This is a genomic window from Croceicoccus sediminis, assembly GCF_007570835.1.
Taxonomy (GTDB): Bacteria; Pseudomonadota; Alphaproteobacteria; order Sphingomonadales; family Sphingomonadaceae; genus Croceicoccus; species Croceicoccus sediminis.
This window is the reverse complement of the sequence record NZ_SUNC01000003.1, coordinates 344,072-400,330: the sequence shown is the minus strand read 5'-3', so window position 1 is coordinate 400,330 and position 56,259 is coordinate 344,072. Positions and strand designations below refer to the sequence as shown.

52 protein-coding genes and 1 other RNA gene (2 of these 53 only partly in view) are annotated in these 56,259 nt (G+C 63.6%); 25 read left to right on the top strand and 28 right to left on the bottom strand.

Annotated elements, in window-relative coordinates; genetic code table 11:
• The 6 genes from FAX90_RS12525 to FAX90_RS12500 all read right to left on the bottom strand — a co-directional run.
• A protein-coding gene (locus FAX90_RS12525) for a cation diffusion facilitator family transporter (protein ID WP_144097730.1) crosses the window boundary here: on the bottom strand, positions 1–557 show its 5' portion. 376 nt of this gene lie to the left of the window's left edge; only the first 557 of its 933 coding nucleotides appear in the window; the start codon lies at positions 555–557; its stop codon lies beyond the left edge, outside the window.
• 4 nt (positions 558–561) lie between these two features.
• A complete protein-coding gene (gene mtgA, locus FAX90_RS12520) occupies positions 562–1,257 on the bottom strand; it encodes a monofunctional biosynthetic peptidoglycan transglycosylase (RefSeq protein WP_144097729.1) in 696 nt (231 codons plus the stop codon).
• Positions 1,258–1,326: 69 nt separating this feature from the next.
• Entirely contained in the window at positions 1,327–2,589 is a 1,263-nt protein-coding gene (locus FAX90_RS12515; RefSeq protein WP_144097728.1) for a cation:proton antiporter, read from the bottom strand.
• A 43-nt stretch (positions 2,590–2,632) separates the two neighbouring features.
• A complete protein-coding gene (locus FAX90_RS12510; RefSeq protein ID WP_144097727.1) occupies positions 2,633–3,103 on the bottom strand; it encodes a hypothetical protein in 471 nt (156 codons plus the stop codon).
• 12 nt (positions 3,104–3,115) lie between these two features.
• Entirely contained in the window at positions 3,116–3,997 is an 882-nt protein-coding gene (gene rpoH, locus FAX90_RS12505) for an RNA polymerase sigma factor RpoH (RefSeq protein WP_420810981.1), read from the bottom strand.
• A 145-nt stretch (positions 3,998–4,142) separates the two neighbouring features.
• Positions 4,143–5,096 carry an RluA family pseudouridine synthase gene (locus FAX90_RS12500; RefSeq protein WP_144097725.1) on the bottom strand — a complete coding sequence of 318 codons (954 nt, stop codon included), beginning with the start codon at positions 5,094–5,096 and terminating at the stop codon, positions 4,143–4,145.
• 17 nt (positions 5,097–5,113) lie between these two features.
• On the opposite strand from FAX90_RS12500, the gene FAX90_RS12495 reads away from it, so the two are divergent.
• On the top strand, positions 5,114–5,494 hold the full coding sequence (locus FAX90_RS12495) for a M67 family metallopeptidase (RefSeq protein WP_144097724.1): 381 nt from the start codon (positions 5,114–5,116) through the stop codon (positions 5,492–5,494).
• Positions 5,495–5,545: 51 nt separating this feature from the next.
• Here FAX90_RS12495 and FAX90_RS12490 read toward each other — a convergent pair whose 3' ends face one another.
• Positions 5,546–6,343, bottom strand: a complete 798-nt coding sequence (locus FAX90_RS12490; protein WP_205700685.1) for a BON domain-containing protein — start codon at positions 6,341–6,343, stop codon at positions 5,546–5,548.
• A gap of 238 nt (positions 6,344–6,581) precedes the next feature.
• Positions 6,582–6,992 carry a hypothetical protein gene (locus FAX90_RS12485; protein WP_144097723.1) on the bottom strand — a complete coding sequence of 137 codons (411 nt, stop codon included), beginning with the start codon at positions 6,990–6,992 and terminating at the stop codon, positions 6,582–6,584.
• A 203-nt stretch (positions 6,993–7,195) separates the two neighbouring features.
• Between FAX90_RS12485 and FAX90_RS12480 the strand changes: the two genes are divergently transcribed.
• From FAX90_RS12480 to rnpB, 3 genes are all read left to right on the top strand, one after another.
• Complete coding sequence (locus tag FAX90_RS12480) at positions 7,196–7,834, top strand: histidine phosphotransferase family protein (RefSeq protein WP_144097722.1); 639 nt, start codon at positions 7,196–7,198, stop codon at positions 7,832–7,834.
• The gene (locus tag FAX90_RS12475) at positions 7,827–8,555 is read left to right on the top strand and encodes an N-acetylmuramoyl-L-alanine amidase (protein WP_144097721.1); all 729 of its coding nucleotides are present in this window, start codon (positions 7,827–7,829) and stop codon (positions 8,553–8,555) included. Before FAX90_RS12480 ends, FAX90_RS12475 begins: the two co-directional genes overlap by 8 nt.
• Before the next feature lie 9 nt (positions 8,556–8,564).
• Positions 8,565–9,004: RNase P RNA component class A (rnpB, locus tag FAX90_RS12470), an RNA gene on the top strand.
• Positions 9,005–9,020: 16 nt separating this feature from the next.
• On the opposite strand, the gene FAX90_RS12465 is transcribed toward rnpB, so the two are convergent.
• On the bottom strand, positions 9,021–10,331 hold the full coding sequence (locus FAX90_RS12465; protein ID WP_144097720.1) for a UDP-glucose dehydrogenase family protein: 1,311 nt from the start codon (positions 10,329–10,331) through the stop codon (positions 9,021–9,023).
• Positions 10,332–10,418: 87 nt separating this feature from the next.
• Entirely contained in the window at positions 10,419–11,207 is a 789-nt protein-coding gene (locus tag FAX90_RS12460; protein WP_420810976.1) for a metallophosphoesterase family protein, read from the bottom strand.
• Between the two features lie 290 nt (positions 11,208–11,497).
• On the opposite strand from FAX90_RS12460, the gene FAX90_RS12455 reads away from it, so the two are divergent.
• A complete protein-coding gene (locus FAX90_RS12455) occupies positions 11,498–12,232 on the top strand; it encodes a TorF family putative porin (RefSeq protein WP_144097719.1) in 735 nt (244 codons plus the stop codon).
• A gap of 128 nt (positions 12,233–12,360) precedes the next feature.
• Positions 12,361–12,795, top strand: coding sequence for a VOC family protein (locus FAX90_RS12450; protein WP_144097718.1), 435 nt, complete (start codon positions 12,361–12,363; stop codon positions 12,793–12,795).
• A gap of 76 nt (positions 12,796–12,871) precedes the next feature.
• Here the strand turns inward: FAX90_RS12450 and nhaA are convergent, their stop codons facing one another.
• On the bottom strand, positions 12,872–14,086 hold the full coding sequence (gene nhaA, locus FAX90_RS12445) for a Na+/H+ antiporter NhaA (RefSeq protein WP_240704893.1): 1,215 nt from the start codon (positions 14,084–14,086) through the stop codon (positions 12,872–12,874).
• Between the two features lie 178 nt (positions 14,087–14,264).
• Here nhaA and FAX90_RS12440 point away from each other — a divergent pair, with 178 nt between their 5' ends.
• The 7 genes from FAX90_RS12440 to FAX90_RS12410 all read left to right on the top strand — a co-directional run bounded on the left by FAX90_RS12440 (position 14,265) and on the right by FAX90_RS12410 (position 22,522).
• The gene (locus FAX90_RS12440; protein ID WP_144097717.1) at positions 14,265–15,704 is read left to right on the top strand and encodes a glycosyl transferase family protein; all 1,440 of its coding nucleotides are present in this window, start codon (positions 14,265–14,267) and stop codon (positions 15,702–15,704) included.
• Positions 15,701–16,804: a hypothetical protein gene (locus FAX90_RS12435; protein ID WP_144097716.1), complete on the top strand. Its 1,104-nt coding sequence runs from the start codon at positions 15,701–15,703 to the stop codon at positions 16,802–16,804. The genes FAX90_RS12440 and FAX90_RS12435 overlap by 4 nt, the downstream gene beginning before the upstream one ends.
• Before the next feature lie 102 nt (positions 16,805–16,906).
• On the top strand, positions 16,907–17,824 hold the full coding sequence (locus FAX90_RS12430) for a sulfite exporter TauE/SafE family protein (protein ID WP_144097715.1): 918 nt from the start codon (positions 16,907–16,909) through the stop codon (positions 17,822–17,824).
• Entirely contained in the window at positions 17,821–18,603 is a 783-nt protein-coding gene (locus FAX90_RS12425; protein ID WP_420810975.1) for a TIGR02186 family protein, read from the top strand. Before FAX90_RS12430 ends, FAX90_RS12425 begins: the two co-directional genes overlap by 4 nt.
• Before the next feature lie 632 nt (positions 18,604–19,235).
• Positions 19,236–20,939: an ATP-binding protein gene (locus FAX90_RS12420; protein ID WP_420810980.1), complete on the top strand. Its 1,704-nt coding sequence runs from the start codon at positions 19,236–19,238 to the stop codon at positions 20,937–20,939.
• 401 nt (positions 20,940–21,340) lie between these two features.
• Positions 21,341–21,598, top strand: a complete 258-nt coding sequence (locus FAX90_RS12415) for a hypothetical protein (RefSeq protein WP_144097714.1) — start codon at positions 21,341–21,343, stop codon at positions 21,596–21,598.
• A gap of 396 nt (positions 21,599–21,994) precedes the next feature.
• Positions 21,995–22,522 (top strand): hypothetical protein, encoded by a 528-nt coding sequence (locus tag FAX90_RS12410; protein ID WP_144097713.1) that lies wholly within the window; start codon positions 21,995–21,997, stop codon positions 22,520–22,522.
• Positions 22,523–22,653: 131 nt separating this feature from the next.
• Here FAX90_RS12410 and FAX90_RS12405 read toward each other — a convergent pair whose 3' ends face one another.
• Together FAX90_RS12405 and FAX90_RS12400 are read right to left on the bottom strand one after the other, a co-directional pair.
• On the bottom strand, positions 22,654–23,388 hold the full coding sequence (locus FAX90_RS12405; RefSeq protein WP_144097712.1) for a 7-carboxy-7-deazaguanine synthase QueE: 735 nt from the start codon (positions 23,386–23,388) through the stop codon (positions 22,654–22,656).
• 8 nt (positions 23,389–23,396) lie between these two features.
• The gene (locus FAX90_RS12400; RefSeq protein WP_144097711.1) at positions 23,397–26,132 is read right to left on the bottom strand and encodes a valine--tRNA ligase; all 2,736 of its coding nucleotides are present in this window, start codon (positions 26,130–26,132) and stop codon (positions 23,397–23,399) included.
• Between the two features lie 136 nt (positions 26,133–26,268).
• On the opposite strand from FAX90_RS12400, the gene FAX90_RS12395 reads away from it, so the two are divergent.
• From FAX90_RS12395 to FAX90_RS12380, 4 genes are read left to right on the top strand one after another with little or no spacing between them, the layout of a single operon-like run.
• Complete coding sequence (locus tag FAX90_RS12395) at positions 26,269–27,375, top strand: MlaE family ABC transporter permease (protein ID WP_144097710.1); 1,107 nt, start codon at positions 26,269–26,271, stop codon at positions 27,373–27,375.
• A gap of 26 nt (positions 27,376–27,401) precedes the next feature.
• Positions 27,402–28,262 carry an ABC transporter ATP-binding protein gene (locus tag FAX90_RS12390; protein ID WP_144097871.1) on the top strand — a complete coding sequence of 287 codons (861 nt, stop codon included), beginning with the start codon at positions 27,402–27,404 and terminating at the stop codon, positions 28,260–28,262.
• A 9-nt stretch (positions 28,263–28,271) separates the two neighbouring features.
• Positions 28,272–29,210 carry an MlaD family protein gene (locus FAX90_RS12385; RefSeq protein WP_144097709.1) on the top strand — a complete coding sequence of 313 codons (939 nt, stop codon included), beginning with the start codon at positions 28,272–28,274 and terminating at the stop codon, positions 29,208–29,210.
• A 14-nt stretch (positions 29,211–29,224) separates the two neighbouring features.
• Positions 29,225–29,815 (top strand): ABC-type transport auxiliary lipoprotein family protein, encoded by a 591-nt coding sequence (locus tag FAX90_RS12380; protein ID WP_144097708.1) that lies wholly within the window; start codon positions 29,225–29,227, stop codon positions 29,813–29,815.
• Between the two features lie 4 nt (positions 29,816–29,819).
• Here the strand turns inward: FAX90_RS12380 and FAX90_RS12375 are convergent, their stop codons facing one another.
• Genes FAX90_RS12375 through crcB form a run of 5 tightly spaced genes read right to left on the bottom strand, consistent with a single transcriptional unit; the run spans position 29,820 to position 33,058 of the window.
• On the bottom strand, positions 29,820–30,515 hold the full coding sequence (locus FAX90_RS12375) for an ATP12 family chaperone protein (protein ID WP_144097707.1): 696 nt from the start codon (positions 30,513–30,515) through the stop codon (positions 29,820–29,822).
• Positions 30,515–30,739, bottom strand: coding sequence for a hypothetical protein (locus FAX90_RS12370; protein ID WP_144097706.1), 225 nt, complete (start codon positions 30,737–30,739; stop codon positions 30,515–30,517). Before FAX90_RS12370 ends, FAX90_RS12375 begins: the two co-directional genes overlap by 1 nt.
• The gene (locus FAX90_RS12365; protein ID WP_240704892.1) at positions 30,736–31,392 is read right to left on the bottom strand and encodes an HAD-IA family hydrolase; all 657 of its coding nucleotides are present in this window, start codon (positions 31,390–31,392) and stop codon (positions 30,736–30,738) included. The genes FAX90_RS12370 and FAX90_RS12365 overlap by 4 nt, the downstream gene beginning before the upstream one ends.
• On the bottom strand, positions 31,389–32,645 hold the full coding sequence (locus tag FAX90_RS12360) for an RluA family pseudouridine synthase (RefSeq protein ID WP_144097705.1): 1,257 nt from the start codon (positions 32,643–32,645) through the stop codon (positions 31,389–31,391). Before FAX90_RS12360 ends, FAX90_RS12365 begins: the two co-directional genes overlap by 4 nt.
• Positions 32,642–33,058, bottom strand: a complete 417-nt coding sequence (gene crcB / locus FAX90_RS12355; RefSeq protein WP_144097704.1) for a fluoride efflux transporter CrcB — start codon at positions 33,056–33,058, stop codon at positions 32,642–32,644. The genes FAX90_RS12360 and crcB overlap by 4 nt, the downstream gene beginning before the upstream one ends.
• Positions 33,059–33,305: 247 nt before the next feature.
• Between crcB and rpsU the strand changes: the two genes are divergently transcribed.
• From rpsU to gatB, 5 genes are all read left to right on the top strand, one after another.
• Positions 33,306–33,512, top strand: coding sequence for a 30S ribosomal protein S21 (gene rpsU / locus FAX90_RS12350; RefSeq protein WP_066766390.1), 207 nt, complete (start codon positions 33,306–33,308; stop codon positions 33,510–33,512).
• Positions 33,513–33,659: 147 nt separating this feature from the next.
• The gene (locus FAX90_RS12345; RefSeq protein ID WP_144097703.1) at positions 33,660–34,196 is read left to right on the top strand and encodes an FKBP-type peptidyl-prolyl cis-trans isomerase; all 537 of its coding nucleotides are present in this window, start codon (positions 33,660–33,662) and stop codon (positions 34,194–34,196) included.
• Between the two features lie 74 nt (positions 34,197–34,270).
• A complete protein-coding gene (gatC, locus tag FAX90_RS12340) occupies positions 34,271–34,573 on the top strand; it encodes an Asp-tRNA(Asn)/Glu-tRNA(Gln) amidotransferase subunit GatC (RefSeq protein ID WP_144097702.1) in 303 nt (100 codons plus the stop codon).
• On the top strand, positions 34,573–36,060 hold the full coding sequence (gene gatA, locus FAX90_RS12335; protein WP_144097701.1) for an Asp-tRNA(Asn)/Glu-tRNA(Gln) amidotransferase subunit GatA: 1,488 nt from the start codon (positions 34,573–34,575) through the stop codon (positions 36,058–36,060). The genes gatC and gatA overlap by 1 nt, the downstream gene beginning before the upstream one ends.
• The gene (gene gatB / locus FAX90_RS12330; protein WP_144097700.1) at positions 36,060–37,550 is read left to right on the top strand and encodes an Asp-tRNA(Asn)/Glu-tRNA(Gln) amidotransferase subunit GatB; all 1,491 of its coding nucleotides are present in this window, start codon (positions 36,060–36,062) and stop codon (positions 37,548–37,550) included. The genes gatA and gatB overlap by 1 nt, the downstream gene beginning before the upstream one ends.
• An 82-nt stretch (positions 37,551–37,632) precedes the next feature.
• Here the strand turns inward: gatB and FAX90_RS12325 are convergent, their stop codons facing one another.
• Positions 37,633–37,935, bottom strand: a complete 303-nt coding sequence (locus FAX90_RS12325; RefSeq protein WP_144097699.1) for a hypothetical protein — start codon at positions 37,933–37,935, stop codon at positions 37,633–37,635.
• 199 nt (positions 37,936–38,134) lie between these two features.
• On the opposite strand from FAX90_RS12325, the gene clpB reads away from it, so the two are divergent.
• Positions 38,135–40,714, top strand: coding sequence for an ATP-dependent chaperone ClpB (clpB, locus tag FAX90_RS12320; RefSeq protein WP_144097698.1), 2,580 nt, complete (start codon positions 38,135–38,137; stop codon positions 40,712–40,714).
• A 79-nt stretch (positions 40,715–40,793) separates the two neighbouring features.
• Here the strand turns inward: clpB and FAX90_RS12315 are convergent, their stop codons facing one another.
• Together FAX90_RS12315 and FAX90_RS12310 are read right to left on the bottom strand one after the other, a co-directional pair.
• Positions 40,794–43,952, bottom strand: a complete 3,159-nt coding sequence (locus FAX90_RS12315) for a TonB-dependent receptor domain-containing protein (protein WP_144097697.1) — start codon at positions 43,950–43,952, stop codon at positions 40,794–40,796.
• A 307-nt stretch (positions 43,953–44,259) separates the two neighbouring features.
• On the bottom strand, positions 44,260–47,226 hold the full coding sequence (locus FAX90_RS12310) for a TonB-dependent receptor plug domain-containing protein (RefSeq protein ID WP_144097696.1): 2,967 nt from the start codon (positions 47,224–47,226) through the stop codon (positions 44,260–44,262).
• 458 nt (positions 47,227–47,684) lie between these two features.
• Here FAX90_RS12310 and FAX90_RS12305 point away from each other — a divergent pair, with 458 nt between their 5' ends.
• A complete protein-coding gene (locus FAX90_RS12305) occupies positions 47,685–48,137 on the top strand; it encodes a MarR family winged helix-turn-helix transcriptional regulator (RefSeq protein WP_144097695.1) in 453 nt (150 codons plus the stop codon).
• Positions 48,138–48,235: 98 nt separating this feature from the next.
• Here FAX90_RS12305 and FAX90_RS12300 read toward each other — a convergent pair whose 3' ends face one another.
• The 7 genes from FAX90_RS12300 to FAX90_RS12270 form a co-directional block, all read right to left on the bottom strand.
• Positions 48,236–49,249: a type II secretion system F family protein gene (locus FAX90_RS12300; protein ID WP_144097694.1), complete on the bottom strand. Its 1,014-nt coding sequence runs from the start codon at positions 49,247–49,249 to the stop codon at positions 48,236–48,238.
• 18 nt (positions 49,250–49,267) lie between these two features.
• Complete coding sequence (locus FAX90_RS12295) at positions 49,268–50,239, bottom strand: type II secretion system F family protein (protein WP_144097693.1); 972 nt, start codon at positions 50,237–50,239, stop codon at positions 49,268–49,270.
• A 57-nt stretch (positions 50,240–50,296) separates the two neighbouring features.
• On the bottom strand, positions 50,297–51,562 hold the full coding sequence (locus FAX90_RS12290; RefSeq protein WP_144097692.1) for a pilus assembly protein CpaE: 1,266 nt from the start codon (positions 51,560–51,562) through the stop codon (positions 50,297–50,299).
• Positions 51,563–51,579: 17 nt separating this feature from the next.
• Positions 51,580–52,248, bottom strand: a complete 669-nt coding sequence (locus FAX90_RS12285) for a CpaD family pilus assembly protein (RefSeq protein ID WP_240704891.1) — start codon at positions 52,246–52,248, stop codon at positions 51,580–51,582.
• Positions 52,249–52,268: 20 nt separating this feature from the next.
• Positions 52,269–53,780 (bottom strand): type II and III secretion system protein family protein, encoded by a 1,512-nt coding sequence (locus FAX90_RS12280; protein ID WP_144097691.1) that lies wholly within the window; start codon positions 53,778–53,780, stop codon positions 52,269–52,271.
• Positions 53,781–53,842: 62 nt separating this feature from the next.
• A complete protein-coding gene (cpaB, locus tag FAX90_RS12275) occupies positions 53,843–54,835 on the bottom strand; it encodes a Flp pilus assembly protein CpaB (protein ID WP_144097690.1) in 993 nt (330 codons plus the stop codon).
• Between the two features lie 101 nt (positions 54,836–54,936).
• Positions 54,937–55,452: an A24 family peptidase gene (locus FAX90_RS12270; RefSeq protein ID WP_144097689.1), complete on the bottom strand. Its 516-nt coding sequence runs from the start codon at positions 55,450–55,452 to the stop codon at positions 54,937–54,939.
• 118 nt (positions 55,453–55,570) lie between these two features.
• Here FAX90_RS12270 and FAX90_RS12265 point away from each other — a divergent pair, with 118 nt between their 5' ends.
• Positions 55,571–56,259: the 5' portion of an alpha/beta fold hydrolase gene (locus tag FAX90_RS12265; RefSeq protein ID WP_144097688.1), read on the top strand. 277 nt of this gene lie beyond the right edge of the window; only the first 689 of its 966 coding nucleotides appear in the window; it begins with the start codon at positions 55,571–55,573; its stop codon lies off the right edge, out of view.

The following is a 56,259-nucleotide window of genomic DNA, read 5'->3' as shown; positions in this document are numbered from 1 at the left end:
GTGAGCCAGATCAGCAGGCCCGCGACGACCACGCCCGCCGAAACCGCGGCATCGGCCACCATGTGCAGATAGGCCCCGCGAATGTTGAGATCGCCCTTGCGCCCGCGCATGAACATCAGCGCGGTGACGGTGTTGATGACGATGCCGATGGCGGCAACGATCATGATCGGGCCGGGTTCGACCGGTGCGGGATCGAACAGGCGGCGCAGGGTTTCGACCGTGATCGCGCCCAGTGCGACCAGAAGCAGCGCGGCATTGGCCATCGCGGCGAGGATCGAGCTGGATTTCAGGCCATACGTGAACCGGGCCGAAGGGGGCCGCTTGGCCAGCGCGCTCGCCCCCCAGGCGATCAGCAGCGAGAGGACGTCCGAAAGGTTATGCCCTGCATCGGCGACGAGCGCCATCGAGCCATAGATGAAGCCTGCCAGCGCCTCGATGACGACGAAGCCGGTGTTGAGCGCGACGCCGATCGCGAAGGCCTTGCCGAAATCGGCGGGGGCATGATCGTGCCCGTGCGAATGCCCATGTGCATGCGAATGATGATGCCCTGCGCCCATGGAGTTACTCGTAGACGCAGGAATCGAGGCCGTCACGTGCCACGACGCCGATACGCGCGCGAATCGTATTGCCGTGGCGGGCCAGCCAGCCCGAAGGGTTCTTGACCGAACGCTTCTTCGGCAGCGGCAGGGCGGCAGCCATGCGCGCGGCTTCGGTCGTGCTCAACCGGTCGGCGGAATGGTTGAAATAGCGCATTGACCCTGCCTCGACCCCGTAAGTCCCGATGCCGGTTTCCGCGACGTTGAGATAGACTTCCATGATCCGCCGCTTGCCCCAAAGGTTCTCGATCAGGAACGTGAACCAGGCTTCCAGCCCTTTGCGGAAATAGCCGCCGTCCTGCCACAGGAAGGTGTTCTTGGCGGTCTGCTGGCTGATCGTGGAGCCGCCACGGATACGTCCGCCCTGCGCGTTCTGCTGCATGGCTTTCTCGATCGCCTCGCGGTCGAATCCGGAATGCTCGCAGAACTTGCCGTCCTCTGCCGCGATGACGGCGCGAACCATGTCGCGATCGATGTCGGACAGCGGTTCCCAGTCCTTGGTGATGCCGTTTTCGTCCATCAGCATCGTCGCCGTGACCGGCACCGGAACGATCCGATAGAGCAGGACCCAAAGCACGCTGAGCAGGACGAGCGCGAGGGCGAGCTTGAACAGAAAGATGAAGATGCGCGCGCCAAGCCCGCGCGACTTTGCCTTGGCCATGCGCGGGCTAATAGCCAATCGGCGTGCCGGTGCATAGCGGGCCGAGAGGCCGAATGTCGCGGCGTTCGGTCATGCTGTCCGTTCGGCCTTTTCGTCGGTGCGGGTCGCTGCGTTGACCACGGTTCCGGCGCTGAACCCGTGGACCAGTGTCGACAGCAGGATGGTAAAGGCGATCGCGGCCCACAGGTCTCCTTCGTTCACGAACTGCAAGGTTCCGGCGGCATAGGCGAGGTAGTAGATCGAACCGATTCCGCGAACGCCGTAAAACGCCACGACGCCCCGATGTTTGAGCGACATGTTCGTGCCGATCAGCGACAGCATCCCGAAGGCAGGGCGGATCACGAATATCAGCGCGATCCCGATCAGTGCGTGCTGCCAAGACAGATAGGGCAGCAGCACCGGCAAGGCGCCGCCGAACAGCACCAGCAGGATTGCCGTGACGGCGTGTTCCAGCGCCTCGGAAAAGGCGTGAAGGCGGGCGTGGTACTCGTGCTCCACCTCAACCCGGCGCAGGGTCAGGCCCATGATGAAGGCCGCGATGAAGCCGTATCCTTCGATCAGTTCGGTCGCGCCGTAGGTGAACAGCAGGCCCGCCAGCGCGATGACCCCGCTGCCCGAATCGGACAGGGGATTGCTTCTCGGCAGGCTGAAGATGACCTTGCCAAGGATCCACCCTGCCGCGATGCCCGCAAGGACGCCGACCGCGATCTTGTAAACGAAATAGAGCGAGAACCATTCCCAGCCCCATTCGGCGAGGTTGAGGCCGAGCGTACCGGCGAACAGGGCCAGATAGACGAACGGAAAGGCCAGACCGTCGTTGAGGCCGGCCTCTGTCGTCAGGGCATAGCGGATCGGGTGTTCGCCGCCTTCGCCCGGCGGGCCGACCTGGACATCGGCGGCAAGGACCGGATCGGTGGGGGCAAGGACTGCGGCCAGCAGGATCGCACCCGCCGCGGTCAGCCCCAGCGCATAGCCGAGCACGCAGACCGCCGCGATGCACAGCGGCATGGCGATGACGAGCAGCCTTATCGTCGGTGTCCAAAGTCCTTTGCCGACGATCCGGTCAAGCCGCATCCCCGTTCCGAACAAGGCGGCGATGACGGCGAATTCGGACGAATATTCCCAAAAGCCCGTCCGCTCCATCGGAGAGAAGACTTCCGGCACGCCCGGCAGGATGCCGAAGACGGCCAGCCCGCCAAGGATCAGCAGACCCGAGGACGAAGGCTCTCGGTCCCGCATGAAGCGCGGAATCCAGAACGCGATGATGATGACCAATCCGCAGCCGACCAGAAGCACGTGATACGCGGAAATGCCGAAGAACGATTCATCCATAAGGCGATTTACCGGTGAAATCCGCGCTGGTTCCCGGCGACGGTCAGGGCGTGGGCGGAGGAGGAGGCAGCGGCGGGGCGGGTGGAGGCTCGTTCCGTGATGCACCGTCCGGGCGCGGAGCGGTGTCGAGGCCGGGCAGTTCGGCGACGAAACCGGCTTCGCGGTGCCATCCTGCACCGCCGCAAGTGATAGCATCGCGCGCGATCGGGATGCCCCATGGGCCCAGCACGGTCAGCGTCGTGCGCGTATCGCGAAACGCGGGCCAGGTCGTGCTGCCTGCATCGCAGCTTCCCGGATCGATCCGCCAGTCGTGGACGATGAAGGCCTGTGCCATCAGGCCGAACCACGCCCGTTCGACCGGGTTGTCATGCATCAGCCAGAAGGTCTGTACCGCTTCTTCGCGGTATCCCTCCGGCGCCTCTGACGGCAGATCGTCGAAATCGAACAGGCGGGGCCAGAATGCGGATACGAAAAGGGCGGCGGCGATAATCCACCGCCGCCGCCCGATTTTCATGTCGCGCAAAAGTCAGGCGCTCGCAGGCATCAGCCTTTCGCCGACGATGCGCTGCATCGCCTTTTGCACCTTTTCGAAGGCGCGAACCTCGATCTGGCGAATGCGTTCGCGGCTGACGTCGTAAACCTGGCTGAGCTCTTCCAGAGTCTGCGGGTTCTCGCTGAGCCGGCGTTCGGCCAGAATGTGCTTTTCGCGGTCGTTCAGGACATCCATCGCTTCGACCAGCATGTCGTGACGGACCTGCTTTTCCTCGGCATCGGCGACGGTTTCGTCCTGCAGCGGGCGATCGTCGGTCAGCCAGTCCTGCCACTGGCCCGAACCTTCCTCGTCCGAGCGCATGGAGACATTCAGCGAGGCATCGCCGCCCATGAGCATGCGGCGGTTCATGTTGACCACCTCCTGCTCTGGCACGCCGAGATCGGTCGCGATCTTGGTAACGTCGTCGGGGTGCAGGTCCGTGTCCTCGAAAGCCTCGAGGTTCTTCTTCATGCGGCGCAAGTTGAAGAACAGCTTCTTCTGGGCCGCGGTGGTGCCCATCTTTACCAGGGACCACGAGCGCAGGATATATTCCTGGATCGAGGCCTTGATCCACCACATCGCGTAAGTCGCGAGGCGGAAGCCGCGATCAGGCTCGAACTTCTTCACGCCCTGCATCAGGCCGACATTGCCTTCGGAAATGAGGTCGGACACGGGGAGGCCGTAGCCGCGATAGCCCATCGCGATCTTGGCGACGAGGCGCAGGTGGCTCGTCACGAGCTGGGCCGCGGCCTCGGGGTCCTCGTGTTCCTGATAGCGCTTGGCGAGCATGTATTCCTGCTCGGGCTTAAGCACCGGGAATTTCTTGATCTCGGACAGGTAGCGGTTGAGGCTCTGCTCTCCGCCGAGTGCCGGGATAGTGCTCTTGGTTGTCGTGCTCACTTCTCTTACCGAACCTTTCTATCGTCGACCTACGGTTTGCCGACCCCTGCTGGGCATCCGCATGTGCAGGTCACGTACTTTCTTTATAGACCCGTTTACGTTCGAAGTGTCGATCATTCTCTCAATCTCTAAAACCGAGAGCGTCGATCAGTTCCCGCATGTCATGCGGAATCTCGCTGGAAAAATGCAATCGATCGCCAGTGACGGGATGGATGAAGCCGAGAACGGCCGCATGAAGGGCCTGGCGGGTGAACGAAAGCCGCTGAAGCAGCGGTCTGAGGCGCGAATCGGGTCGTCCATAGACAGGGTCCCCTAATAGCGCATGACCAATTGACGCCATGTGAACGCGGATCTGGTGGGTTCTGCCCGTTTCCAGCCTGCATTCGGCCAGCGCGGAACCGTCGAGTCGCGACAGCGTGGAATAGTGCGTGACGGCATGTTTGCCGCGGCTGGAATCATCGTCCAGCACGGCCATCTTCTTGCGGTCGCGGTCGCTGCGTCCGATCATGCCGGCAATCGTGCCCGAAGAGGGCATGGGATGCCCTTTCACCACGGCCTTGTAGGCCCGTTCCAGCGAGTGTTCGGCAAATTGCCGCGCCAGCCCTTCGTGCGCCGCATCGCTCTTCGCGACGACCAGCAGGCCCGAGGTATCCTTGTCGATGCGGTGCACGATGCCGGGGCGGGCGACACCGCCGATGCCCGAGAGTCGCCCCGCGCAGTGGTGCAGCAGGGCGTTTACCAGCGTCCCGTCGGGATTACCGGCGGCGGGGTGCACGACCATGCCCGCCGGCTTGTCGATGACGATCAGGTCGTCGTCCTCGTGAACGACGTTCAGGGGAATGTCCTGCGGCACCGCCTCTGCCGGGGCGGCTTCGGGCACTTCGATGGCAAAAAGGGTTCCGGCGGCAGGCTTCATCGAAGTGCTTTTCGCAGGCACGCCGCCGATGGTTACACGCCCTTCGCCGATCAGCGCCTTTACCCGTTCGCGCGAAAGGTCGGTCAGGTCGGCCAGCGCCTTGTCGAGCCGCTGCCCACCGCCTTCGATAACGCCGCGAATGACATTGCCGTCCCCCATGGCTAGCTAGATGGGTGATGGACATCGAAGTGGCAAGCGAGGTGATCGACCTTATTCTGGCCCAAGCAGCCAGCGCGCACCCGCATGAATGCTGCGGCATCTTGCTGGGCCATGACGGCTGCGTCGAACGAGCCTTGCCCGCCACGAACGTCCATCCCGATCCCTCCCGCCATTTCGAGATCGATCCCGCCGCCCTGATCGGCGCGCACAAGGCGGCGCGAGCGGGCGGGGCGCAAGTGGTGGGCTATTACCATTCGCACCCCACGGGCCTGGCCGAGCCGTCGGCTACAGACTGCGCGATGGCCGCGGGTGACGGTCGGATCTGGGCGATCGCGGCGGATGGGCGCGTAAGCTGGTGGCGGGACAGGCCCGATGGCTTTGCCGCGCTTTGCCCATAAGAAAAGAGGCCCCGGACGGGACCTCTTCTCGTTCAATAATTTCGAGCCTTCTTACGAGGTCGTCTCCTGTCGCGGAGTCGTTTCGTAAGTGGTCCGGCTGGATACGCGCAGGTTGTTCTGCACGTGGTTTACACCGGTCACATAGTCTGCACGGTCTTCTGCACGGCGCTTGGCGCCCTTGTTCTGGACCGTACCGTCAAGCGTAACCTCGCGATCCTTGACCGTCACGGTGATGTCGCTTGCATCGACGTAGCGGTCTTCGGTCAGATGGTCGCAGACGTCTTCCAGAATACGCTCGTCAGAGCGGCTGTACCCCTGCGGGCCTACGCCCCGGTGATCCATTTCGCGGCGGCGGGCCGCATCGTCGTCGCCGAACCAGCTTGCGATCTCGTCACCGGCCTTTTCGAAGAATCCGCGATCGTTGCCATAACCGTGTTCACGATAGTCGCGGCCATAACCGGAGCCGGCGGCGGCACCCGGATAGCCCATGGTCGAGCCGTAGGCGTAATAGGGATCGGTGGAATAGGCGTAGTCGCGTCCGCCATAGCTTTCGCCGGTAAAGCGGCCATATTCCGATCCGCGGTTGCGATACCTGTCACCGGTGTAGCCGACGGTCTGGTCGTCGAATGCGCGGCTCTCACCACGGTAGTCGTCACGGCTGCGCTGGCGGCTCATTTCCGGGCTGCGGCGTTCATCGCGGTAGTCGAAATCGCCATACTGTCCGCGCGAATTTTCGCGTTCGTACGTGGCGGTTTCGCCTGCCTGGCTCATCGAGCGTTCGTCGAACTGCTCTGCCTGACGGGTTTCGTATTCGTTGTATTGCGGGCGACGTTCATAACGTTGTGCCATGATTGGTTCTCCTCGAAAGCTGCCTTTCGAAACTTCGTGAGATGCAGCAGACAGCGTGTGCCGCATCCTGTTTGCCCCCTGCGGGGCGGTTACATCCAATCAACGGACGGACTGGCGATACGGTCCCCGTCCGGGCGCGTCGCAGCGTCGGTTCGTCGCGTTGCAAACGCGGCGCAACTATCTGATATAAATTGGAAACTTTCGGTTCGGCGCAAGCAGGGCACCGCTTGCCGAACGCTCAGTCCAAAAGCTGCTTCATCATGGCCCCGGCGGAACATTGTTCCTCGGCGGCCTCGTACCGCTGGAACAGGTCCCACGCCGATTGTTCATCGACGTTCATCCGCGCGAAGAAGGCGTAATAATCCTTGTCCGCCTGCGCAAAGTCGGAAAGGTAGGCAATGTGCGCGCGCTTCAGGTTCACGGGCATCTGCACGCGCTTGGCATAGCATCCGGCAAAGCCGTAATCGCGCCCGCGCAGGATCGGCAGGCCGGTATCCTTCTTCATGCCGATGATGAAGGCCTGCGCCACTTCGCGTTGTTCCGGGGTCAGGTTCATCCGGTCCAGCCGCTCGCCCTCGGCCTGTTCGGTATCGCCGCATCCCGACAGCAGGAATGCCGCCGTGGCGGCCAGTGTTGTCGCAAGGCGCATGGAAAACCCCTTTCCCGAACGAATTACCACCCGTTATTTGCGATACTGGAACCTGTATGGTTATGGCCGTGTAAAAGCCTTTCCTTACCCGGCTTTCCTAGCCTGCAAGGCGGCGCTATGGAAGGTCGCCAGATGATGATGACAACGATACGATCCGCCGCGTCGCACGTGCAGGGCCCAACCGTTGCCGGAGGGATCGGGCGATGAGCGATCCGGTCCAGCTGGCCAACCTGATGTGTTCGCGCCTTTGCCACGATCTGCTGTCGCCCGTGGGCGGCATGTCGAACGGGATCGAGCTGCTGGCCGACGAAACCGATCCGGCGATGCGCGAACAGTGTATCGACCTTCTGGCCCAAGGTGCGCGGCGCACCGCGACGAAGCTGCGGTTCTTCCGCCTGGCCTTCGGTGCCGCAGGCGGTTTCGATGCCCAGCTTCCCATCACGGACCTTACCGAACTGGTCGACGCGCTGGCCGCCGAAGGCCGCGACATCGAGGTGCAATGGACGATCGGCGTCGAAGGGCTGCCCAAGGCGGCGGTGAAGGTCCTGCTCAATTTCGCGTTGCTGGCGATCGAATCGCTGCCGCGTGGCGGCACGGTGACCATCGCGGTCGAGGACAGTGGCACCGCGCATGAAATCGCCATCCGCTCCGAAGGCATGAGGATCGCCTTCGATGCGGAAGTCGGCAAGGCGCTGGACGGGGACGTGGCCATGGATGAACTGAACGCGCATACCGCGCCCGCCGAACTGGTTCGGCTGGTCGCGGCCGATTGCGGCGGCGGGGTGCAGCACGCGAAAAGCGACAATGCCCTCGTCCTCGGCGCGATATTGCCCCATGCCTGATCGGCGGCGTTTCCGCCCGCGCGTCGACGTCGACTGGGCCTGTCCTTCGCCCAATTTCGATGAACGGTCCCTGCCGATCTCGATGGTCGTGCTGCACTATACCGACATGCCCGACGTGCGCGAAGCCATTGACAAGATGTGCAACCCCGACAGCAAGGTCAGCGCGCATTACTGCATCACGCGCGACGGCAAGGTCGTGCAGATGGTCGAGGAAGAGAAACGCGCCTGGCACGCGGGCCGGTCCTACTGGCGCGGGCATACCGACGTGAATTCGGCCAGCATCGGCATCGAACTCGACAATCCGGGCCACACCCACGGGTATCAGGATTTTCCCGAAGAACAGATGCAGGTGCTCCTGCGGCTCCTCAACGATATCGTGAAGCGGCACGACATCCCGCGCGCCAACGTCGTCGGCCATTCCGACGTCGCGCCCCAGCGCAAGGACGATCCGGGCGAGAAGTTCGATTGGGAAAGGCTGGCCGAACTTCGGCTGGCGCTGGCCCGTCCGGAAAAGCTGGAACTGGGCGATCCGTTCGACAACGACGGTTCGTTCTACCTGGCGCTCGAACGCTTCGGATACGACATCGCCGACGGGAAAGCGGCGGTGAAGGCGTTCCAGCGCCGCTTCCGCCCCGTACGCATCGATGGCGAGGTCGACGGCGAAGTTCGCGCGATCCTTTTCGGATTGCTCTTGGAACGCGACCGCGGGCTCGCTAGATAGCACATCGCACCGGGGGGCCGGGCAGCCGCGTCATCCTCCCACGGGGGTGCCGAGGAAAGTCCGGGCTCCACGAAACAAGGGTGGCGGGTAACGCCCGCCGGGCGGTCTTCGGACCGTCAAGGGACAGTGCCACAGAGAGCAAACCGCCGATGGCCTTTCGGGGCACAGGCAAGGGTGAAAGGGTGCGGTAAAAGCGCACCGGGCGACCGGCAACGGAAGCCGCATGGCAAACCCCACCCGGAGCAAGGCCGAATAGGGACGGCGCGCCCGACCTGGAACCTTAGGGTGATGGGTGCAGGGCAGGGGTGTTTCGCCCCGTGATCGTCCGGGTTGGCTGCTGGAGCCCTGCGGCAACGCAGGGCCAAGAGGAATGGCTGCCGGCGGGGATACGGTGCCGTAATGGCATACCGTCCACGTCACAGAACCCGGCTTACAGGCCCCTCGGTGCGATTATCCCCTTCAGGTTCAGCCGCGGCCCACGCCGATATAGGTAAAGCCCTTTTCGGCCATGTCCGCAGGGTCATAGACATTGCGCAGGTCCACCATCAGCGGAGTGCTCGCGATCGACTTCACCCGGTCGAGGTCGAGCGCGCGGAAAGCGTCCCATTCGGTCACGATGACGATGGCATCTGCCCCGTCGATCGCCTCGTAGGAATTGGCCTTCATCTCGACCCACGGCATCAGCGGCTTGGCCAGCTCCATGCCTTCGGGGTCATAGGCCGTCACCACCGCACCGGCATCGTCCAGCGCCTGCGCCACCGCGATGGCGGGCGAATCGCGCATGTCGTCGGTGTTCGGCTTGAACGTCAGGCCCAGCATGGCGACTTTCTTGCCGCGTGCTTCGGCCGATCCGCCCAGCGCCTCGATCACCTTGCGGCCCATCGCGCGCTTGCGGGCCTCGTTCACTTTCACCACCGCCTCGACGATGCGGACCGGGCTGTCGAAGTCCTCCGCCGTCTTCAGCAAGGCCAGCGTATCCTTGGGGAAGCACGAACCGCCATAGCCGGGCCCTGCGTGCAGGAACTTAGCGCCGATGCGGTTGTCGAGCCCGATGCCGCGCGCCACGTCCTGAACGTTGGCACCGACTTTTTCGCAAAGGTCGGCCATCTCGTTGATGAAAGTGATCTTGGTGGCAAGGAACGCGTTGCCGGCATACTTGATCAGCTCGCTGGTCCGGCGGCCGGTGAACAGGATCGGCGCGCGGTTCAGGAACAGCGGGCGATAGACCTCGCTCATCACGTCGCAGCCGAAATCGTCCTCGGCGCCGATAACGATGCGGTCGGGGCGCTTGAAATCGCCGATGGCCGCGCCTTCGCGCAAAAATTCGGGATTGGAAACCACCGCGAACCTGTGCGGCGTGCCGCTTTCCGCCAGGATGCGCTCGACTTCGTCGCCGGTGCCGACGGGGACGGTCGACTTGGTGACGATCACTGCAGGGCCGGACAGTTTCTCTGCGATCTCCCGCGCGACCTGGTGAACGTAGGTCAGGTCGGCATGGCCGTCGCCGCGGCGGCTGGGAGTGCCGACGGCGATGAAGATCGCCTGCGCGCCTTCGATGGCGGAGCCGAGATCGTTGGAGAACGACAGCCTGCCACCACGCACGTTGGTCGTGACGAGATCGGCAAGGCCGGGCTCGTAGATCGGCATCACGCCTTTTTCGAGCGCTTCGATCTTCTTCGGATCATTGTCGACGCATACGACGTCGTGACCGAAATCGGCGAAACACGCGCCGGACACGAGGCCGACATAGCCAGAGCCCACCATCGCGATTTTCATGCAATTCCCTCCTTAAAGGATTTCTGTGGCCGCCAGGATGCTGCGACACGGTTTGTTTGCGCCCGGTGGCGGCCGATTAGATCAGGTTTACGACGCTTCCATGACCCACCGCTCACTCCCCTGCAAGCCAAGGGCGGTCAATCGTCCCGTGCGGAAGGCGCCGGTGTCGATGCCGATGCGGTTGGGCCAGCCGCCGACGCGGCGGATCTCGACCTCGTCGCGGATGGTGTGGCCGTGGACGACGCAGACGTCCATTGCTTCGTCGTGGCTTAGGAAAGGTTCGCGGATCCAGCGAAGCGCCGACGGCGACTGGTCGTCGACCGGACTGGCCGGGTCGATGCCCGCGTGGGCAAAGACGTAGTCGCCTTCGACGATGATGTCCTCTGCCGATTCCAGCCATTCGATCACGTCGGCTGGCACGATACGTTCGATCTGCTTCATGACGTCCGCGTGGGACAACGTGCGATATTCCTCGGGCGTCAGTCCGAAGCTCATCACCGTTTCCCTGCCGCCAAAGCGCAGGAACTGGCGCAGCGCGGCTTCATCGTGGAGCGAGCGGAGGAACATTTCCTCGTGATTGCCGGTCAAAACGCGAACCGCGCGTTTTTGCTGCCAATCGCGCGCGGCGGCGATCACGCCTGCGCTGTCCGGCCCGCGATCGACCAGATCGCCAAGCAGGATCACGAGCGTATCGGCATCGCGGCGTTCACGGTCGTCGGTCTCGATTCGCGCGATCATCTGTTCGAAAAGGTCGAGGCGGCCGTGAATATCGCCGATCGCATAAATGCGGCGACCTTCGGGAAGCGATGGCCCACGCGCATCGGCGCCGCGATGCGAACGCTTCTTTCCAAGCAGGTTGCCAATCGTTTTCAACACTTGATGCAAATCACTTCCAGGGCCGGGAGAACTGCCATTTATGGCTTCGAGGGCCCTATCTCAAGATTCCGCCCCCGGATCATGTCGCGGTGGTTGCGGTGCGGCAACGCCACCGTTGCAGAAAATCAACACAAATTCATTTGAATTCGCGCGATGCGCAGATTGGACTTGTGCAGTGCAGCAGACCCAAGCATTTTTATTACGCACCTGCACATGGGCACGCAACTTACGATGTCCGGGCAGGAGTATTTCAAGGGGAGAGGGTCCTTGGAAACAATGAGGGATATTTTATGACCGTTTCTTTCCGCAGCATCTTCGCTGCCACCGTTCTTGCTGGTACCGCACTGACCGCCGCTCCGGCGATGGCCCAGGACGAGAGCGACCTTTCCGTTTCGGCCAACGTTGCACTCGTCAGCGACTACCGCTTCCGCGGCGTCTCGCTCTCGGGCGGCGACTTCGCCATCCAGGGCGGCGTCGACGTCGCTCACTCGAGCGGCTTCTATGTCGGCACCTGGGCTTCGTCGCTTGACGAAACCGGTTCGGTCTACGGCAGCACCGAGCTCGACATCTACGGCGGTTGGAGCGGCGCGCTCAACGAATCGCTTTCGGTCGACGTCGGCATGCTCGTTTACCTGTACCCCGATGCAGACGGCGACTTCGGCTGCAATTGCGACTACTGGGAACCCTACGCCTCGGTGACCGGCGCTGTCGGCCCGGCCGAAGTGACCGTCGGTGTCGCTTACGCCTGGGAACAGTCGTCGCTCGGTGACGAAGACAACCTGTACCTCTACGGCGACGTCGGCTTCGGCATCCCCGAAACCCCGGTCTCGTTCGTCGCTCACCTCGGCTACACCGACGGCATCCTGGCCACCCAGGGCGACGGCACCAGCTTCGACTGGTCGCTCGGCGCTTCGGTTGGCGTGATGGGCGTCGATCTCGGCCTGTCCTACGTCGACACGCAGGGCCCGAGCATCAAGCACCTCACCGACGATGCAATCGTCGCGAGCCTCTCGGCAAGCTTCTGATTTCACGCGTTCGGCGCACGCGCGCCGGACGGCCTGATTTCGCAGGGCGGTCCGCACTCTTTACAGGGTGCGGGCCGTTTTGCGTTTTGGCGCTTGTGCCGCGCAAAGCTGCGCCTACCTTGCAGGGCATGACCAAGTATCTGCACACGATGATCCGGGTGACAGACCCGGATGCCACGATCGCCTTCTTCAAGCTCATCGGGCTGGAAGAAACCCGCCGCATGGAAAGCGAGAAGGGGCGCTTCACGCTCATCTTCCTCGCCCCGCCGGGACAGGAAGACGCCGAGGTCGAGCTGACCTATAACTGGCCGCCCGAAGACGGCAGCGCGCCTGAACAGTACGATGGCGGGCGGAATTTCGGGCACCTGGCCTACCGGGTCGACGATATCTACGCGACGTGCCAGGCGATCATGGATGCGGGGCATACCGTCCACCGCCCGCCGCGCGATGGTCACATGGCTTTCGTGAAGACTCCCGACGGCATCTCGGTCGAACTGCTGCAAGATGGCCATCTGCCACCGCAGGAGCCGTGGGCCAGCATGGAGAACACCGGCAGCTGGTAAGCTCCGGCAGTCACGGAACAGAAAAAGGGCGCGCGTTCGAGTGGAACGCGCGCCCTTTCTTTTTACGGTTTTGCGATCAGGCGGCGGCGGGCGCTGCCTCGTCTTCGTCGGGCTTGCCCTTGGCAAAGCGCAGGACCGCAAAGCCCAGCAAGGCCGAGATCAGCGAGCCGAGCAGAACGCCGATCTTCGCTTCCTCGATCAGGACCGGATAGCCCGGGAAGGCGAGCGCGCCGATGAACAGGCTCATCGTGAAGCCGATGCCGCACAGGATCGCGACGCCCCAGATCTGGGTCCATGTCGCGCCCGAAGGCTTGGGTGCCAGCTTCAGTTTGTTGGCGCCTGCGATGGCGGCGAAGATTCCCACCTGCTTGCCGATGACGAGACCTCCCGCAATCGCCAGCGGCAGCGGATCGAAGATCGCGGAAAGGCCGATGCCGGCAAGCGCGACGCCCGCATTGGCAAAACCGAACAGCGGAACCACCAGATAGGCGTTCCACGGCAGCAGCGCGTGTTCGAACCGCAGCAGCAGGCTGTCGCCATGGCTGTCGAGGCGCATCGGAATGGTGAAGGCGGCCAGCACGCCCGCAATGGTCGCGTGGACGCCCGAATTGAGCACGGTGAACCACAACAGCAGCGACAGCAGGGCATAGGCCCACCAGCGGTCGACGCGGAAGCGGTTGAGGCCGATCATCACCGCCAGCACGCCCAGCGACACGATCAGCCACATGAGTTTCAGGTTGGCGGTATAGAACAGCGCGATGATCGTGACCGCGCCCAGATCGTCGACAATGGCGACGGTCAGCAGGAACAGCCGCAGCGAGGCCGGGACGCGGCTGCCCAGAAGGCCCATGACGCCCATTGCAAAGGCGATGTCGGTCGCCGCCGGAATGGCCCAGCCGCGGTGCAGTTCGGGTGCGTTCTCGCCCATCACGATGGCCATGAAGACCAGCGCCGGTGCGGCCATGCCCGCGATTGCGGCGATGACCGGCAGTCGGCGGGCCTGCGGATCGGACAGCGCGCCGTCGACGACCTCTCGCTTGATTTCAAGCCCGACGACGAAGAAGAAGATCGCCATCAATCCGTCGTTGATCCACAAGTGCAGGGTGTTGAGCTTGGGGATCGGGGTCCACGGCAGGGTATTATGGAACAGGTCGTGATATTCGTGCGCAAGGCCCGAATTCGCGACGATCATCGCCAGGATGGCGACAAAGATGAGGATGATGCCCGAGGCCGCTTCGTTGTCAAAAAACGCCTTCAAGGTCATGTGAACGGATTTTGCCGCGGTCTTCATGCCCCTGCCTCCACGCTGGCCGGAAGGGCGGGAACGGTTACGCGGGTGGGGATAAAGTTCGCCTCGGTCATATCGGCTCCCTTTTCCCCAATTCGCGAGCGGTTGCAAGCCGTCCAGCCGCCCCTTATGGCCTTAACTCACGCATCGAGGGGATCACGATGCGCATAACGGGGGTCAAATGGGGGTCGCAGCCCAGGGACTGGTAGTCCCGCTCTTCACATTGCTGGAAGGCGTGCGCCTTGAACTCCTGCTGTTTGCGGGGTTCTGGTTCCTGCTCGGCGCGCTCGATGAACTGCTGGTCGACCTGGCGTGGTTCTGGCTGCTCCTGACGGGGCGGGCGCGATCTCCGCGCCTCGAAAGACCTGCGACAGAGGAATTGAGCGCGCCGATCGCGCTGTTCGTCCCTGCCTGGCGGGAGGCGAAAGTCATCGGCCCGATGATTCGCGCCACCCTGGCGCGCTGGCCGCATGCGGACCTGCGGGTCTATGCCGGGTGTTATATCAACGATCCCGAAACCCGCGCCGCGATGGAAGCAGGCGGTGCCGGCGATCCGCGCCTGACGATCGTCGTCAACGAAGTGCCGGGGCCGACCACCAAGGGCCAGTGCCTTAACCGCCTATATCGCCAGATGCGGGAGGACGAGGTGCGCAGCGGTATTCGCTTCCGCGCGGTCCTGCTCCACGATGCCGAAGACCTCGTCCATCCCGACGCGTTGACCCTGATCGATCGCGCGCTGGCCGATGCCGATTTCGTGCAAGTGCCGGTGCGGCCCGAACTGCAGGACGATTCCCCGTGGATCGGCAACCACTATGCCGACGAATTCACCGACGCCCACGCACGCGAGATGGTCGTGCGCGACCGGCTGGGCGCGGCGCTTCCGGCGGCGGGCGTGGGATGTGCATTCGGGCGCGATGCGCTTGAACACGTGGCCCAGCGGCGCAGCGGCGACCGGCAGGGCAGCCCCTTCGACCCGGCCGCCATGACCGAGGATTACGAGCTTGGCATGCTGATCGGGCGGCGCGAAAACTGGCCGGGATGCAAGGGCGGCCGCTTCCTGCGCGTGCGGGCCAGCGACGGATCGCTGGTGGCGACGCGGGCCTACTTCCCCGGCACGCTGGATACCTCGGTGCGCCAGAAAGCGCGCTGGGTCCATGGCATCGCTTTCGACGGCTGGGACCAGCTGGGGTGGAGCGCGCGCCCGGTAGAACTGTGGATGCGCCTTCGCGACCGGCGCGGGCCGCTGGTCGCGCTGGTTTTGGCGGCGGCCTACCTGCTGGTCCTTTTGACGGGCGTCCTGTGGCTGGCCGACGTGATGGGCTGGTATCCGGCGGGCCGCTTGCCGGTACTGGTCTACTGGGTGCTGATCGTGACGACGGCAACTTTTGCCTGGCGGGCCGTGGTCCGGGCCGTGGTGGTCGGGCGCGAATATGGCTGGGGAGAGGCGATCCCCGCGATCCTGCGCATCCCGGTCGGCAATGTCATCGCCATCATCGCCACCCGCGTCGCACTTGTCCGCTATGTAAAGGCGCTGCGCGGTGAACCGGCCCGCTGGGACAAGACCGAACATGACCGGCACCCCGAGATCGAGCCGCAGACGATAAGGCGCCGCGCCGCATGAGCAGGACGCCCAGACGGGGCAAGCCGCTGATCGCCTTGGCGGGGATCATGGTGTGCTGGGTCGCGGCACGGGCATTCGGCCCGGTCGACGCCTTGCTTGAAACGCCGCTGCCTCTGCCGCCGACCGTCGCGGGGCGGGTTCTGCCCGATCCCGTTGCCGTGCAGGCCTTGCCCGACCCGGTTCGAGATACCCCTCAGCCTGCTTTCGTGAGCGATATCCCGAAGGCAGCCGAACCGCGCCCGGAGCTGGCAGCCACGCGGCTGCCGCCTCCGCCGCCCCTGCTGCGCGTGGCTGATCGCCCTGTGCAGTCAGTGAGCAGGCCCTACCCACCGCCTTCACGCCCGCAGCCTGCCCCGCAGCGCGCGCCCGCGGCATCGCCCGCCTCGGTGCCCTTTGGCGCGGTTCCTGCCGAAGTGCGAGCGGCGCGGCGTTGGTCCGCCGATGCCTGGGTGCTCTGGCGTGAGAAGGCGTCGTCGGGCGCGGCGCTGGTCGGGTCGGGGACTTATGGCGCAAGCCAGGCCGGCGCGGTCCTGCGTTATCGCCTTTCCCCCGGCAGCAGCTTCGACCCGCGCGCCTATCTGCGCGTCACCACCGTTCTTGACGGCGATCCCGAGCACGAGGCCGCCGCCGGTCTTGCCGTGAGGCCCTTGCGCTCCCTTCCCGTCGATCTCTTGGTTGAAGGCAGGGTGCTTCGCCACGAAGGCGATGCGCGCCTGCGGCCCAGCGAAACCCGCGTGCGGCCCGCCGCGATGGCGGTGATCGGTCCGCCGCCGATTCCCCTGCCTCTGAACACGCGGGCGGAAGCCTATGCGCAAGTCGGCTATGTCGGGGGCAAGGGCGATACGCCCTTTGCCGACGGTCAGCTTCGCATCGTCACCGAAGGCGCGCAGCTGGACCGTTTTCGTATCGAGGCGGGCGTGGGCGCATGGGGCGGGGCGCAGAAAGGCGTCGAGCGGATGGACATCGGCCCGACGGTTGCGGCGCGGTTTCCGCTGGGCGGCGGGCTGTTCGCGCGGGCGGGGCTGGACTGGCGGCAGCGCGTTGCAGGGCGCGCCGAACCGGACTCGGGCCCGGTCCTGACGCTTTCAGCGGGGTTCTGACCGCATTTTTCATGACTGAGCGGGGCAGAACCGCCGACGAAGGGCAGACAGGGCCGTAACTTTCTTGCATTACGCTGTGATCAGCCTAACCGCCGGGAAGTCATGGACGTCTACCTTCCCATCGCCAACTTATCGGTCAACGGCCTCATCATCGTCCTCCTGGGCGGGGTGACAGGGCTGTTGTCAGGCATGTTCGGCGTCGGCGGCGGGTTCCTGACGACGCCGCTGCTGATCTTCTACGGCATACCGCCCACGGTAGCCGCCGCATCGGCCGCGACGCAGGTGACGGGGGCCAGCGTTTCTGGCGCGATCTATCAGCACAAGCGCGGCGGCATCGATTTCCAGATCGGCGCGGTCATGGTCGGTGGCGGTATCATCGGCACCGGCATCGGCGCGCTGCTGTTCAATCTGCTCACCGCACTGGGCCAGATCGACGTGGCGATCAGCATCCTCTACGTTGTCGTCCTGGGCAGTGTCGGCGTCATCATGGCGCGCGAGGCGATCCCCGAACTGTTCGGCGGCCGCCTGGCGAAGCTGGGCAAGACCCCGGTGAAGCGCCGCCACCATCCGCTCGTCGCGAACCTGCCGCTGCGCTGGCGGTTCTATCGCTCGGGCCTCTACATTTCGCCGCTCGCGCCGTTGCTGCTGGGCATGGCGGTGGGAATGCTGACGATGCTGATGGGCATCGGTGGCGGCTTCCTGCTGGTTCCCGCCATGCTCTATGTTCTGGGGATGAGCGCGAACGTCGTTGTCGGCACTTCGCTGTTCCAGATCCTGTTCACCACCATCGCGACGACGATGATGCACGCGCTGACGACCAATGCGGTCGATGTCGTGCTGGCCGCGCTGCTGTTGCTCGGCTCGGTGTCGGGCGCGCAGATCGGGGCGCGGTTCGCATCGGACGTGCGGCCCGAACTGCTGCGCTTCATCCTTGCCATGCTGGTCCTCATGATCGCGATCCGCATGGCGGTGGGCCTGACCTACCGGCCCGAGGAAATCTTCACGGTGGTCCCGCTGTGACGGGCAGGGGCCGCCTCGTCCTGCGTATCGCGGCCCTGCTGGGCATTTTCGCCTGTACCACCGCCCAGCGCGACCCGATCCTCGTACCCGAAGTATCGCAGCACGAAGTCGTCGTCCGGCAGGGCTTTACCGGCGCGGACCTGCTGCTTTACGGCGCGGTACTGCAACCCGACGGCACGCGGGCGAGCAAGGATGCCAGCTACGACATCATCGTCGTGCTCAAGGGGCCGAGCCAGCCGATCACCTTGCGCGAAAAGCGGCGCAGGCTGGGCATGTGGATCAATGCCGACAGCGCCTCTTTCCGCTCGGCCCCCTCGTTCTACGCGCTCGCATCCTCGCGACCGCTCGACGACATCACGGACGAAAAGACCCGCGCAATCTACGAACTCGGGCTCGACTGGCTGCAGCTGTCGCCCATCGGCGGGATCGACCAGCAGCAGCAGGACCATTTCGCCGCCGGCCTGGTGCAAAAACGCGTGGCGAGCGGACTGTACCGGCAGGACGAAAGCGGCGTCACGATCAGCCAGAACGTGCTCTACCAGGCCCGCATCCCCTTGCCGTCAAGCGTGATTACCGGGAACTACACCGCCGAGACCTTTGCGCTCGACAAGGGGCGCGTCGTCGCCTCGGCCACCAGCGATATCCTCGTTGCCAAGCGTGGTTTCGAACGCTCGGTCGAGGTTTATAGTCAGGACGACCCCGTGATCTACGGGCTGATAGCGGTGATCCTTTCGGTCTCGATGGGCTGGATCGCGGGCCGCCTGTTCGCCAACGGATGATCCGCCTGCCGATTTAGCGCCCTGTTAACCCTGTCGCCCTAGGATGCATGCGCGAAGATAAACTTCGCACGTTTGGCAAATGAGGCGCGCGCATGAACGATATGGGCAGCAGGTTCCCCGGTGGTCACCCCTTTCGCAAGCCGTTCGAACGGGTCGCGCCCGGCGAACGACGCTCGATCACGGATGAAAAGGACGCGGCCGAGCAGGCGCACGCGCCCAGGCCCGTTGGTGAAGCGCGCTTCGCCTCGCCGCCCGACGTTCCGCCGCCCAGCACTGAGCCCCCCGCACCGCCGAGCGGATATGGCGCGGGTGCGCCGCCCGCAGGCTTCGGCGCGGGCGCTCCGCCTTCGGGTTTCGGCGGTAGTCGCCCCGTCGCGCCGCCTGCTCCGCCGCAGCCGCCCCAAGATAACGCCGCCCAGGATAACGCGTCCCAAGATCACGCCCCCCAAGACCACGTTGAAGTCTCTCCGGAACCGGTAGAGGCCGATGCGCCTGTCGAACGTCCGCTGGCCGAACGCCCGCTGGAACGCCCCGTCGCGCCGCCTGCGCCGCCCAGCGAAGTGATGCCTGCGCCGCGTGGTGAGCATCGCTACGATCCGCCGGCACCGCCCGCGCCTGAACCGCGCGAGCCCATCGCCCCGGTCGCGCGCACGCCTGAGCCCGAACCCGAACCCGAACCGGAGGATCAGGCCGCTTCGCATGACGAGGACGAGGAACAGCCCGAGCAGCGCCGTTCCGAGGCCCACAAGGCGATTGGCGAAGTGCTTCAGATCGCTGGTTCGTCTTCGCAGGCGCGCCTCAGCGCCCAGCGGCTGGTCGAATGTCAGCAGGATGCCGACCCCTCGGTCCAGCTTGCCGGTCTCGTCGGTTCGCAGATCAAGGTTCGCGTCGGCAAAGTCTGGCTGCTCGCCTCGGTCCGTACCCAGACCCTGGACCGTCAGACCGGCGAGATCATCGCCGAGATCGACTTCCTGGGCGAAGGTTCGGAAGAGAAGCTGACCGGCCGTATCCGCAACTTCACGCGCGGTATCACGCACTACCCCGTGCCCGGCGCCGAAGTGTTCGCCGCGACCAACGCCGACCTGGCGCAAGTCTATGCCTCGGACGGGCGTTCCAATATCCAGATCGGCAAGGTCTTCCCGACCAAGGAAATCCGCGCCGGCCTCTATATCGACGCTATGCTGGGCAAGCACTTCGCGCTCCTGGGCTCGACCGGTACCGGTAAGTCGACCAGCGCCGCGCTGATCCTGCACCGCATTTGCGAGGCCGCGCCCGAGGGTCATATCCTGATGGTCGACCCCCACGGCGAATATTCGGCCGCCTTCCGCGGGACGGGCCAGATCTTCGACGTCGGCAACCTCAAGGTGCCGTACTGGCTGATGAACTTCGAGGAACACTGCGAAGTCTTCATCACCAACGAAGGCTCCGACCGTCAGGCCGACATGGACATTCTTTCGAAGTGTCTGCTGAAGGCGCGTTCGAAGAACCGCATGGCCGAGGGTATGAGCCGCCTGACCGTCGATTCGCCCATTCCCTACCTGCTGTCTGACCTGACCGGCGCGATCCAGGATGAAATGGGCAAGCTCGACAAGGCGACGAACACCGCCCCGTTCCTGCGTGTGAAAACCAAGATCGACGAGATCAAGGCCGACCCGCGTTACCAGTTCATGTTCTCGGGCATGCTGGTCGCCGACACGATGCAGGAAGTCATCCAGCGCCTGTTCCGCCTGCCGGGCAACGGTTCGCCGATTTCGATCGTCGACGTGTCGGGCGTGCCGTCCGAAATCACCAGCACCGTGGTTGCCCTGCTTTCGCGCATGGTGTTCGACTTCGCGATCTGGGGCCGCGACGAAAAGACGCGTCCGATCCTGCTGGTCTGCGAAGAAGCGCACCGTTACGTACCGAATGAAAAGAACGCCGACAGGTCATCGGTCGGCCGCATCCTTTCGCGTATTGCCAAGGAAGGTCGTAAGTACGGCATTTCGCTGGGCCTCATCACGCAGCGTCCGTCCGACCTGGCCGAAGGCGTGCTGTCGCAGTGCGGCACGATCCTGTCGATGCGCCTCAACAACGAACGCGACCAGGACTTCGTGAAGGCCGCCATGCCCGAAGGTGCGCGCGGCTTCCTCGACACCATCCCTGCGCTTCGTAACCGCGAATGCATTGTCTGCGGCGAAGGTACGGCCATTCCGATGCGCGTGACGTTCGACGATCTGGAAGAACGCAAGCGCCCGGCATCCGAAGACCCCAGCTTCAGCGAGTTGTGGAACGAGACCGGCGGCGAGGAAGAAGCGGTCGAGCGTATTGTGACGCGGTGGCGCGCACAGCATCGGTAATGCCGGTGCGTGCATAAGCGCGCTGCCCATCCTGCCGAATGACCGGGACGGGGGCGGACAACCCGCGCCCGGCGTTCGGCGTTTTTTCTTAAGGATTGATACGGTTACGCCCTACCGCCCGCAAGCGTCCGGGGGAAAGCCGCAATGCGCCATCTCACTGCCAGGAAAAGCCTTGTTCCGGGTGCGCTGCACAAAAAATTTTTAAAAAATCGGGAAACAAGTCCGTGCGCAGGACGTTGGGCCACTAACCTGTTTTGGAGAAACGTGGTCGTTCGGACTTGTTTGGACGCCGCCTCCGGTTGGCAGATATCCCGGAACCCAGGTTTCCGGTTTGATGTTTTCCGGTGCTTCGACAACAACTGTGAAGATCGCCATTGTTGGCGAAAAGAAGGGGAATACCTATGAAATTCAAGACCATGACTCTCGCCGCTTCGGCTGTTGCTTTCCTCGCTCTGGGCGCATGCTCGGAAAGCGAGCAGGAAGCTCAGGAAGATCTGACCGAGCAGGCATACGAGTCGCAGGAAGACCTGCTTGAAGAGCAGGCCGACCTCGCCGAAGCGCAGGGCGACGAAGCTACTGAAGAAGCTCTCGACGACAAGGCTGACGCCATGGGCGAAGCCGGCGACCAGGCTGAAGACATGGTCGACGCAGGCCAGTAATTTACGCGGTCGGCACTCGTTGCCGGCCTGCCGAAAAGGCGGCGTCCTTCCTTGTGAAGGGCGCCGTTTTTTTATGCGCGCGCGGTTTATGTCGGGCGGATGGTGACGGCCGTGAGTAGTTGACACCGTGTCACCCTGTCTTTGAAACCTGACAGCCGCAGGAAAGCTGGCGTTTCGGTCTCAAAGCTTCGGGTGAAACATTGGCGCGGAGTGCATGGCGGGTCGACGATGGAAAAGAGCGGCGCGGACTACGACGGCGGCGCTGCGTGTACGACAGGGGATAGTTCGGTCGCCAAATGGCCATTTATGGCAGGAAGCGGACTCTGCCGTCTTCATCGCTCAATGTCAGCTAACGACCCAGTTGCGGACATTTGGGACTAGTGCGATTACCGCCCAATGAGCACACTCATAACAGCGGAGCCATTGAGCGCCTTCATAAGCCCTATGCTTGGCCTGCCAGCTTGGGGCGCAAAGCAAGGGCACGGTAGTTTTCTGACTTTCGAGTTTGGTATGCCAAAGGTGGAGATTGTGGAGCGCAGGTCTGCAGACAAGGGACTGCGCCGAGACGCACATATTCACGGCCAGTGGCATCTCTGGATTTACTGCTGCCATTGGCGAGCGCTCAAAGACGGGGATCAGCTTGCGTGGAGTGAAGATGACCAGGCTCTGATTGGCCGCGCAACGGCAATGCTGAATGGTCAGAAGCTAATAGAGATGCACGTTGATCCCGACACAGGGCGCTCTGCTTTCACCTTCGACCTTGGCGGTTCGCTGGAGACATGGCCCTATGGCGATGATCCAAAGGAGGAGCAGTGGACAATCCAAACGGATACCGAGGCTTTCGCATATAGGGCCGATGGGCTTTATTCATGTGGGCCGAGTGACACACCTCCCGATATGGAGCGTTGGTTACCACTTCGCTGAACGCCAGCTAACCACCCCATGTCGGACATTGAGCTGGTCCGGTAGTAATGTCCGCGATAAGGCGGAATCTGCCGTTCAGCTCCCATTGGCGATCGGCTTGGATTGGTCGCCACCTGACACACCCCGCCCGATCAAGTCCCCCGCGTGTCCCCATACAGGTGGATATGCAGCCGGTCGGTCATCCTGAGCCCGCGTTCCAGCGCTGCGGCTGACAGCCATTTCTCTCGCTCACGCAAAGTGGCGCTGTCTGTGCCTTCGGGCATGACGTAGATGCGCGACTTCGGGTGGCGGTGCGTCGTCACCAACGCCGTTACTTCGCCGAGATCGTCGGGGCAGCCCACCACGAATTTCAGGAAGGCGCGAGGGTCGTCTGCCCAAAAATCGAGCATTTCGGGGATCAGCGCCAGTTCGGCGGGATTGCCGCTGTGCGCCAGTTTCGGGCTGACGTTGTACTGGTCAACCCGCACGTCGAGGCGGGCCGGGGGCCTTACCGTGCCGTTCGTCTCGATCTCGACCTGCATGTCGGGAAGATGGTCCAACATCTTCGCCAGCGCCGCACCTTGCAGCAAAGGTTCGCCGCCGGTGATGACAAGCCTGTCCTGGCCCAGCGCGGCGATGCGCGCGGCGACATCGGCCTCGTCCAGCGTGACCTGATTAGCCTTGCGATCGAACGCTACGCCGTCGCGGTGCGGCCTGTTGTCCCCTTCGAAGCGCCAGGTATAGGCGGTGTCGCACCACGTGCAGGCGAGGTTGCAACGCGACAGCCGGACGAAAGCGACGGGCCGCCCCACGCTCGGCCCTTCACCTTGCAGCGAGGCGAAAATCTCCGGCCCGCCCGTATCGTCGGTGGCGAGCGTGAGAGACATTCTCGCCCTTAACCCAGCCGCGCCAGCGCCGCGCCCAGCCGTTCGACTTCGGCGGCATGGTGCGCGTGGTCGGCGCGGGCTTTCTCGACCGCTTCGGGCTTGGCCTTTTCGACGAACTTGGGGTTCGACAGGCGACCTTCGAGCGATTTAGCTTCCTTCATTGAAGCCTCACGCGCCTTCGTCAGGCGAGCCTTTTCGGCATCTACGTCAATCAGCCCTTCAAGCGGGACAACGAAGATGTCGTCGCCCACGTTGACCTGCATCGCGGCGCCCGCCGGTGCATCGCCGAAGTGGACCGCGGATAGCCGCGCCACGCGGTCGATCGCGGGGAAGTTGCGTTCGATGATCCCGTGTGCCGGGCCCGCCGTGCTGGTCAGCCATGCCTCAAGCTTCGCACCGGGCGCTAGGCCCAGTTCGTTCTTGGCCGCGCGCAGCGAGGAGGTGAGCGCGATCAGCCACTCGACCTCGGCCTTGGCATCGGTATCGACCGATGCATCGGGTGCCGGCCACTTGGCGACGATCAGTTCGTAGGGACGCGTCTCGCCGTTCAGATCGGCCTGCGCGTGCCACAGTTCTTCGGTGATGAACGGCATGAAGGGGTGCAGCATGACGAGAATCTGGTCGAGCACCCAGCCCGCGACAGTCTTCGTCTCGGCATCGAAATTGCCCTTCACCAGTTCGATGTACCAGTCGCAGAACTGGTCCCAGACGAAGTGGTAGATCGTGTTCGCCGCCGCATCGAAACGCAGGTCGGCCATCGCCTTGTCCAGCTCTGCCGCAGTCTCGACGACTTCGCCGATGATCCACTTGTTGACCGCGCTGGTCGCCGTGGGGGCGGCCAGCGTGGACGATGCGCCGATGCCGTTGGACTGGCAGAAACGCGCCGCGTTCCACAGCTTGGTCGCGAAGTTGCGATACCCCTCGACGCGGCGTTCATCCATCTTCACGTCGCGGCCCTGGCTTTCCATCGCCGCCATGAAGAAGCGGAGCGCGTCCGCGCCGTACTGGTCGATGAGGCCGAGCGGGTCGACGACGTTGCCCTTGGACTTCGACATCTTCGCGCCGTCGGCCGCGCGGACGAGCCCGTGGAGATAGAGCTTCTTCCACGGAACCTCGCCCATGAACTCCATCCCCTGCATCGCCATGCGCGCATCCCAGAAGAACAGGATGTCGAAGCCGGAAATCAGCAGGTCGTTCGGATAGTGCTTCTTGACCAGATCGGTATCGTCCGGCCAACCGAGCGTCGCGAAAGGCCAGAGCGCGGAGGAGAACCACGTGTCGAGGACGTCGGGATCGCGGGTCAGCGACTTGCCGCCCGCCAGCTTCTGCGCCTCTTCCTCGCTTTCGGCGACGAAGACTTCGCCGTCATCGGCATACCACGCCGGAATCTGGTGGCCCCACCACAGCTGGCGCGAGACGCACCACGGCTGGATGTTCTCCATCCAGTTGAAGAACGTCTTTTCCCAAGTCTTGGGTACGATCTCGATCCGCCCGTCGCGCACCGCCTGCATCGGCGGTTGTGCCAGCGTTTCAGCATCGACGTACCACTGGTCGGTCAGCCACGGTTCAATGACCACGCCGCCGCGGTCTCCATAGGGCGTCTGGATCGTGCGCGGTTCTGCGTCGTGTTCGGTCTCGTTGCCTTCCTTGTCCTTCAAGACGTGAGGGATCAGGAAGCCCAATGCCTTCATCTCGGCCACGACCATGTCGCGTGCTTCGAACCGGTCCTTGCCGAGATAGTTTTCGGGGATGAGCCCGTCAGCCGTCTGCACCACGCGCGCATCGCCATCGAGCATGTTGAGCATGTCGCCCGGCGCAATCCCGGCGCGCTTGCCCACGTCGAAGTCGTTGAAATCGTGCCCCGGCGTGATCTTGACCGCGCCCGAACCCAGTTCCGGGTCGGCATGTTCGTCGGCCACGATCCTGAAGCGGCGGCCGGTGATCGGCTGGAGTATGTCCTTGCCGATGACCGATTTATAGCGATCGTCGTCGGGGTGCACGGCAACGGCCATGTCGGCCAGCATCGTTTCGGGGCGCGTGGTCGCGACCTCGATAAAATCCTGACCGTTATCGAGGGTGACGCCGTCCGCCAGCGGATAGCGGAAGTGCCAGAAGCCGCCCTGAACCTCGCGCGTTTCCACTTCGAGGTCGGAAATCGCGGTCTTGAGCGCCGGGTCCCAGTTCACCAGCCGCTTGTCGCGGTAGATCAGGCCCTTGTTGTAAAGGTCGACAAAGACCTTGAGCACGGCCTTGGTAAAGTGCGGGTCCATCGTGAACTGTTCGCGGCTCCAGTCCATCGAACAGCCAAGACGGCGCAGTTGCCGCGTGATCGTGCCGCCGGACTGGCCCTTCCATTCCCAGACATGGTCGAGAAACTGATCGCGGGTCATGTCGGTGCGCTTCACGCCTTGCGAATTCAGATTGCGCTCCACCACCATCTGCGTCGCGATGCCGGCATGGTCGGTGCCCACGACCCACAGCGCGTCCTTGCCGCGAAGGCGTTCGTAGCGGATCACGATGTCCTGCAACGTGTTGTCCAGCGCGTGGCCGATGTGCAGGCTGCCCGTTACGTTCGGCGGCGGGTTCACGATAGTGAAGGGGGCCGCATCGGGGCGTTCGGGGCGGAACAGGCCGCCTTCTTCCCAATGGGCATACCACTTCGCCTCGATCCCCTTGGGGTCGAAGGTCTTGGCAATCTGCGTATCGGAGCCGGTATCGGCGCTCGTGTTGCTGGTCTCGCTCATGGCTTGGCCTTTGCCAGCGCCACAGGGGATCGGCAAGAGGGTGTGCGCCCTATGGTTGCCCCCGCTCGGGACGTGCATGGCAGGTCAGGTGTACTGGCGCTTGTCGCCAGCCAGATTTTCGCCCATGAGGCCTATCATGCGCGAATGGGCGGATTTTGAACTGGTTGAAGGGGAAGGCGGCTCTGTCCTGCGGGTCAGCGGGCCGCTGACGATTGCCGGTATCGCCCCGCTCGACGCGCGCCTTCGCGAACTTGACGACATCGCCGCCATCGATATCGGCAATGCCTCCGGGATCGACACCGTCGGCGCGTGGACGGTCTGGCGCGCTGCCACGCGCATGGATGCGCAGATCACCGGCGCCACCGACAAGGCCGGCCGCCTGATAGAGGCAGTGAAAGCGGCAGAGAACACCGCCGCGATCACGCCGCCGCGCCCGCGCTTGCTGGAACGCGTGCCCGAGGCAGTGGGCACAAAGGTCAGCGACATGCTGGTCGGCGTCAAGGACATGGTCGGCTTTCTGGGTACGACCGTCTTCGCTTTCGGCGCGCTGATCCGTCATCCGCGCCGGTTTCCGATCCTTGCCCTCATTCGCCAGATCGAACTGGTCGGCGTGTCGTCGCTGGGTATCATCGGGCTGATGAGCTTTCTCATCGGGATCGTCATCGCCCAGCAGGGCGCGGTGCAGCTGCAGCAGTTCGGGGCGGAAATCTACACGATCAACCTGACCGGGCGCCTGACCTTGCGCGAACTGGGCGTGCTGATGACCGCGATCATGGTCGCGGGCCGTTCGGGCAGCGCCTTTGCCGCGCAGATCGGTACGATGAAGCTGACCGAAGAGGTCGACGCGATGCGCACCATCGGGGTTTCCCCGATCGAACGCCTCGTCGTCCCGCGCATCCTGGCCGCGGTCTTGATGATGCCGCTTCTGGGGTTCTATTCGGCGGTCATCGCCATCATCGGCGGCGCATTCATCGCCAATTTTGCGCTCGACATTCCGTTCTGGACCTTCCTGTCGCGTATCCGCGAAGTCGTGCCGATGACCGATCTCTACGTCGGGCTGGTCAAGGCCCCGGTCTTCGGACTGATCGTCGCGATGAGCGGGTGTTACCAGGGCATGCAGGTGTCCGGAAACGCCGAGGAAGTTGGCCTTCGCACGACGCTGGCCGTGGTCCAGGCGATCTTCATGGTCATCGTGCTCGATGCCTTCTTCGCCGTGTTCTTCACTGAAATCGGGTGGGCGTGATGGGTTCGCAGCGCGCCGGGGAACTGATGGATCGGGCCGAGAGCGAGGCCCATTCGGCCCCGCCGGAATTCACTGGCGAATTTCCCATCGTGGTCGAGGGGCTGACTAACCGTTTCGGTCCGCAGGTCGTGCACGAGGATCTTTCGCTGAAGGTGAAACGCGGCGAGATCCTTGGCGTCGTCGGCGGGTCGGGCACCGGCAAGTCGGTCCTGATGCGTTCGATCATCGGACTGCAGATCCCGTCAGAAGGCAGTATCGAGGTGCTGGGCGATTCCATCACGGATGCCGAGGAAGACTCGGACATCGACATTCGCAGCCGCTGGGGCGTGCTGTTCCAGGGCGGGGCGCTGTTCTCCACGCTGACCGTGGCGGAAAACGTCGAAGTGCCGTTAAAGCAGTTCTATCCCGAAATATCCGACGAACTGCGACAGGAAATCGCCCGTTACAAGGTGCGCCTGTCGGGGCTGCCCGAAGAGGCGACGAGCAAGTATCCGTCAGAGCTTTCGGGCGGCATGAAGAAGCGTGCAGGTCTTGCACGCGCACTGGCGTTGGACCCCGAACTGCTGTTCCTCGACGAACCGACCGCGGGTCTCGACCCGATCGGCGCGGCGGCGTTCGACCGTCTGACCCGGGAACTTGCCGACACGCTGGGACTTACCGTTTTTCTGATCACGCACGATCTCGACACGCTTTACGCCATCTGTGACCGGGTGGCCGTGCTGGCCGACAAGAAAGTGATCGCCGTGGGCACGATACCGGAGCTTCTGGCGCTGGATCACCCGTGGATACAGGTATACTTCAATGGCCCGCGCGGACGTGCGGCCGAGGAAACCCATACACGTTCGATGAGCGGCGCGATGGACAAAGACAACAAGGGCGGGGCATAGACCGGGCGCATGGAAACGCGGGCAAATCATCTCTGGGTGGGTGCGGTAACGCTGGCGCTGCTGGCGGTCCTTGCCGCATTCATCATCTGGATCGCACGGCTTAACGAAGGTTCGCAGTCCGAATACGACATCTTCTTCGAACAATCGGTCAGCGGCCTTGCCCGCGGATCGGAAGTGGCTTTTTCCGGCGTTCCGGTGGGGCAGGTGAAGCGGATCGAGCTTTGGAAAAAGGACCCGCAGTTCGTGCGCGTTCGTATCTCGATCGAATCCGACGTGCCGGTCACCACGCTGACGACCGCCTATATCCAGGGCAGCTTTACCGGCGTCTCGACGATACAGCTCGAAGGGACGGACAAGGATGCGCCGCTTCTGACCAAGATCGGCCCCGAGGGCGTGCCCGTCATTCCCACGAAACGAAGCGGGCTGGGCGAATTGCTGGCCAACGCGCCGCTGTTGATGGAGCGGCTGGCCACCCTGACCGAACGCCTGACGATGGTCCTGTCCGACAAGAACCAGGAATCGATCGAGGGCATCCTGTCGAACACCAACCGCATGACCCGCGATCTTGCCGACGTGACCCCCAAGGTCGAGGCGACGATGAGCGAGCTGCAGGCAACGCTGCGGCAGGCGAACATGACGCTGGCCGAATTCCAGAACGTCGCGGCCTCTACCGATCAGCTGATCAATGGCGAGGGTGCTTCGCTGGCAGACCAGATGCGCGACACGCTGACGGCGGCGGAACGCGCGGCGAACGAGCTTGAAGGCACGCTGAAGGATGCCCGCCCGGCAGCACAGCAGCTTTCGGAATCCACCATCCCTGCCGCAGAAGCCGCGATTCGCGACTTGCGCAGCACGACACGCGCGCTTCGCAACATCACCGAAAAGATTGATGACAGCGGCGCAGGCGGCCTGATCGGCGGACAGACCCTGCCCGATTACGAGCCGTGAACGGAGACCACCAGATGACCCGCAAGATCATGGCCCCGCTGGCGCTTTTCGCGCTGCTTGCAGGCTGCGTCAGCATCGGACCCAAGAACCAGGTGCCCGAACAGCTGATCACGTTCACGCCAACCGTCGTCGCCCCTGCGGGCACCGGCGCGGGCGGCGAGGTTACCGATGCGATCATGGTGTTCGAACCGGAAGTCGAGGACCGGCTCGATGTGAACCGCGTACCGGTGCAGGTCAGCGATTCGGGTGTCGCCTACCTCAAGGATGCGACGTACATCGACCGGCCTGCGCGCCTGTTCCAGGGGCTGCTGGCCGAAACGATCCGCGCCAATACCGGCCGTCTCGTCATCAGCGGAGAGGACCCTGGCGTTGCCGTGCGTACGCGCCTTTATGGCCGCTTGGTGGAGGCGGGTTACGATGCGCGGACCTCCTCCGTGTCGATCATCTATGATGCGATCGCGGTTTCGCCCGACGGCGCGGTGCGTCAGCGCCGTTTCGTGAACCGCGTCGATGGCCTTCCGGCAGACGCGGCTTTCGTCGCCCCTGCGATGAACGAAGCTGCCAATGCGGTCGCGGGCGAAGTCGCCGCCTGGGTGATCGGCTGAACCGTTAGCCGCGCAACAGCCGCGCCAGTTCCGCCGCCAGCCTGAACCCCGCCAGCCGCGCGTCTCGGCGGGCAAGGGCATCGTTGTCCCATCCCCACTGCTTGGCCTGCCAGTCCTCTTCAAGGTTGGCGTGGCCGAACAGCGCCTCGACATCGGCATCGGGCTTTAGCGCCGTCAGCGCCACGCAGAGCGAATTGGCCAGCGCGGCCATGTTCTGCACCGCCACCAGCGTCAGCGGGTCCAGCGTTTCGAGATGCGCGCGAAGTTTCGGCAGCGTCTGTTCGGGATGCGGGGCATGCAGCACGCCGCCGGCGCGGGCGAACGTCACGCCATGCTCACCCTCCACCGCGGCCAGCATCGGCTCCCACGCTTCGTCCTGACGCTGGCGCAGCGAATCGCCTTCGTCGGCGCGATAGCAAAGCGTGTCGGTGTCGCCGTAGGGCATGATCGCGTCGATCGCCTCTGATGGGTCCTGCGCCACGCGGTCGAGGCCGTAATCGACCATGTCGCGCATTGGGAATGCGGCGGGGTCGATAACCTCACCCTGTTCGCGCCATTCCGCCGCAAGCACTTCTGCCAGCGCCTCGGCAGGAACGACTTGCGCCTTGCCGCCCTGTGTTTTCATCGCACGGCCGTCGAGAAAGACCTGCCATCCGCCCTCGACCGGGGCGGTGGTCACGTCCTTGTAGAAGCGTTTCATTACCTGTCGCTGCTCCACAAGCGAGAGAGGAAAGTGGGCACCAGAAAGGCATCGCCCGCCCCGATCAGGGCAAGGGCCCATGCCCATTCGGTGGGCGCGCCGGAAAACCACGGGGCTTTCCCGTTGGCGGCGGCGACGCCGTAGATGAACAGGACGACGCCCGAGACGCGGATCGCCTGGATCGCGGCCCACTTGGCGGCGGCGGGATCGCGTTCGCGGGTCATGCCTCTTCCAGCATGCGGCGCAGTTCGCCGATGTCGCGGGCAACGCCCACCGCGCCGCTGGCGATCAGTTCGTCCGCGCCGTGATAGCCCCAGTCGACGCCGATGGTGCGGACCTTCGCGCTTTCGCCCATGATGATGTCGAAAGTCGTGTCGCCGATCATCACGGCCTCTTCGGCGGTGTGACCGGTTTCGCGCAGGACCTGCTCGATCATCGCGGGATGCGGTTTCGAGGGGTGCCGGTCGGCGGTCTGTAGGCTGGCGAACAGGTCGGTAATGCCGTGTTCGGCAAGACAGTGGTACAGCCCGCGATCCGATTTGCCGGTGGCCACCGCCAGGGTCCAGCCAGTGCCGTGCAGATGGCGCAGCAGGTCTTCCATCCCTTCGAACAGGGGTTCGTAGACTTTGCCCGCATCGCGGTGGCTGCGAAAGGCGAGGCGATAGCGTTCAGCAAGGACGTCCTGTTCCTCCGCCGTGCTGTCGGGCAGTAGCATGGCCATCGCCTGCGGCAGCGACAGGCCGACCGCGCGGCGGATCAGGGGGCGGGACGGGGGCGTGCGGCCCGTGGCTTCGAAGGCCTCCTCCATTGCGACGCAGACATTGGCCTGTCCGTCGACAAGGGTGCCGTCACAATCGAAGATCGCCAGTCGCCTCACTTGCGCCCTTTCCCCGGACCGCGTTTGGCAGGTCCGGTGCCGCCCGGTTTGCCGCGTGCAGCCGGCTTGCCGGATTTCGCGCCAGTTGGCTTGCCGCCCGGTTTACCCGCGCTTTTACCGCCCGGCTTGCCCGTTCCCTTCTTGCCCGTGTCTTTGCCGCGCGGCGGCGAAGTCGTGCGCGAACGGCGTTCGCCCCGGCGTTCCTTGCGCACGGTCTTGGCGTGGCGCCTGGCGGCCTGTTTCTTTTCCTCGCGGTTGGGCGGGGGCGGGCCGGTTTCCGGTTCCGCATCGCTCATCGCCTCGTCGAAACCCAATTGTTCCATGCTGGCCGCGAAATGTTCGGGCAGGGCCGCCGTCACGTCCAGCGGCACGCCGTCGGGATGGTCGATGATCAACCGGCGCGCGTGCAGGTGCATCTTGCGGCTGATCGATCCGGTCAGGAACGCGGCCTGCCCACCGTACTTGCCGTCGCCCACGATGGGATGGCCGATGGCCGCGAGGTGGACGCGAAGCTGGTGGGTGCGGCCCGTCAGCGGCTCCAGTTCCACCCATGCCGCACGGTTGCCCGCCCGGTCGACCACGCGATAGCGTGTCTTGGCGGGCTGCCCCTCGTCGTCGGGCATCATCTTCTCACCGCCGGTGCCGGGCTGTTTCGCCAGCGGCAGGTCGATTGTGCCCGCCGCGATGTCGGGAACGCCCACGACCAGCGCCCAGTATACCTTCTTGGCCGACCGGCCCGAGAATCGCTTGGAAAAGAACGCCGCGCTGCCCGGTGTCGCTGCGGTTAGCAGGACGCCCGAGGTATCCTTGTCCAGCCGGTGGACGAGGCGCGGGCGCGGATCGCGTTCGGAATTGACGTAGGCGTCGAGCAGGCGGTCGACGTGCACGCTCGTCCCCGTGCCGCCTTGCGTGGCAAGGCCCGGCGGCTTGTTCAGCACGATGGCAGCACGGTCGCGGTGGAGCAGCATGGCGTCGGCCTGCTCCAGCTCTTCCTCGGTCAGGGGTACGCGCTGGCGCGGGCCCTTGGACGGGGCGGCCCCGCCGGGGGGCACGCGGATCTGCTGTCCGGGTTCGAGCCGGTCTTCGGGCTTTACCCGTTTGCCGTCGACGCGAATCTGTCCGGTGCGGGCCCAGCGGCTGATCGTGGCAAAGCCGATCTGCGGCAAGTGCCGCTTGAACCAGCGGTCGAGGCGCACACCATCATCGTCACGACCGACGATGAACTGGCGGACTTCGGTTTCGTTATCGCTCATGCGGCGACTCTCATAATTGTAAGGCCGAGGAAAAGACCGGCTACGCCCGCGGCCAGCGAGACAAGCGCATAGGTAAAAGCAAGGCCCGGTGCGCCGCGTTCCCAAAGGAGCACGAGTTCGAGGCTGAACGAGGAAAAAGTAGTGAACCCGCCCAGAAGGCCCACGCCCAGCAGCAGGCGCCATCCTTCTGCGCCAATGCTCTTGTCGGCGCCGTGACGGGCCAGCCAGCCGGCCAGGAGGCCCATGAGCAGCGAACCGGCGACATTGGCCGCCAGCGTCGCCCACGGGAAGGCGGTGGCCGCGAGCGGGAACAGCTTGCCCACCACGCGTCCGAGATGAAAGCGCAGCAAGGCACCGGTTCCGCCGCCGATGGCGACGAGAAGCGATGCAGGCAGGGCATTGGGAAGGATCATCGGCGCTCCCTACAAGGCCGGTGCGATTTGCGAAAGGGTAGCTGACTGTGTTATATAGGCAACGTTCGAAAGTGCCTGCGCGCTTGCTTTTCACAGCTTCGGCTGCTAGCCGCGCCGCCGGTCTGGCCGATTCCGTCCCGATTCACGTTGTTGGGATTCGGCCTTCTTGCATTTGTAGTCAACGCGCGCGGCAGCCATTTGTCGGTTAGTGCCGCCGCCATAACGGAAATTGAGGTAGAAGCTTTTTATGCAGATCATGGTTCGCGATAACAATGTCGACCAGGCCCTCCGCGCTCTCAAGAAGAAGCTGCAGCGGGAAGGTGTGTATCGCGAAATGAAGCTGCGCCGCCACTACGAGAAGCCGAGCGAAAAGCGCGCCCGTGAAAAGGCCGCCGCCGTTCGCCGCGCTCGCAAGCTGGAGCGTAAGCGCATGGAACGCGACGGCGTTCGTTAAGAACGACCGTTGATGGCATTGCGGGCGCAAAGGCACTTGCCGCGCCCCTCTGCTTGAGCCAAAGGGGCGCCTGACACTCGTCGGGCGCCCTTTTGCTGTCCGGCACCTGCCTAACCGCCCGCGTCGGGCGAATCGAAGAGGACGATCATGGCCGAAGTCACCCGCGTTCCCCTGCAGCCGATCGGCAAGGGCATTCTGGGCAAGCTCTGGCTGGGCGTGATCGTCGCGATCCTGCTGGCCGCGGGCGCTGCCTGGGCCACCAGCTACGAAGGCGTCACCGTCGAAACCCTGTCGGCCGGCGAGGGGCCGAGCCCGGCGGTAGAGGACATCGTCCTCGTCAACTACGAAGGCCGCCTTGCCGACGGCACGGTTTTCGATTCGGGCGACCGCGTTCCCTTTCCGGTGAACGGCGTAGTCCCCGGCTTTACCGAAGCACTGACCAAGATGCAGAAGGGCGGCCGCTACGAGGTCTTCATTCCCGCACAGCTTGGCTATGGCGCGCAGGCGCGGGGCTCCATCCCGGCGAACAGCGACCTCTATTTCACGGTCGAACTGATCGACTTCCGCACCCAGGCGCAGCTGGAAGAGATGCAGCGCCAGATGCAGCAGATGGGCGGCATGCCCGGAATGCCTGGTGGTATGCCCGGCATGCCCGGTGCCCCCGAAGGCACCCCGGCCCAATAAATTTTTTGTGGGAGAGGGGCGAAGGCCCACTCTCCCGCTTGGCAAGGGCACAGGCGCGCGCTAACCCGCGCGCCATGTCTGTCGATAAAGCAACGGTCGCCAAGATCGCCTCGCTGGCGCGCATCAGTATGGATGACGCGGTGTGCGACGCGATGGTCCCTGAACTCAACCAGATCCTGGAGTGGGTGGAACAACTGGGTGAAGTCGACGTCACCGGCGTAGAGCCGATGACGGCGGTGATTCCCAACACGCTCCGCCTGCGAGACGATATCGTCGACGCCGACCCGCTGACCGGCGGCGGTGTGCGCGAAAAGGTTCTCGCCAATGCTCCCGCGCCGGAACATGGTTTCTTCGGCGTGCCCAAGGTGATCGAATAATGACCGAAATTACCGAACTCACCGTCGCCGCCATCCGCAAGGGTGTTGCAGGCGGCGACTTCACCGCCGTCGAAGTGGCCGAAGCGTTCAACGCCAATGTCGCCGCGGCCAGCCAGCTCAACGCCTTCATCGTCGCGACGCCCGAAAAGGCCGTCGAGGCCGCGCAGGCCGTCGATGCCAAGCGGGCCAAGGGCGAAGACCTGGGCAAGATGGGCGGCGTGCCGATTGGCATGAAGGACCTGTTCGCCACCAACGGCGTGCAGACCACGGCGGCCAGCCACATGCTTGAAGGCTTCGTGCCGCAGTACGAATCGACCGTGTCGCAGAAGCTGTGGGACGCGGGCGCAGGGATGCTGGGTAAGCTCAACCTTGACCAGTTCGCCATGGGTTCGTCGAACGAGACGAGCTATTTCGGGAACGTGATCAGCCCGTGGCGGCGCAAGGACGGCGGTAACGCCGATCTCGCCCCCGGTGGTTCGTCGGGCGGCTCGTCCTCTGCTGTTTCGGCGCGGCTGTGCCCGGCGGCGACAGGAACCGACACTGGCGGATCGATTCGCCAGCCTGCGGCCTTTACCGGCATTTCGGGCATCAAGCCGACTTATGGCCGCTGCTCGCGCTGGGGCGTGGTGGCTTTCGCCTCCTCGCTCGACCAGGCAGGTCCGATGGCGCGCGACGTCACCGACTGCGCGATCATGCTTGAGGCGATGGCAGGATTCGATCCCAAGGATTCGACTTCGCTGAACCTGCCGGTTCCCGAGTGGGAAGCGGGCCTCAACCCCGACATGAAGGGCAAGAAGGTCGGCATTCCGCGCGAATACCGGATGGACGGGATGGACCCCGAAATCCTGAAATCGTGGGACGACGGCATCGCGTGGCTGAAGGACGCGGGCGCAGAGGTGGTCGACATCTCTCTGCCGCATACGAAATACGCGCTTCCGGCCTATTACATCATCGCCCCGGCAGAGGCTTCTTCGAACCTCGCCCGCTATGACGGTGTGCGCTACGGCCTTCGCGACCTTCCCGAAGGGGCTGGGCTGCAGGACATGTATGCCGCCACCCGAGCCGACGGTTTCGGGCCAGAGGTCAAGCGCCGCATCATGATCGGCACTTACGTTTTGAGCGCCGGTTTCTACGACGCCTACTACAACCAGGCCCAGAAGGTTCGCGCGCTCATCGCCCGCGACTTCGAAAAGGCCTGGGCGCAGTGCGACGTGATCCTCGCGCCTACGTGCCCCAGCGCAGCCTTCGCGCTGGGCGACAAGACGAGCGATCCGCTGTCGATGTACCTGAACGACGTCTTCGCCGTGCCTGCCAGCCTCGCCGGTCTTCCGGCGATGAGCGTGCCCGCCGGCCTCAACAGCGAGGGCCTCCCCCTCGGCCTGCAGATCATCGGCAAGGCCTTCGACGAGCAGGGCGTGCTGAACGCAGGGCTCGCCATCGAACAGCGCGCCGGGTTCACGGCCAAGCCTGAAGCATGGTGGAAGTGATGAGCGAATATCGTATCCAGGGCGCAACGGGCGAGTGGGAGGTCGTGATCGGCCTCGAAGTCCACGCGCAGGTCACGTCGCAGGCCAAGCTGTTCAGCGGCGCCGCCACCGCATTCGGTGCCGAACCCAATACGCAGGTCAGCCTTGTCGACGCGGCAATGCCCGGCATGCTGCCGGTGCCCAACCGTGAATGTATCCGTCAGGCCGTGCGCACCGGCATGGCCATCGACGCGCAGATCAACAAGTGGAGCCGGTTCGACCGCAAGAACTACTTCTACGCCGATCTTCCGCAGGGCTACCAGATCAGCCAGCTCTACCACCCTCTGGTGGGTGAGGGGTATCTGGACATCGCGCCGGACGACAAGGATCCTGAAAACACCAAGCGCATCGGGGTGGAACGCATTCACGTCGAACAGGACGCGGGCAAGCTGATGCACGATCAGCATCCGACGATGTCCTATGTCGACCTGAACCGTTCGGGCGTCGCGCTGATGGAAATCGTGTCGAAGCCTGACATGCGCAGCCCGGCAGAAGCCGGTGCCTACGTGCGCAAGCTGCGTTCGATCCTGCGCTATGTCGGATCGTGCGACGGCAACATGGAGGAAGGCTCCATGCGCGCCGACGTGAACGTTTCGGTGCGAAAGCCGGGCGACGAATTCGGCACGCGTACCGAGACGAAGAACGTGAACTCGGTCCGCTTTGTCATGCAGGTCATCGAGTACGAGGCGAACCGCCAGGTCGACGTGATCGAAAACGGCGGCACGGTGGACCAGGAAACTCGCCTGTTCGACCCTGACACCGGCACGACGCGCACGATGCGTTCCAAGGAAGACGCGCACGACTATCGCTACTTCCCCGATCCGGACCTGCTGCCGCTGGAACTCGACGATGCCTTCATCGCCGAATGCCGCGACAGCTTGCCCGAACTGCCCGATGCCAAGCGTCATCGTTACGAAAACGGCCTTGGCCTCACTGCCTACAACGCGAACCAGCTGACGGCCGATGTCGACGTCTATCAGCGGTTCGAGGCGATCCTTGCCGCCACCGCCGAAAAGGTCGGCAAGGCGGAAAAGGACGTTGCCACTCAGGTCGCGAACTGGGTCCTGTCGGTCGCGCCCGGCGTGAAGAACGCGCTCGACGATGCGGACGAGGGCAACGATACGACCGCTGCCAATGCCGCGATCATCGCGCTGTCGGCGGCGGGCACCGTTTCGGGCGGTCAGGCCAAGGAAATCTACGAGATCGTCCTCAAGACCGGCCGCGAGCCCGACGAAATCGCCGAAACCGAGGGTCTGAAGCAGACCAGCGATACCGGTGCCATCGAAGCGGTGGTGGACGAGGTGCTCGCGAACAATGCCGACAAGGTCGAGGAATATCGCGGCGGCAAGGACAAGCTGTTCGGGTTCTTCGTCGGCCAGACGATGAAGGCGATGAAGGGCAAGGGCAATCCTGCCATCGTGAACGAAATCCTGAAGGCAAAGCTGGGCTGACACGCCGCCGCCTCTTCGGGCACGAAAAAGGGGCCGCAGGCATCGAACCTGCGGCCCCTTTTTTCATGGCCTGTGCAGGCGTTTAGCCGACGCGCGTGCCGGTCATCGTCATCGCGCCAAAGGCCGTAGTCATCTCGCCCGCGATGGCATCGCCCACGACGGTCGCCTTGCCGTCGATCGTCATCGGCATGGGGGCGGTCATGCTGACCTTGAAAGTCAGTTCGTTGCCGTCGATCACACCGTCCTCGACATCGATAGATCCCATCGGGCCGGTGAACTTGCCGGCAAACGTCTTGCCATCGTCACCCGGCACCACGCTGAACGTGCCCTTCTGGTCGCCCATCGGGGTCTTGGTCGTGACTTCGTAGGTTCCGCCTACCGACATTGCCTGTTCCTCTCGTTTTCGTGCTGCGTGGGTCTAACCCGCGCATTGTCCTGCATCAATTGCATTGCGCGGGCTTGATCCTATCTTTCGTGAACCGGGATGGCCGCGCACGGATGATAGGCAAGAAATTCATGCGCTAGGCTCTTGTGTTGTAAAATTGCAACACTATCTGGTGTCGGTACTCAGGGAAGGACCAGCGATGAATCTCGAAAAGTTCACAGATCGGGCGAAGGGTTTCCTGCAGGCCGCGCAGACCGTGGCGATCCGCATGAACCATCAACGCATTTCCCCCGATCACATTCTTAAGGCCCTGCTCGAAGACGGCGAGGGCATGGCATCGGGCCTGATCCAGCGCGCCGGGGGCAATCCCGCGCTCGCTCAGTCAGAGGTCGACAAGGCGCTTGCCAAGGTGCCCGCCGTTTCGGGCGGCGGGGCGCAGCAGACGCCGGGCCTCGACAATGACGCCGTGCGCGTCCTGGACCAGGCCGAACAGCTCGCGACGAAGTCGGGCGATGCCTATGTGACTGTCGAGCGGCTCTTGCTCGCGCTGACGCTGGCGACGACGACTTCGGCTGGGCAGGCGCTCAAGGCTGCAAACCTGACGCCGCAGGCGCTTGAAGCCGCCATCACCGAACTGCGCGGCGGCAAGAAGGCAGACAGTGCCAGTGCCGAGGAAAGCTACGACGCGATGCAGAAGTATGCCCGCGACCTGACCGAGGCTGCCCGCGAGGGCAAGCTCGACCCCGTCATCGGTCGTGACGAGGAAATCCGCCGCACGATCCAGATCCTGGCCCGCCGCACCAAGAACAATCCCGTCCTGATCGGCGAACCCGGCACCGGCAAGACCGCCATCGCCGAAGGGCTGGCGCTGCGTATCGCCAATGGCGACGTGCCCGACAGCCTGAAGGATCGCCAGCTGATGAGCCTCGATATGGGCGCGCTGATCGCGGGCGCGAAATATCGCGGCGAGTTCGAGGAACGGCTCAAGGCCGTGCTTGACGAGGTGAAGGGCGCAGAGGGGCACATCATCCTGTTCATCGACGAGATGCACACCCTGATCGGGGCGGGCGCATCCGAAGGCAGCATGGATGCGGGCAACCTGTTGAAGCCCGCGCTGGCCCGCGGCGAACTGCACTGTATCGGTGCCACCACGCTCGACGAATATCAGAAGTACGTGGAGAAGGACGCGGCGCTGCAACGCCGGTTCCAGCCCGTTTTCGTCGACGAACCGACGGTCGAGGACACGATCTCGATCTTGCGCGGGCTCAAGGAAAAGTACGAACTGCACCACGGCGTGCGCATTACCGACAGCGCGATCGTTGCCGCCGCGCAGCTTTCGAACCGCTATATCTCGGACCGTTTCCTGCCCGACAAGGCGATCGACCTCATGGACGAGGCGGCTTCGCGCATCCGCATGGAAGTGGAGTCGAAGCCCGAAGAGATCGAGAATCTCGACCGGCGCATCATCCAGCTCAAGATCGAGGAGCAGGCGCTTCAGAAGGAAAGCGATACCGCGTCCAAGGACCGGCTCGCCGCCCTGCGTGAAGAGCTTGCCAACCTGGAGCAGCAGTCGTCGGAACTGACGACCCGTTGGCAGAACGAGCGTGACAAGATCGCGGCGGAGAGCAAGGTCAAGGAAGAGCTGGATGCCGCGCGCATCGAGCTTGAACAGGCGCAGCGCGCAGGCGACCTCGCCAAGGCGGGCGAGCTTTCCTACGGCAAGATCCCGCAGCTGGAACGCCAGTTGGAAGAGGCGCAGGCCCATTCCGAAAATGCCATGCTGCGCGAGGAAGTGACCGAGGACGACATCGCCGCCGTCGTGTCAAAGTGGACCGGCGTGCCCGTCGACAAGATGATGCAAGGCGAGCGCGAAAAGCTCCTCAAGATGGAGGACGTGATCGGCAAGCGCGTCATCGGCCAGGAACAGGCCGTCGTCGCCGTGTCAAAGGCGGTGCGCCGTGCGCGGGCAGGGTTGCAGGACCCGAACCGGCCGCTGGGCAGCTTCCTGTTCCTAGGCCCCACGGGCGTCGGCAAGACCGAGCTGACCAAGGCGTTGGCCGAATTCCTGTTCGACGACGATAGCGCGATGGTGCGCATCGACATGAGCGAGTTCATGGAAAAGCACGCCGTGAGCCGCCTGATCGGCGCGCCTCCGGGCTATGTCGGCTATGACGAGGGCGGCGTGCTGACCGAAGCGGTCCGGCGCAGGCCCTATCAGGTCGTGCTGTTCGACGAGGTGGAGAAGGCGCACCAGGACGTGTTCAACGTGCTGCTGCAAGTGCTGGACGATGGCCGGTTGACCGACGGGCAGGGCCGCGTGGTCGATTTCTCGAACACGCTCATCATCCTGACCTCAAACCTGGGCAGCCAGTACCTGGCCAACCTGGAGGACGACCAGAAGGTCGAGGATGTCGAGCCGCAGGTCATGGAAGTCGTGCGCGCTCACTTCCGCCCCGAGTTCCTGAATCGTCTGGACGAGATCATCCTGTTCCACCGCCTTGCGGCCGAGCACATGGCCCCGATCGTGGAAATTCAGGTCGGCCGCGTGCAGAAGCTGCTGAAGGACCGCAAGATCGTGCTGGACCTGACGGATGCTGCGAAGAAGTGGCTGGGCCGTGTCGGCTACGATCCGGTCTACGGTGCAAGGCCGCTGAAGCGCGCTGTGCAGCGTTATCTGCAGGACCCGCTGGCCGAGATGCTGCTGGCTGGCGAGATTCCCGACGGCAGCATGGTAAAGATCGACGAAGGTGACGGCGCATTGGAAATGCAGGTCACCTGATTCCTGTCCATCACCCGCAATGGAAAAGGGCCCCGGTTTCCCGGGGCCCTTTCTTTTTGGCTTACCTGATCGGGAAGGATCAGAACCGCGCCCGTGCGCGAACGAACGCGCGGCGGCCGAGGTAATCGTAGTAGGAGCCCAGTGTCGGTGCCTGACCGATGTGGCTCATCGTGGAGAACACGCTCGACGAACGCGGCGGCGCGGTGTCGAAGATGTTGGCCACGCCCAGCGTCAGGTCGAAGTCGTCCGCGACATCGAGGCTGACCGAGGCATTGTGGTAGAACGTCGTTCCCAGCGTGTAGTCGGGGCAGACCGGACCGTTACGGAAGCTGCTTCTGGGGCAAAGCGTACCGTAAGTGTCGAGAACGTCCTGCTTGTCCGAGGTCTTGCCGATCACGTCGAGGCTGTACAGCAAGGTCACGGCCTCGCGGGCCCAGGACACCACGAAATCGCCGACCCACTTGGGATCGCCCACTTCGCCGTTGTCGTCGCTGATCGTGTTGTCGAACAGGCCGAACTTGTCCTCAAGCTGCCAGGTCATCTGCGCCAGCACGCCGATTTCACCCATGTTGCCCAAGTCCTGCGAGAACTGGAGCGTGACGTCGACGGCACGGTTACGCTGGCTGTCGATGTTGAGATACGGGTTACGGATCGTGAGGATGTTGTTGAACGACGTGCTGTTTGGATCGCTATCACGCACGAACTGGTCGCAAAGCGGGTCGTTCGGATAGAATTCCGAGTTGTAGCACGAGGCCACGATGTTCGCGGAGCCGAGCTGGGTGACTTCGCCGGTGACCTTGATGTCGATGTAGTCGATGGCAAGGCTGAAGTCCGAACCGCTCCACAGCTGCGGGGTTAGTACGGCCGATGCCGTCCATGCCCGCGAGGTTTCGGAATCGAGCACACCGATACCGCCGCCGGAGATGGTCTGCGCGCTCGACCCGACGCCGTTGTAGTCGGCCGGAACGCCCGCTGCGGCACAGTTGTCAGCCAGACGCTGCGTCACCGCACCGTTGGCCAGTGCCGTGCCGTAGCGGATGCAGGGGTCGATCGACAGCTGGTCCTGGAAACCGGTCTGGTCCTGCAGGAACTGTTCGAACAGGGCCGGGGTACGGAACGAGGTGCCGTAGGATCCGCGGAAACGCAGCCAGTCGTTGACCTGCCAGTTTGCGCCGATCTTGTAGGTGAAATCCTCGTCGCTGTCGCTGGCACCGTCCGACTTGCGCTTGGCATCGACGCGGGTGAAGCGGCCGGCAAGGTTGATCGTGAAGTCTTCCACGAACGGAACACCGCCGAAGATCGGCAGTTCAAGTTCGCCAAAAGCTTCGTAAGTGTCCGACTTACCCGCAGTGATCCCCGCGCTCGTCAGGCCGTAGTTCTGGCCGGAAAGCGTTGCCGGTCCGGGCGTATCGGTGATCTCGTCACGGCGATACTGAACGCCGACGCCGAGCTGCGCCATGCCGCCCGGCAGCTTGACCAGGTCGCCCGAGGTGAAGAACTCGGTGCTCCACTGGTCATAACGGGTCGTGCCGGTATCGCGGCCGAAGAGGAAGGCTTCTTCTTCGGGCGTGAAGTTGCCCGCCAGCGTGTCGGGGTTTGTGAGGTCGATATCGACGCAGGGCACGCCGCGATCCGCAGTGACCGTGCCTTCGCAAAGCTGCGTGCGATAGGGCAGCGTGTTGTAGGCGTCCGCAAAGATGATGTCGGACGTGTATTCGCCATCCGAACGGCTGAACTGGGTGTAGAAGTCCCAGTTCCAGTTCGGGATCATGCTGCCGTAATCGCCCCGGCCGCCAAGCACGCCGCGGTAATAATCGACCTCGATGTCCTGATCGAAGTTGTCGGTGACGATAACCGGCTGCAGCAGGACTTCGCCCGAGAATTCATCGTTCAGCGGATCGCCCGAGAAGAGTTGGTCGCTGTCACCGAAGAAGTACGGGAGGGCCGAAAAGCCGGTGTACTGAACGGGGAACAGCTGGCGATGCGAGTCCACGTGGGTCTTGCGCTTGTTGTACAGCCCTTCGCCATAGATCTCGATGTTGTCGGTGATCTCGAAGGCGCCGTTGGTGTAGAGCGTATAACGATCGGTCTTGGGAATGACCGAATCCTTCTGCTCTGCCTCGGGGTAGAGGTTGAGCAGACCGGTCGACGGCCCGTCGTAGTTGACGGGGTAGTAATTCGACGGAGCGCCGAACTGGAAGAACTGCGTCGCCGGGGACAGCGGGGGCAGGAATTCGCCGAGGCGATCGTTCCCGCCATCGGGCTGGATGATCTGGATCGCTTGACCACCCGGCGTAAAGAGGTTGCTCGGCGTCGGGATGCCGAACGCTCCGCCAACGGTACCGATGTAGTCGTAGGTGAAGATCAGGTTGCCGATCGTGCCGTTGCAGTACGGCTGGCCGGTGCGCGGATCGGTGATGTCGGCGCGTTCGCCCGCTTCGTTGACGATGTAGTCCTCGTCGCAGCCGAGGTACTTGCGGTCACGGCGTTCCAGTTCGTTGCGGCGATAGTAATCGCCCGCGAACATGATGTGGCCACGGTCGAAAATCTTGCCCCAGGCAAGGCTGGCCTGATACGATTCGCCGCCGCCGTCTTCGGTGGGCGAGGCGAAGAGCGATGCGTCGAAGCCGTCGAGGTCCTGGCGAGTCTTGATGTTGACCACGCCGGCGACCGCGTCCGAGCCATAGATCGACGAAGCGCCGGTCTTCAGGATTTCGACGTCCGAAATGATCGAGATCGGCAGGACGTTGAGGTCGAACGAGGAAACCGCGCCGCGCGTACCGGCAGGACCTGCACGGCGACCGTTCAGCAGGACGAGGGTGCGGTTCGCGCCAAGGCCGCGCAGCGACAGCGTCTGGGCGCCGACGCCGCCATCGGTGACGAAGTTGGACGAAAGCGTCGAGGTGATCTGGGTGGAACCGGCAGCCAGCGGCGAGTTCTGCAGCAGGTCGGCAGCATCGGCCTGACCCTTCTTGATACCCAGTTCGGGCGAGATGATCTGGATCGGATCGGGGCTGTTGAATTCAGTGCGGCGCAGGCGCGAACCGACAACGACAATGGCGCCATCCTCTTCGACGGCTTCAGGCGTAGTGACGCCCAGAATCTCTTCGATCTCTTCCTTGTTCTCCTCCGTCTGCGCGAATGCGGGGGTCGCGATCATCGACAGAGAAATGGCGGTAAAGCCGGTCAGTGCGGTCGTGGCGGACAAGGCGCGCCGCGCCATATCGTGCTTCAGCATGAAATTCGTTCCCTACGCTGCAGGGGCGTAGAATGCCCCAGTCCCAAAAGAGCGCTCACAAACCCGAGACTGTGAACGCGCCTTGTCTGCAGGTATTCCGATTCAATGCCCGCAATGCGAGGAACTAGTTACGTTGCAAACGATATTCCGTATCGATCGTGACCAATTCGCAACACGGCGCACAGATGTTAAGCGACTTGCTCTGCGTTGCAGGCTGGCGACTTTGACCACTCGCGCGCCTGCGTGACGCATAAGAAAAGGGCGGGGATCGCTCCCCGCCCTTTGCCGTTTTCCGGTTTGACCGAACTTACAGGGTGAACTTGGCACCTGCGTAGAACCGGCGACCCAGCGGATCGTAAGTACCGGTGTCGGTTTCCATACCCGTGGTGACGAGACCACCGGCATAGACGGGATCGTTGTCGAGGACGTTGTCGACGCCGACGAAGAACTCGTAGTTGTCGCCAGCGTGGAAGCGCGTCTGCAGGTCGAGATAGAACTCGTCGTGCCAACGGTAGTCTGAGTAACCTTCGTCACCCTTGCCAACGCCAGTCAGCTGATCGTCGAGGTAAGCCGGACCGTAATAGGTGCCGGTTGCCGCGAAAGTGATCTTGCCGAAGTCCAGGAAGGCCTGGGCCGTGAAGCGGTCCTTCGAAGCGCCCACTTCACCAGCGAAGTTGTCCTTGCTTTCCGGCTGAGCCGTCAGCGGGATCAGGTAGCCGTCAAGCAGGTGCGAGTAGGTCAGCGAGAAGTTCAGGCCCGCATCTTCGCCGATGAACGGCAGATCGGTGCGGTAACGGAACTTAACGTCGACGCCTTCGACCTTGTAACCGCCCGAGTTGGTCGGACCGGAGTTCACTTCGTCGAGCGAACCGGCCGAGTACGGACCCTGTGCGTTGGCACGGCGCGTGACGAACTGACAGAAGTCGGCCTGGCCGCTCTGATAGCACTGGTTCAGGATGAACTGGCGCGGGGTCAGAACGATCGCATCGCTGATCTTCACGTTGTAGTAGTCGACCTCGAGGCTCATGTTGCGGAGCGCATCGATGGAGACCGGGTTGATGACCACACCGGCGGTGAAGGTCTTGCCCTTTTCTTCGGAAAGATCCGGGTTACCACCGTCGAAACCAGTGACGCCCTGCACGTCCGAAGTGCCGTTCAGAGTGAACACGCCGCCATTGATGGCCGCGTTGTTCTGAACGCCGATGTCGGCGAAGCAGTTCTGGGCAAGAGCCGAACCGTTCTGGCTGACGCCCGAGCAGGGGTCGGTCAGGGTCGGGAAGGTCTGGCTGAGGCCCGAGTACAGTTCACTGATGTTCGGAGCGCGGACCGTTTCGGCGTACATGGCGCGGAAGCGCACGTCGCGAACCGGAGCGATCTCACCGCCAGCGTTCCAGCTGAAGGTGCCACCAACGGTGCTGTAGTCCGAGTAACGGGCTGCCGCACGAACCGAGGCATCATAGATGAAGCTGTCCTGCACCAGCGGGACCTTGATTTCACCGTAGATTTCCTTGACGTCGAACTGACCGCTCGTCGGGGGAAGGGCGTTACCTGCGTTCAGACCGCGCTGCGAAAGGACGTCCCAGATGTCGGACGACTTTTCCTTGCGGTATTCGACGCCGGCAGTGACCTGGACCGGATCGGCACCTTCGTAGAGCGAGAACAGATCGCCGCCAACGAATGCACCTGCCTGGATCTGGCTGACCTTCGCGTTGAAGGTCGTCGGAGCCGCGAGGTAGGCAAGCGAGTCGCCGGTGATCGAGTTCTGGCCGAACCAGTTGGTCGGAACACAGCCCTGTGCAACCGCGTCGGAATCGGCGCACATGAAGCCGCCGTTGCCATCGGGAACGATCTGGGCAGCAAGACGCGCGTTGGGCGTGTTGATCTGGCCATTGCCCAGCTGGGTCTGCTTGGTACGACCGTAGTTGAAGAACACTTCGTAGTTCCAGCGCGAAGCGAATTCGCCGTTGACGCCGGTAACGATGCGGAAGGTGTCACGATCGGCCGACGCAGCACGCGGACCGAAGTCGGTCAGACGCTTCGTGAAGTAAAGATCGCGCAGGCCGTCGCCGTTGGTGTCCGAAGAATCATTGTAGATCGCATCGGGCACGTAGGGGTTACGGAAGATCGTACCGTCCGGAAGATAGGTTTCGATCGGCATCTGGCCATCGCCCCAGATATCGTCCGAAGCCAGCGGGAACGGTTCGATATTCGAGCTCACGCTCGTCGAGGCGTAGGAGCCCTGGACGAAGACGTTGGCAGCGTCCGACAGTTCGTAGTTCGCGTTCAGCGAGAGCGAGAAACGTTCGGTCGGGGCAGCGAGGTAGCGGTAGAACGTGCGGTTAAAGCCCGTCGGGCCGACGCCGTCACCGATATCGGTCGAGCACGACGTGCCGTTGGTGCTCGTGCAGGGCTGCAGGATGCCGCGGGGCGCGTACGTGAACGCATAGTTGTCGGTGTAGTAGGTGCCGAACGGCGAGTAGCTCGAGTAGAACGGCTCGACAGGATCCTGGTATTCGCCACCGAAGTAGAGGGCCGAAAGGCTGTCGGTTTCGGAAGGACCGGCTTCGGTCTTGTGGTTGCGCAGGAAGGCTTCGCCTTCGTAGCTGTAACCGGCATAAACCGTGGCGTTACCGCGGCCGTCGGCGAAGTTTGCACCCATCAGCATGCCGAGGGTGTATTCTTCGGAGTCGCCCGCTTCGGTCAGACCAGCCGAACCTTCGAGCTGAACGCCTTGGAAGTCCTTCTTGAGGATGAAGTTCACGACACCGGCGACAGCGTCCGAACCATAAATTGCCGAACCCGAACCCGAGGTCAGGATGTCGACGCGTTCGATCAGCGCGGTCGGGATGGCGTTGAGGTCGACCGCGGATGAACCCGGAATACCCGAGACGAAGCGGCGACCGTCGACGAGGACCAGGGTGCGGTCAACACCGAGGTTGCGCAGGTCGATGGTCGAGATACCGGTCGTGCTGGTGTTGAACGAGGAGTTCGTACGCGACAGGGTCGGTGTACCGAAAACCGGGTTGCGGAGCAGCGTTTCCTGGATGTTCACCGCGCCGGTGGCTTCAATCGACTGCTCGTCGATCACCTGGACGGGAGCGACGGTTTCGAAATCCGTGCTCTGGATACGCGAACCGGTGACGACGATGGTGTTGCCCATCGGTTCAACGGACGCATCGTCCTGGGCGAAAGCAGGCGCAGCCATGGTTGTCAGCGAGATCGCCGACAGCGCGGTGCCCACAAGGGCGCGCTTCATGATCGTGCTAGTGTTCATTGTGAATGTAGTCCCTTCGCAATGTGTCCCGGCAAGTTAGTTGAGACCGGGATATGTACCCGACCGCGATTTGCTCGCGCGACGGGAATTGGGCCGACATCCATCATCGGCGGACCATTTGCAAAACCCGATAGTTGCAGATGGAACATTTCGCCGGTGGGTGTGGCGGTACGGCAACATCTCACGTGCGCTGGATATCTTGGCGTGTGAATCGGGCAATGCGCAACGGCCGTCGTCGCGGTTGTCTGTCAAGACCATGAGTCGAAGGGAAACTATGGGAAATCGCGGTCGTCGAGACCTTGGGGGGAGGGCGATCGCTAAGGGGATTCCCTTACAGGCGAAACCACATCGTGAGGCACTCTAGTCAAATTGGAAACTTATGTTGTCCACATGCAACACTGCATTTCGATTGTTACTTTTTGTTGGCACCTGACTGCGCTTTTCGTATCAGGTTGCCCATGTCACGTGAAAATGCACGCCTTGCCGACTTCCTGCCGTACCGGCTCTCGGTCACTTCGAATGCGGTTTCAAACCGTATCGCGGTGGAATATCGGGCGCGCTTTGGCGTGAACGTTCCTGAATGGCGCGTCATGGCCGTACTGGGCGATGTCGGTTCCCTGACTCAGCGTCAGCTGGTCGGTGCGACCTTCATGGACAAGGTGGCCGTCAACCGCGCGTGCAAGGTGCTGGTCGATCGCGGCCTCGTCGAACGCCAGCCGAACGACAGTGACGGGCGTTCGCACCTGCTGAAGCTTACCCCTTCGGGCCGCGAGATGCATGGCCAGATCATGCCGCTGGCCATGGGGATGGAGGAACGCCTGCTGGAGTGCCTTACCGCGGCGGAGCAGCGCAACCTGCGGAAAATCCTGGATAAGCTGTTCGCACAGGTGCGGGACACCGACATCAGCTGAGGCAGGGTCTCACCGCGTTTCGCAAGACAAAGAGCAAAGGGCGCCGGGCTATCCAAAGCCCGGCGCCCTTTGCCGTTTTGCGGTCTGCGAACCCGGCCTTACTTCGTAGCCGGGTTGTTGCCACCCATGAGTGCGTCGGAGATCGAGCAGGCCGCGGGGCCAAGGATCACGACGAACAGGACGGGCAGAATGAACATGATCAGCGGAACGGTCATGATCGCGGGCAGGCGGGCTGCCTTTTCCTCGGCGCGCATCATGCGTTCGTTGCGGAATTCGGCAGAGAGGACGCGCAAGGCGCTAGACAGCGGGGTACCGTAGCGTTCGGTCTGGACCATCGTGGTGGTTACACCCTTCACTGCTTCCAGATTCACGCGATAGGCCAGGTTGTCGAACGCCTGCTTGCGTTCGGACAGGAACGACAGTTCGATCGAGGTCAGCGCGAATTCGTCCGACAGTTCGGGATAGGCGCGACCCAGTTCCTTGGCGACTCGGCCGAAGGCGCTGTCGACGGTCAGGCCGGCCTCGGCGCAGATGACCAGGAGGTCGAGCGCGTCGGGAAGACCCTTGCGAATCGCATCGGTACGCTTGGTGATGATGTTCTTCAGGTAGATGTCCGGCGCCTTGTAGCCGAAGATCAGGATGCCTGCGAAAGTCATGAACCGGCGCAGCGAACCCCATTCGGGGAACATGTCCGACCAGTAGCAGACCATTGCGCCAGCAAGGCCGAACACGATCATCATGATCGGACGCGCGGCGACAACGACGTATGCCAGTTCCTTGCGGCGGATACCGGCCTGCATCAGCTTCTGTTCGATGTCCTTGATCTGCGAATCCTGGAGCATCTTGAGCGAGCCGAGGACGTCGCGGATCTTGTTCGTGACATCGGTCTTGCGGCGGATCGAACGGCGCACGTTGACCGTGCCCATGAGACCTGCCTTGAGATCTTCGCGGCGGGCGTTCAGCGATTTCACGCGTTTTGCCATCGGGTCGCGGACCGTGACCGCGGCATAGACCGCCATCATCATGGCAAGGGCGGCGACGCCAGCGAGGACGGTGCCGACGAAGATGACGTCGAAACCGAGGAGCGTGGGACCGGCGGGGTTATTGACCATTGTTCGTGCCTTTCCCGATCAGATCTCGAAGCTGACCATTTTGTACATGATGAACCCGCCCAGGCTCATCCAGAACATCGCGCCAAGACCGGCCACGATCAGGCGGTCGTCGGTGAAGAAGCCGCCCAGGTATTCCGGGTTCAGCATGTAGACGAGCGTGAACACGATGAAGGGCAGGGCGCCGACGATATAGGCCGAGGCTTTCGCTTCCGAGCTCATCGCCTTGATCTTGAGCTTCATCTGGGCGCGCTTGCGCAGCACGTCGGCAAGGTTCGACAGCGTCTCGGCAAGGTTACCGCCGGTTTCGCGCTGGATCGCGAGGGAGATGCAGAAGAACTTGAATTCGGCAAGGTCGAGCTTGTCGGCCGTGTCCTGCAAGGCGTCGTCGAGCGTCTTGCCGACTTTCACCTTGTCGACGACGTCCTGAAATTCCTCGCCCACGGGGCCGGGGACTTCCTTGGCAACGACGCCCAGCGTTTCGGTGACCGGAAGGCCCGAACGCAGTCCGCGCACCAGCAGTTCGATGGCATCGGGAAACTTCGTGTTGAACGCCTTCGTGCGCTTGGCGATGAGGTATTTCACGGCAAGGTGCGGAATGCCCGCGCCAAGGGCGGCGCCCAGCGCAAGGCCCAGAAGCGGCGCGCCGAACATCGTCATGATGACCAGCGTCACGAACAGCGCGATACCGCCCGAAACGTAGAAATACTGCTGGACCGTCCACGACTTGCCGGTGCGTTCGAGGCGCAGCGACAGGGCCGTCAGCCTTGAATTTGCGCCGGCAACCGCGTGCGGCTTGATCCGCCGGGCCGCGATCGCCTTCTTGAACTGCGCCTCGACCTTGGCCTCGCCGTTTTCGGAGTGGCGCAGGCGCATCTGCTGCAGCCGGCGGGTCTGCGTCCGGTTGGCAGCCGAACCGTAAAGCATGACGTAGGCGATGAACATGATCGCGAACAAGCCAAGGGTGATTACGCCGATTTGCGCGATATCCATGTCCTGGGTCCTTACAAGTCTTACTCTACGTCGGTCCGGTCAGCGGCGTTCGAAGCCTCAGGCCTTCTGCTTGGAACCAAGCATCGAGCCGAGGTTGAACTTCTCCATCAGCGAACCCTTGGCTTCGGCCTTGGCGGCAGGGACATCGTTGCCCTGTGCGGCGATCGACTTGCCCAGGTCGCGCAGGACCGCGGTGGCCTTGCTCGACCGGTTCGCTTCCACGAAGACCTGGCCCAGCTTGGCCGCGTGAACGGCGGCCTTCACGTCGGCCGGGATCACGTAGTCGATCTTGCGTTCGATCGAGGCTTCGAAGTCCGCGCGGCTGATTTCGCCGGCGCCCTGTGCGACGCGGTTGGCGACGATGATCGGACGCATGTGTTCGGCATGGCTCGACACCCACGAAAGGATGCGGATCGCATCGCGGGCCGAGGCCAGCGTCAGTTCCGTCGCGAGGACGAAGACGTCCGCTCCGTTCAGGATGTGCGGGAAGTTGATCAGCATGTTGCGCGGCAGGTCCACGACGGTCATGTCGAAGGCCTGGCGGAACTCGTCCTCAAGCTGCACGAATGCCGAACCGTCGGTCATCAGCGGCGTGTGGATCGGGGCTTCTGCCGAAAGGACCGAGAGATGGTCGTTGGCACGCACCATCGCGCGTTCGATGAACAGGCCGTCGATACGCGAGGGATTGTCGATGGCATCGGTCAGGCCGCGGCCCGGTTCGAGGTCCATCGTCAGCGCGCCGGTGCCGAAGTGGACGTCGAGGTCCAGAAGGGCGGTCGGCAGCTTGTGTTCGGTCGAGAACATCCACGCCAGCGAAGTGGCGATGGTCGATGCGCCGACGCCGCCACGCGTGCCGACGACAGCGGTCATCACGTGGTCGCGTGCCGCGTTGCTCTCGCCCGACGTGCGAGGAGCGGAGAACGTGGTCTGCGCCTGGATCAGCGCGTCACGCAGCGATTCCTCGGTCAGCGGCTTGATCAGGTAGTCCTGAATGCCGCTGGCGATGAGATCGCGGTAAAGACGCACGTCGTTGACCTGGCCGACGGCCAGCACGACTGTGCCGGGCTCGCAGACTTCGGCCAGCGCGTTGATATCGCTCAGCGGGTCGCCGCATTCCGACAGGTCGACCAGAAGGATCGACGGGCTTGCCGAGACCGAGAGGGTCTGGACCGCGTTGCGAAGTCCGCCCTTGTGGCATTTTTCGTGCGGCATGCCGAGTTCGGACGCGGTGTTGCGCACGACATCGATGGTGGCTTCGTCGCAAACAAAGGCGGCGAAGGCGTCACGGTCGGAGCCCGATCCGGGATTCCAGGGAGCATTCATCGTTCTATCCTCCTGCCTTATTCGTCGGACGCGACTTCGGAGACCTTGTTGCCGTTGCCCGTGGGCGGGGCATCGCGGTAGGCCTCGATCGCCTTGGTCGAGCTCATCACGACCGTCTCACCCGAGCCGCGCTGACCACGCAGCAGGTCCTCGGGATCGGCGATCATCGCCGCGAGGTTGCCGTTGATCGAGCAGCCGTAACCGGGGCTGGTCGCATTGTTGGGGTTGGAATCCGAACCGGCCGACCAGTTCGGGCAGTTGGGAACCGAGGCGACCGAGCGGGTCACGACGACACGGGCGACGCCTGCGCCGACAGCACCTTCGGTAACCGGCGCACCGTCGGCCATGATGAAGCCTTCGCGGCTGGCGATGGATTTCAGGTCATCGCGCGCTGCGATCGAGATCATGCTGGAGTCCAGCGAGATCTTGTCGCCGTAGCCGAGGTCGAGTGCTTCGAACCAATCGGTCAGGCGGCGTTCCTCGGTCGACGGAACGCCCGAAGCGCTCGTCTGGACGTCGAAGACGTAATTGGTGCGCGAGACCACCGGCTGGTTCAGCGAATAGAGCGACTGATTGGTCGCCACTCCGCCGGCACAGCCCGAGAGGCCGATGGCGGCAACGAGAGCCAGCGTGACCGGGCGGAAATGCCGGAGCCGGGCGGTGTTATGTTTGGTGTGCATGGTCATCTACCTTGCTCCTCGGCAAATCAGAACGAGAACCCGGGGTTGGAACCGGTCGCATCGGCGCTGCGAACCGGCTGGTTCGACGGCGTGCCTTCTGCGGGCGAAGCGGCGCTGATGCCGGGGCTGACCTGGGTGTCGACCGCGGTGGGCATCGGGCGGTTGTTGCCCGTGTCCTTGCTCCACTTGTTGAGGAGCAGGCGCTCGATCTCGCCGGGTGTGGAGTAGCCGTCGGTCGGCAGGACGATGTCCTTGGCGTCGACCGGCTTCACCAGGTACGGCGTCACGACGATGACCAGCTCGGTCTCGCCCTTGCGGAACGAGTTGGAGCGGAACAGGTTGCCCAGGATCGGAATGTCACCGAGGCCGGGGGTCTTGTCGATCGTCGAGTTGTTGAAGTTCTGCAGCAGGCCAGCGATCATGAAGCTCTGGCCGGAGCCGAGTTCGATGGTCGTTTCGGCGCGGCGCACGGTCAGCGCCGGGACCTGCACGTCGCCAAGCGTGATGGCGCCCGAGCTGGACAGTTCCGACACCTCGGGACGGACACGAACCGAGATACGGCCATTGGCCAGCACCGTCGGTGTGTACGAGAGGCTGACGCCGTACTTCTTGTATTCGATCGCGGTCGAACCCAGGCCGCTGCTGATCGGGATCGGGTATTCGCCGCCCGCCAGGAAGTCGGCCGTCTCGCCCGAAAGAGCGGTCAGGTTCGGTTCGGTGATCGTGGTGACGAGGCCTTCGGTCTCACCCACGTCAAGGGCGCCTGTAAGGTCGAGACCGAGGAACTTGCCGACACCGCCAAGCGTGGTGGCGGCGCCCTGGCCGATCAGGGTGGAACCGCCAGCGGTCGTGCCGCCGGTGAACAGGCCGGAGCCGACAGTCCATGCGGGCAGGAAGTCGCCGCGGCCCTGCGCAACGCCGAACTTGAAGCCGTCGGTGCCGTCGTAGGTGTTGACGCTGGCGTTCAGGACGCGGACGAGCGAGCGGCTCACTTCTGCGAAGCGGACGCGCAGGTTGACCTGCAGCGGCGTCGTCAGGCGCAGGCGGCTGATGACGTTGGTGCCTTCGCCGACGAAGGCGGAGACGAGGCGTTCGGCTTCGGCTGCATCTTCGGGGGCGGCGACGGTGCCGGTCAGCAGGACCGTGTTGTTCATCGTCGCGGTCGTGATGTTCGCCTCGGGCATCGCCAGGCCCAGCATCTGGTCGATGCTGTCGATGTTGTTGCCGACGCGGACATTGGCCGACCAGACGATGTTGCCTGCCGAATCGCTGGCATAGACCGTCGTTTCGCCGGCTTTCTTGCCGTAGAGGTAGATCTGGTTCGTGGCCTTTACCTGGACATCGGCAACGCCTTCGTCGGCGATGAAGATGTCGGTCATCCGGCCGCTGACGTTGACCAGCTGGCCGCGTCCGATCGACAGGACGATGTCATTGGCCGGGCGGGCGGTCTGGGCCGCGGCAGTGGTGGCCGTTCCGACCAGGCCGACGGGCGCCAGTGCGGTGGCGGCGAAGGCGATGCTGGCGAGCATGCGTTTCATCTTGGTTCCCCCCTGGGAATGATTGCTCTTGATCATGGTCCGCTTGTCCTTCTCGGGTGGGCTTAGCGGGCGACCGTGACGGCCTGGGTGCTGGAGCCGCGGCTGATCCGGACGACCGGACCGGTGGGCATGTTGCTCGGCCCGTCAGACTTGCTGATGGCGATGGCGGGAGCCTTCGAAACCGGGCCGCCGAAGCGCGACTGGAAGCGCGAGACGTCGCCGCCGGTCTGATAGGTCGTGCGACCTTCCTGCGGCTTGTTCATGGCCAGGCGCAGGATTTCTTCCTCTTCCTCGGCCGTGGCGCCTTCGGGGACGACCACTTCGCCGCGGGCGATGGCACGGTCGAGTTCGGCGCGGGTGTCGGCGAGCGGGCGCAGGGCCAGGCTCAGCGAACCCAGCTTCTGGGCGACGGCGATCTTTTCGGCGATACGCGGCGTGGCTTCGATCGTGACGAGGCTGGTCTTGGTCACGGTCGTCTTGCCGTCCACGACGTTGCTGTCGGTGCGCTGGTCGGTGGCAAGCACGCGCAGGTTGCGCAGAACCGTTTCGGCTGCGGAGAACGCTTCCTGGCCGCGGCCGCCGACGGCCTGGGTCAGCAGGAGATCGACGCGGTCACCGGGAAAGATGAAGCCGGCGACGCCGGTCTTGGCCGAAACCGGGATGGTGACGGCACGCATGCCCGGGCCAAGCGCCGCGGCAAGGAACCCGCGGTCACCCGGCATGACGAGCGCGCCCTGCGTGACGGGCTGGCCCGCCGTGATGGGGAAGCGCGAAACCGTACCAAGCAGCTGGTTCATGTCGGCGCTGCCTTCGACGAAGTAGGCGTCCTGCACCATTTCCTTGGGCCACAGCTTGAACTGCAGCGCATCGGCCGTGATGATCGTTCCGATCGGCATCTTGCGAGTAGCAACCAGGACGCGCGGGCCTTCCGGCTCGGCGGTGGCGGCAGCGACCTTCGGGGTTGCGCTGCCAGCGAACATGGAGCGTGCCATCAGGGCGGTACCTACCGCCACGACCAGCGCGACAACCAGCAATATCATCTTCTTCTTGTCCATGGCTCAAGTCGCCCCTTCGTCATGTCCTGCCAGTGGCCTGTTGATTCTTTCGGCACACCTGCGTTGTCCCGCCAGACTCGCGGGCAATGGTTAAAATCAGGTCAAGACCACGTGGAATTCGTGGTCAGCGTTTCGGAAAGCGGTGCGCCGTACATCACGGCCAGCAGCGCAAGCATGCACACTGCGACAGAGACACCGTAGGGAATCTGTAGCTTTTCCGGGGCCTTACCGGCGCGCTGGGCCTTGCGGTGGCGCTTGATCATGAACACGGTAAGCACGCCGTTCACGATGCAAATCATCAGCATCAATACGAAAAATGCGGTCGGCGGCAGCCACAGTGCGATCGCGGTCAGCAGCTTTACGTCCCCGCCGCCCATCTGGCCGAAGCGGAACATCAGCGCGCCGAAGAAGAACATTCCCACCGCCATCGCCAGTTGCACGGCAACGCCCGGCCACAAAGACAGGCCCGAAGCCCACCAGAAAACGGGGGCGAACAGCGCCACGGTAAAGGTCAGCCGGTTGGCGATCCTGCGCGAACGGATGTCGGTGAAAGCGGCGTAAAGCACTGCGATTGCCAATCCGGCGAGCAGTCCGTAAGTGACCAGTGCGGCGTCCATTGCGAGGCCCTTCGCTGCGTTGAGAAAAATTTACCTTGCTGAGGGCCGGTCTAGGCAGGATGGCTTACCAAACAGTAACCAAGCGGAAGGGTTCGGTGCCGGGGGACGGCGCGAAGGGATGACCCGGACGCCATCTGACCAGCAACCGGCCGATGTGCGCCGCGCCATTCCAGAGGCCGCGACCGAATCGACGTGGAACGCGCCCGACGGCCATACCCTGCGCCGGATCGACTGGCCCGCAGGCGGTGGCGGCAACCATCGCGGATCGCTGCTGTTCATGCCGGGTCGCGGCGATGCCTACGAAAAATACCTCGAGACGCTGCAGCACTTCTATCTTCAGGGATGGAAAGTCACCGCGCTCGACTGGCGCGGGCAGGCCGGGTCCGGGCGGCTGGGCTTCGACGAGACGACCGGCCATGTCGAGGATTTCGCCCACTGGGTCGAGGATCTCGCCGCGTTCTGGGCGCAGTGGGAAACCGCGCACGAAGGTCCGCGCGTCATCGTCGGGCATTCGATGGGCGGGCACCTGGTCCTGCGCGCGCTGGTCGAAAAAAGGATCGATCCGTCCGCTGCCGTGCTGGTCGCGCCGATGCTGGGCTTTGCCGGCGTGCCGCTGCCCTACTGGCTGCTGCGCGCGTTCGGGCGGATACGCTCTGCCATGGGCGACCATCGCCGTCCGGCCTGGAAGTGGAGCGAGAAACCCGGCGCGCTTCCGGCGGGCAGGCAGCACCTGCTGACTCACGACGACACGCGATACGCGGACGAGAGCTGGTGGCGCGAAACGCGGCCCGAACTGGTCATGGGACC

Bases quoted from the DNA above. Each gene is read 5' to 3' on its own strand.
- mtgA (WP_144097729.1), bottom strand. From the start codon at position 1,257: ATGGCCAAGGCAAAGTCGCGCGGGCTTGGCGCGCGCATCTTCATCTTT.
- FAX90_RS12515 (WP_144097728.1), bottom strand. From the start codon at position 2,589: ATGGATGAATCGTTCTTCGGCATTTCCGCGTATCACGTGCTTCTGGTC.
- FAX90_RS12510 (WP_144097727.1), bottom strand. From the start codon at position 3,103: ATGAAAATCGGGCGGCGGCGGTGGATTATCGCCGCCGCCCTTTTCGTA.
- FAX90_RS12500 (WP_144097725.1), bottom strand. From the start codon at position 5,096: ATGGGGGACGGCAATGTCATTCGCGGCGTTATCGAAGGCGGTGGGCAG.
- FAX90_RS12495 (WP_144097724.1), top strand. From the start codon at position 5,114: ATGGACATCGAAGTGGCAAGCGAGGTGATCGACCTTATTCTGGCCCAA.
- FAX90_RS12490 (WP_205700685.1), bottom strand. From the start codon at position 6,343: ATGGCACAACGTTATGAACGTCGCCCGCAATACAACGAATACGAAACC.
- FAX90_RS12485 (WP_144097723.1), bottom strand. From the start codon at position 6,992: ATGCGCCTTGCGACAACACTGGCCGCCACGGCGGCATTCCTGCTGTCG.
- FAX90_RS12480 (WP_144097722.1), top strand. From the start codon at position 7,196: ATGAGCGATCCGGTCCAGCTGGCCAACCTGATGTGTTCGCGCCTTTGC.
- FAX90_RS12475 (WP_144097721.1), top strand. From the start codon at position 7,827: ATGCCTGATCGGCGGCGTTTCCGCCCGCGCGTCGACGTCGACTGGGCC.
- FAX90_RS12465 (WP_144097720.1), bottom strand. From the start codon at position 10,331: ATGAAAATCGCGATGGTGGGCTCTGGCTATGTCGGCCTCGTGTCCGGC.
- FAX90_RS12455 (WP_144097719.1), top strand. From the start codon at position 11,498: ATGACCGTTTCTTTCCGCAGCATCTTCGCTGCCACCGTTCTTGCTGGT.
- FAX90_RS12450 (WP_144097718.1), top strand. From the start codon at position 12,361: ATGACCAAGTATCTGCACACGATGATCCGGGTGACAGACCCGGATGCC.
- nhaA (WP_240704893.1), bottom strand. From the start codon at position 14,086: ATGAAGACCGCGGCAAAATCCGTTCACATGACCTTGAAGGCGTTTTTT.
- FAX90_RS12440 (WP_144097717.1), top strand. From the start codon at position 14,265: ATGGGGGTCGCAGCCCAGGGACTGGTAGTCCCGCTCTTCACATTGCTG.
- FAX90_RS12435 (WP_144097716.1), top strand. From the start codon at position 15,701: ATGAGCAGGACGCCCAGACGGGGCAAGCCGCTGATCGCCTTGGCGGGG.
- FAX90_RS12430 (WP_144097715.1), top strand. From the start codon at position 16,907: ATGGACGTCTACCTTCCCATCGCCAACTTATCGGTCAACGGCCTCATC.
- FAX90_RS12415 (WP_144097714.1), top strand. From the start codon at position 21,341: ATGAAATTCAAGACCATGACTCTCGCCGCTTCGGCTGTTGCTTTCCTC.
- FAX90_RS12410 (WP_144097713.1), top strand. From the start codon at position 21,995: ATGAGCACACTCATAACAGCGGAGCCATTGAGCGCCTTCATAAGCCCT.
- FAX90_RS12405 (WP_144097712.1), bottom strand. From the start codon at position 23,388: ATGTCTCTCACGCTCGCCACCGACGATACGGGCGGGCCGGAGATTTTC.
- FAX90_RS12400 (WP_144097711.1), bottom strand. From the start codon at position 26,132: ATGAGCGAGACCAGCAACACGAGCGCCGATACCGGCTCCGATACGCAG.
- FAX90_RS12395 (WP_144097710.1), top strand. From the start codon at position 26,269: ATGCGCGAATGGGCGGATTTTGAACTGGTTGAAGGGGAAGGCGGCTCT.
- FAX90_RS12390 (WP_144097871.1), top strand. From the start codon at position 27,402: ATGGATCGGGCCGAGAGCGAGGCCCATTCGGCCCCGCCGGAATTCACT.
- FAX90_RS12385 (WP_144097709.1), top strand. From the start codon at position 28,272: ATGGAAACGCGGGCAAATCATCTCTGGGTGGGTGCGGTAACGCTGGCG.
- FAX90_RS12380 (WP_144097708.1), top strand. From the start codon at position 29,225: ATGACCCGCAAGATCATGGCCCCGCTGGCGCTTTTCGCGCTGCTTGCA.
- FAX90_RS12375 (WP_144097707.1), bottom strand. From the start codon at position 30,515: ATGAAACGCTTCTACAAGGACGTGACCACCGCCCCGGTCGAGGGCGGA.
- FAX90_RS12370 (WP_144097706.1), bottom strand. From the start codon at position 30,739: ATGACCCGCGAACGCGATCCCGCCGCCGCCAAGTGGGCCGCGATCCAG.
- FAX90_RS12360 (WP_144097705.1), bottom strand. From the start codon at position 32,645: ATGAGCGATAACGAAACCGAAGTCCGCCAGTTCATCGTCGGTCGTGAC.
- crcB (WP_144097704.1), bottom strand. From the start codon at position 33,058: ATGATCCTTCCCAATGCCCTGCCTGCATCGCTTCTCGTCGCCATCGGC.
- rpsU (WP_066766390.1), top strand. From the start codon at position 33,306: ATGCAGATCATGGTTCGCGATAACAATGTCGACCAGGCCCTCCGCGCT.
- FAX90_RS12345 (WP_144097703.1), top strand. From the start codon at position 33,660: ATGGCCGAAGTCACCCGCGTTCCCCTGCAGCCGATCGGCAAGGGCATT.
- gatC (WP_144097702.1), top strand. From the start codon at position 34,271: ATGTCTGTCGATAAAGCAACGGTCGCCAAGATCGCCTCGCTGGCGCGC.
- gatA (WP_144097701.1), top strand. From the start codon at position 34,573: ATGACCGAAATTACCGAACTCACCGTCGCCGCCATCCGCAAGGGTGTT.
- gatB (WP_144097700.1), top strand. From the start codon at position 36,060: ATGAGCGAATATCGTATCCAGGGCGCAACGGGCGAGTGGGAGGTCGTG.
- FAX90_RS12325 (WP_144097699.1), bottom strand. From the start codon at position 37,935: ATGTCGGTAGGCGGAACCTACGAAGTCACGACCAAGACCCCGATGGGC.
- clpB (WP_144097698.1), top strand. From the start codon at position 38,135: ATGAATCTCGAAAAGTTCACAGATCGGGCGAAGGGTTTCCTGCAGGCC.
- FAX90_RS12315 (WP_144097697.1), bottom strand. From the start codon at position 43,952: ATGCTGAAGCACGATATGGCGCGGCGCGCCTTGTCCGCCACGACCGCA.
- FAX90_RS12310 (WP_144097696.1), bottom strand. From the start codon at position 47,226: ATGAACACTAGCACGATCATGAAGCGCGCCCTTGTGGGCACCGCGCTG.
- FAX90_RS12305 (WP_144097695.1), top strand. From the start codon at position 47,685: ATGTCACGTGAAAATGCACGCCTTGCCGACTTCCTGCCGTACCGGCTC.
- FAX90_RS12300 (WP_144097694.1), bottom strand. From the start codon at position 49,249: ATGGTCAATAACCCCGCCGGTCCCACGCTCCTCGGTTTCGACGTCATC.
- FAX90_RS12295 (WP_144097693.1), bottom strand. From the start codon at position 50,239: ATGGATATCGCGCAAATCGGCGTAATCACCCTTGGCTTGTTCGCGATC.
- FAX90_RS12290 (WP_144097692.1), bottom strand. From the start codon at position 51,562: ATGAATGCTCCCTGGAATCCCGGATCGGGCTCCGACCGTGACGCCTTC.
- FAX90_RS12285 (WP_240704891.1), bottom strand. From the start codon at position 52,248: ATGACCATGCACACCAAACATAACACCGCCCGGCTCCGGCATTTCCGC.
- FAX90_RS12280 (WP_144097691.1), bottom strand. From the start codon at position 53,780: ATGAAACGCATGCTCGCCAGCATCGCCTTCGCCGCCACCGCACTGGCG.
- cpaB (WP_144097690.1), bottom strand. From the start codon at position 54,835: ATGGACAAGAAGAAGATGATATTGCTGGTTGTCGCGCTGGTCGTGGCG.
- FAX90_RS12270 (WP_144097689.1), bottom strand. From the start codon at position 55,452: ATGGACGCCGCACTGGTCACTTACGGACTGCTCGCCGGATTGGCAATC.